The organism is Streptomyces sp. NPDC047117, assembly GCF_040643545.1.
GTDB lineage: Bacteria > Actinomycetota > Actinomycetes > Streptomycetales > Streptomycetaceae > Streptomyces.
In genome coordinates, this window is sequence record NZ_JBEYUN010000023.1 from 1 (window position 1) to 55800 (window position 55800).

General features: G+C 71.5%; 53 protein-coding genes, 2 pseudogenes and 1 riboswitch (1 of these 56 only partly in view). Of the genes and pseudogenes, 21 read left to right on the forward strand and 34 right to left on the reverse strand.

The genetic code is table 11. The features are described 5' to 3' along the window. The 12 genes from ABZ840_RS32440 to ABZ840_RS32495 form a co-directional block, all read right to left on the reverse strand. On the reverse strand, nt 1–1334 hold a 1334-nt coding region (locus ABZ840_RS32440; RefSeq protein WP_361565874.1), incomplete at its 3' end, for a homocysteine S-methyltransferase family protein. After that, nucleotides 1331–2314, reverse strand: a complete 984-nt coding sequence (locus ABZ840_RS32445; RefSeq protein ID WP_361565877.1) for a carbohydrate kinase family protein — start codon at nt 2312–2314, stop codon at nt 1331–1333. The genes ABZ840_RS32440 and ABZ840_RS32445, both read right to left, overlap by 4 nt. Nucleotides 2315–2334: 20 nt before the next feature. Beyond that, nucleotides 2335–3552: a methionine adenosyltransferase gene (gene metK / locus ABZ840_RS32450; protein ID WP_361565880.1), complete on the reverse strand. Its 1218-nt coding sequence runs from the start codon at nt 3550–3552 to the stop codon at nt 2335–2337. A 1-nt stretch (nt 3553) separates the two neighbouring features. Further along, a complete protein-coding gene (locus ABZ840_RS32455; protein ID WP_361565883.1) occupies nt 3554–3796 on the reverse strand; it encodes an acyl carrier protein in 243 nt (80 codons plus the stop codon). A gap of 10 nt (nt 3797–3806) precedes the next feature. Then, nucleotides 3807–4244: a 4'-phosphopantetheinyl transferase superfamily protein gene (locus ABZ840_RS32460; protein ID WP_361565886.1), complete on the reverse strand. Its 438-nt coding sequence runs from the start codon at nt 4242–4244 to the stop codon at nt 3807–3809. A 58-nt stretch (nt 4245–4302) separates the two neighbouring features. Continuing rightward, complete coding sequence (locus ABZ840_RS32465; RefSeq protein ID WP_361565888.1) at nt 4303–5235, reverse strand: hypothetical protein; 933 nt, start codon at nt 5233–5235, stop codon at nt 4303–4305. Between the two features lie 95 nt (nt 5236–5330). Then, entirely contained in the window at nt 5331–6221 is an 891-nt protein-coding gene (locus ABZ840_RS32470; protein WP_361565891.1) for a diiron oxygenase, read from the reverse strand. Between the two features lie 29 nt (nt 6222–6250). Further along, nucleotides 6251–7381: a class I SAM-dependent methyltransferase gene (locus ABZ840_RS32475; RefSeq protein ID WP_361565894.1), complete on the reverse strand. Its 1131-nt coding sequence runs from the start codon at nt 7379–7381 to the stop codon at nt 6251–6253. Continuing rightward, on the reverse strand, nt 7378–8217 hold the full coding sequence (locus tag ABZ840_RS32480) for an SAM-dependent methyltransferase (protein WP_361565896.1): 840 nt from the start codon (nt 8215–8217) through the stop codon (nt 7378–7380). The genes ABZ840_RS32475 and ABZ840_RS32480 overlap by 4 nt, the downstream gene beginning before the upstream one ends. 43 nt (nt 8218–8260) lie before the next feature. After that, complete coding sequence (locus ABZ840_RS32485) at nt 8261–8773, reverse strand: MaoC family dehydratase (RefSeq protein WP_361565899.1); 513 nt, start codon at nt 8771–8773, stop codon at nt 8261–8263. A gap of 99 nt (nt 8774–8872) precedes the next feature. After that, on the reverse strand, nt 8873–10129 hold the full coding sequence (locus ABZ840_RS32490) for an aminotransferase class I/II-fold pyridoxal phosphate-dependent enzyme (protein ID WP_361565902.1): 1257 nt from the start codon (nt 10127–10129) through the stop codon (nt 8873–8875). Between the two features lie 185 nt (nt 10130–10314). Continuing rightward, nucleotides 10315–11766 carry an MFS transporter gene (locus ABZ840_RS32495; protein WP_361565905.1) on the reverse strand — a complete coding sequence of 484 codons (1452 nt, stop codon included), beginning with the start codon at nt 11764–11766 and terminating at the stop codon, nt 10315–10317. A gap of 400 nt (nt 11767–12166) precedes the next feature. Here ABZ840_RS32495 and ABZ840_RS32500 point away from each other — a divergent pair, with 400 nt between their 5' ends. Beyond that, on the forward strand, nt 12167–12379 hold the full coding sequence (locus tag ABZ840_RS32500) for a hypothetical protein (RefSeq protein WP_361565908.1): 213 nt from the start codon (nt 12167–12169) through the stop codon (nt 12377–12379). 46 nt (nt 12380–12425) lie between these two features. On the opposite strand, the gene ABZ840_RS32505 is transcribed toward ABZ840_RS32500, so the two are convergent. After that, nucleotides 12426–13139, reverse strand: a complete 714-nt coding sequence (locus ABZ840_RS32505; protein ID WP_361565911.1) for a TetR/AcrR family transcriptional regulator — start codon at nt 13137–13139, stop codon at nt 12426–12428. A gap of 134 nt (nt 13140–13273) precedes the next feature. Here ABZ840_RS32505 and ABZ840_RS32510 point away from each other — a divergent pair, with 134 nt between their 5' ends. Together ABZ840_RS32510 and ABZ840_RS32515 are read left to right on the forward strand one after the other, a co-directional pair. After that, entirely contained in the window at nt 13274–14452 is a 1179-nt protein-coding gene (locus tag ABZ840_RS32510; RefSeq protein ID WP_361565914.1) for an NAD(P)/FAD-dependent oxidoreductase, read from the forward strand. A gap of 311 nt (nt 14453–14763) precedes the next feature. Beyond that, nucleotides 14764–16011: a cytochrome P450 gene (locus ABZ840_RS32515; RefSeq protein ID WP_361565916.1), complete on the forward strand. Its 1248-nt coding sequence runs from the start codon at nt 14764–14766 to the stop codon at nt 16009–16011. Here ABZ840_RS32515 and ABZ840_RS32520 read toward each other — a convergent pair. The 4 genes from ABZ840_RS32520 to ABZ840_RS32535 form a co-directional block, all read right to left on the reverse strand. Further along, on the reverse strand, nt 16001–16132 hold the full coding sequence (locus ABZ840_RS32520) for an Imm7 family immunity protein (protein ID WP_361565919.1): 132 nt from the start codon (nt 16130–16132) through the stop codon (nt 16001–16003). The genes ABZ840_RS32515 and ABZ840_RS32520 overlap by 11 nt on opposite strands. A gap of 82 nt (nt 16133–16214) precedes the next feature. Then, nucleotides 16215–17642, reverse strand: coding sequence for a VOC family protein (locus tag ABZ840_RS32525; RefSeq protein ID WP_361566137.1), 1428 nt, complete (start codon nt 17640–17642; stop codon nt 16215–16217). Nucleotides 17643–17726: 84 nt separating this feature from the next. Continuing rightward, nucleotides 17727–18902, reverse strand: a complete 1176-nt coding sequence (locus ABZ840_RS32530; protein WP_361565922.1) for an FAD-binding oxidoreductase — start codon at nt 18900–18902, stop codon at nt 17727–17729. Nucleotides 18903–19101: 199 nt separating this feature from the next. Then, nucleotides 19102–20529 (reverse strand): sugar porter family MFS transporter, encoded by a 1428-nt coding sequence (locus ABZ840_RS32535; protein WP_361565925.1) that lies wholly within the window; start codon nt 20527–20529, stop codon nt 19102–19104. A 180-nt stretch (nt 20530–20709) separates the two neighbouring features. On the opposite strand from ABZ840_RS32535, the gene ABZ840_RS32540 reads away from it, so the two are divergent. After that, complete coding sequence (locus tag ABZ840_RS32540; protein WP_361566139.1) at nt 20710–21696, forward strand: LacI family DNA-binding transcriptional regulator; 987 nt, start codon at nt 20710–20712, stop codon at nt 21694–21696. Nucleotides 21697–21856: 160 nt separating this feature from the next. Then, nucleotides 21857–22090, forward strand: coding sequence for a hypothetical protein (locus ABZ840_RS32545; protein ID WP_052866532.1), 234 nt, complete (start codon nt 21857–21859; stop codon nt 22088–22090). Between the two features lie 77 nt (nt 22091–22167). Here the strand turns inward: ABZ840_RS32545 and ABZ840_RS32550 are convergent, their stop codons facing one another. After that, the gene (locus tag ABZ840_RS32550; RefSeq protein ID WP_361565929.1) at nt 22168–23088 is read right to left on the reverse strand and encodes a LysR family transcriptional regulator; all 921 of its coding nucleotides are present in this window, start codon (nt 23086–23088) and stop codon (nt 22168–22170) included. A 72-nt stretch (nt 23089–23160) separates the two neighbouring features. On the opposite strand from ABZ840_RS32550, the gene ABZ840_RS32555 reads away from it, so the two are divergent. Together ABZ840_RS32555 and ABZ840_RS32560 are read left to right on the forward strand one after the other, a co-directional pair. Further along, nucleotides 23161–24459: an MFS transporter gene (locus ABZ840_RS32555; RefSeq protein ID WP_361565932.1), complete on the forward strand. Its 1299-nt coding sequence runs from the start codon at nt 23161–23163 to the stop codon at nt 24457–24459. A 169-nt stretch (nt 24460–24628) separates the two neighbouring features. After that, nucleotides 24629–26059, forward strand: coding sequence for an MFS transporter (locus ABZ840_RS32560; protein ID WP_361565935.1), 1431 nt, complete (start codon nt 24629–24631; stop codon nt 26057–26059). 66 nt (nt 26060–26125) lie between these two features. On the opposite strand, the gene ABZ840_RS32565 is transcribed toward ABZ840_RS32560, so the two are convergent. The 4 genes and pseudogenes from ABZ840_RS32565 to ABZ840_RS32580 form a co-directional block, all read right to left on the reverse strand. Continuing rightward, nucleotides 26126–27142, reverse strand: a complete 1017-nt coding sequence (locus tag ABZ840_RS32565) for a chitinase (RefSeq protein ID WP_361566142.1) — start codon at nt 27140–27142, stop codon at nt 26126–26128. Between the two features lie 587 nt (nt 27143–27729). Next, a complete protein-coding gene (locus tag ABZ840_RS32570) occupies nt 27730–28647 on the reverse strand; it encodes a pirin family protein (protein WP_361565937.1) in 918 nt (305 codons plus the stop codon). Further along, complete coding sequence (locus ABZ840_RS32575) at nt 28644–28862, reverse strand: hypothetical protein (protein ID WP_361565940.1); 219 nt, start codon at nt 28860–28862, stop codon at nt 28644–28646. The genes ABZ840_RS32570 and ABZ840_RS32575 overlap by 4 nt, the downstream gene beginning before the upstream one ends. 25 nt (nt 28863–28887) lie before the next feature. Continuing rightward, nucleotides 28888–29028: pseudogene (locus tag ABZ840_RS32580) on the reverse strand (4-hydroxythreonine-4-phosphate dehydrogenase PdxA); the annotation flags it as partial. A 160-nt stretch (nt 29029–29188) separates the two neighbouring features. Continuing rightward, nucleotides 29189–29394: riboswitch (cobalamin riboswitch) on the forward strand. Nucleotides 29395–29423: 29 nt separating this feature from the next. Here ABZ840_RS32580 and ABZ840_RS32585 point away from each other — a divergent pair. The 8 genes from ABZ840_RS32585 (at nt 29424) to ABZ840_RS32620 (ending at nt 37480) form a co-directional block, all read left to right on the forward strand. Next, the gene (locus tag ABZ840_RS32585; protein ID WP_361565942.1) at nt 29424–30128 is read left to right on the forward strand and encodes an energy-coupling factor ABC transporter permease; all 705 of its coding nucleotides are present in this window, start codon (nt 29424–29426) and stop codon (nt 30126–30128) included. Beyond that, nucleotides 30125–30493 (forward strand): energy-coupling factor ABC transporter substrate-binding protein, encoded by a 369-nt coding sequence (locus ABZ840_RS32590; RefSeq protein WP_361565945.1) that lies wholly within the window; start codon nt 30125–30127, stop codon nt 30491–30493. Before ABZ840_RS32585 ends, ABZ840_RS32590 begins: the two co-directional genes overlap by 4 nt. Nucleotides 30494–30499: 6 nt before the next feature. After that, a complete protein-coding gene (gene cbiQ / locus ABZ840_RS32595) occupies nt 30500–31249 on the forward strand; it encodes a cobalt ECF transporter T component CbiQ (protein ID WP_361565947.1) in 750 nt (249 codons plus the stop codon). Then, nucleotides 31246–32097, forward strand: a complete 852-nt coding sequence (locus ABZ840_RS32600) for an ATP-binding cassette domain-containing protein (RefSeq protein ID WP_361565950.1) — start codon at nt 31246–31248, stop codon at nt 32095–32097. Before cbiQ ends, ABZ840_RS32600 begins: the two co-directional genes overlap by 4 nt. A gap of 171 nt (nt 32098–32268) precedes the next feature. After that, the gene (locus ABZ840_RS32605) at nt 32269–33066 is read left to right on the forward strand and encodes an IclR family transcriptional regulator (RefSeq protein ID WP_361565953.1); all 798 of its coding nucleotides are present in this window, start codon (nt 32269–32271) and stop codon (nt 33064–33066) included. 136 nt (nt 33067–33202) lie between these two features. Beyond that, a complete protein-coding gene (locus tag ABZ840_RS32610; protein ID WP_361565956.1) occupies nt 33203–34882 on the forward strand; it encodes an OPT/YSL family transporter in 1680 nt (559 codons plus the stop codon). 105 nt (nt 34883–34987) lie between these two features. Next, nucleotides 34988–36052, forward strand: a complete 1065-nt coding sequence (locus tag ABZ840_RS32615) for a hypothetical protein (protein WP_361565958.1) — start codon at nt 34988–34990, stop codon at nt 36050–36052. A 105-nt stretch (nt 36053–36157) separates the two neighbouring features. Further along, nucleotides 36158–37480: an alpha/beta fold hydrolase gene (locus tag ABZ840_RS32620; protein ID WP_361565960.1), complete on the forward strand. Its 1323-nt coding sequence runs from the start codon at nt 36158–36160 to the stop codon at nt 37478–37480. 31 nt (nt 37481–37511) lie between these two features. On the opposite strand, the gene ABZ840_RS32625 is transcribed toward ABZ840_RS32620, so the two are convergent. The 3 genes from ABZ840_RS32625 to ABZ840_RS32635 all read right to left on the reverse strand — a co-directional run bounded on the left by ABZ840_RS32625 (nt 37512) and on the right by ABZ840_RS32635 (nt 39402). Beyond that, nucleotides 37512–38441, reverse strand: coding sequence for a squalene/phytoene synthase family protein (locus ABZ840_RS32625; protein WP_361565962.1), 930 nt, complete (start codon nt 38439–38441; stop codon nt 37512–37514). Next, a complete protein-coding gene (locus ABZ840_RS32630) occupies nt 38413–38772 on the reverse strand; it encodes a hypothetical protein (protein WP_361565964.1) in 360 nt (119 codons plus the stop codon). The genes ABZ840_RS32625 and ABZ840_RS32630 overlap by 29 nt, the downstream gene beginning before the upstream one ends. Before the next feature lie 219 nt (nt 38773–38991). After that, the gene (locus tag ABZ840_RS32635; RefSeq protein ID WP_361565967.1) at nt 38992–39402 is read right to left on the reverse strand and encodes a Fur family transcriptional regulator; all 411 of its coding nucleotides are present in this window, start codon (nt 39400–39402) and stop codon (nt 38992–38994) included. Nucleotides 39403–39762: 360 nt separating this feature from the next. On the opposite strand from ABZ840_RS32635, the gene katG reads away from it, so the two are divergent. Beyond that, the gene (gene katG / locus ABZ840_RS32640) at nt 39763–41991 is read left to right on the forward strand and encodes a catalase/peroxidase HPI (protein WP_361565970.1); all 2229 of its coding nucleotides are present in this window, start codon (nt 39763–39765) and stop codon (nt 41989–41991) included. Nucleotides 41992–42063: 72 nt separating this feature from the next. Here the strand turns inward: katG and ABZ840_RS32645 are convergent, their stop codons facing one another. Together ABZ840_RS32645 and ABZ840_RS32650 are read right to left on the reverse strand one after the other, a co-directional pair. After that, on the reverse strand, nt 42064–42948 hold the full coding sequence (locus tag ABZ840_RS32645; RefSeq protein ID WP_361565973.1) for a geranyl diphosphate 2-C-methyltransferase: 885 nt from the start codon (nt 42946–42948) through the stop codon (nt 42064–42066). Between the two features lie 14 nt (nt 42949–42962). Then, nucleotides 42963–44218 (reverse strand): annotated as a pseudogene (locus ABZ840_RS32650) (family 2 encapsulin nanocompartment cargo protein terpene cyclase). Nucleotides 44219–45158: 940 nt separating this feature from the next. Between ABZ840_RS32650 and ABZ840_RS32655 the strand changes: the two are divergent. Genes ABZ840_RS32655 through ABZ840_RS32665 form a run of 3 tightly spaced genes read left to right on the forward strand, consistent with a single transcriptional unit; the run spans nt 45159 to nt 49008 of the window. Next, on the forward strand, nt 45159–45746 hold the full coding sequence (locus ABZ840_RS32655) for a 2Fe-2S iron-sulfur cluster-binding protein (protein ID WP_361565976.1): 588 nt from the start codon (nt 45159–45161) through the stop codon (nt 45744–45746). Continuing rightward, nucleotides 45743–46738 carry a xanthine dehydrogenase family protein subunit M gene (locus ABZ840_RS32660; RefSeq protein ID WP_361565979.1) on the forward strand — a complete coding sequence of 332 codons (996 nt, stop codon included), beginning with the start codon at nt 45743–45745 and terminating at the stop codon, nt 46736–46738. The genes ABZ840_RS32655 and ABZ840_RS32660 overlap by 4 nt, the downstream gene beginning before the upstream one ends. Beyond that, a complete protein-coding gene (locus tag ABZ840_RS32665; protein ID WP_361565982.1) occupies nt 46735–49008 on the forward strand; it encodes a xanthine dehydrogenase family protein molybdopterin-binding subunit in 2274 nt (757 codons plus the stop codon). The genes ABZ840_RS32660 and ABZ840_RS32665 overlap by 4 nt, the downstream gene beginning before the upstream one ends. Before the next feature lie 53 nt (nt 49009–49061). Here the strand turns inward: ABZ840_RS32665 and ABZ840_RS32670 are convergent, their stop codons facing one another. Further along, nucleotides 49062–49754 carry a DUF2848 domain-containing protein gene (locus ABZ840_RS32670; protein WP_361565985.1) on the reverse strand — a complete coding sequence of 231 codons (693 nt, stop codon included), beginning with the start codon at nt 49752–49754 and terminating at the stop codon, nt 49062–49064. 201 nt (nt 49755–49955) lie between these two features. Between ABZ840_RS32670 and ABZ840_RS32675 the strand changes: the two genes are divergently transcribed. Then, nucleotides 49956–51272, forward strand: a complete 1317-nt coding sequence (locus tag ABZ840_RS32675; RefSeq protein ID WP_361566145.1) for an MFS transporter — start codon at nt 49956–49958, stop codon at nt 51270–51272. A gap of 91 nt (nt 51273–51363) precedes the next feature. Next, nucleotides 51364–52161, forward strand: a complete 798-nt coding sequence (locus tag ABZ840_RS32680) for a carbon-nitrogen hydrolase family protein (protein WP_361565987.1) — start codon at nt 51364–51366, stop codon at nt 52159–52161. Between the two features lie 69 nt (nt 52162–52230). On the opposite strand, the gene ABZ840_RS32685 is transcribed toward ABZ840_RS32680, so the two are convergent. The 6 genes from ABZ840_RS32685 to ABZ840_RS32710 all read right to left on the reverse strand — a co-directional run. Further along, the gene (locus tag ABZ840_RS32685) at nt 52231–52857 is read right to left on the reverse strand and encodes a GntR family transcriptional regulator (RefSeq protein ID WP_361565990.1); all 627 of its coding nucleotides are present in this window, start codon (nt 52855–52857) and stop codon (nt 52231–52233) included. Nucleotides 52858–52939: 82 nt separating this feature from the next. Next, nucleotides 52940–53281, reverse strand: coding sequence for a hypothetical protein (locus ABZ840_RS32690; protein WP_361565993.1), 342 nt, complete (start codon nt 53279–53281; stop codon nt 52940–52942). Nucleotides 53282–53448: 167 nt separating this feature from the next. After that, nucleotides 53449–54177, reverse strand: coding sequence for an ESX secretion-associated protein EspG (locus ABZ840_RS32695; protein ID WP_361565995.1), 729 nt, complete (start codon nt 54175–54177; stop codon nt 53449–53451). Continuing rightward, the gene (locus ABZ840_RS32700) at nt 54174–54641 is read right to left on the reverse strand and encodes a hypothetical protein (RefSeq protein WP_361565998.1); all 468 of its coding nucleotides are present in this window, start codon (nt 54639–54641) and stop codon (nt 54174–54176) included. Before ABZ840_RS32700 ends, ABZ840_RS32695 begins: the two co-directional genes overlap by 4 nt. Continuing rightward, on the reverse strand, nt 54638–55564 hold the full coding sequence (locus ABZ840_RS32705; RefSeq protein ID WP_361566000.1) for a hypothetical protein: 927 nt from the start codon (nt 55562–55564) through the stop codon (nt 54638–54640). Before ABZ840_RS32705 ends, ABZ840_RS32700 begins: the two co-directional genes overlap by 4 nt. Nucleotides 55565–55570: 6 nt before the next feature. Continuing rightward, nucleotides 55571–55800, reverse strand: the final stretch of a protein-coding gene (locus ABZ840_RS32710; RefSeq protein WP_361566002.1) for a hypothetical protein. Its footprint extends 844 nt past the window's final position; 230 of the gene's 1074 nt are visible here — the last part of the coding sequence; its start codon lies off the right edge, out of view; the stop codon is at nt 55571–55573.

Below are 55800 nucleotides of genomic sequence, written 5' to 3' on the forward strand. Positions count from 1 at the left end.
CCGTCGCCGTCCTCGTAGTTGACGGAGTTGATCACCGCGCGGCCGCCGAGCTTCTCCAGGCCCGCCTGGATGACCGGGACCTCGGTGGAGTCCAGGACGATGGGAAGGGTGGAGGCGGTGGCGAAGCGGCCGGCCAGCTCGGTCATGTCCGCCACGCCGTCCCGGCCGACGTAGTCCACGCACAGGTCCAGCATGTGCGCGCCCTCGCGGATCTGGTCCCGGGCCATCTCCACGCAGTCGTCCCAGCGGGCGTCCAGCATGGCCTCGCGGAACTTCTTCGAACCGTTGGCGTTGGTCCGCTCACCGATCGCCAGGTACGAGGTGTCCTGCCGGAACGGGACGGTCTGGTACAGCGAGGCGGCGCCGGGCTCGGGGCGCGGGCGGCGCTCGGTCGGGGCGGTGCCGCGGACCCGCTCCACGACCTGGCGCAGGTGCTCGGGGGTGGTGCCGCAGCAGCCGCCGACCAGGGACAGGCCGTACTCGGCGACGAAGGTCTCCTGGGCGTCGGCCAGCTCGCCCGCCGTCAGGGGGTAGTGCGCGCCGTCCTTGCCCAGGACCGGCAGGCCCGCGTTGGGCATGCAGGAGATCGGCACACGGGAGTGACGGGCCAAATAGCGCAGGTGCTCGCTCATCTCGGCCGGACCGGTCGCGCAGTTCAGGCCGATCATGTCGATGCCCAGCGGCTCCAGCGCCGTCAGCGCCGCACCGATCTCCGACCCCAGCAGCATCGTCCCGGTCGTCTCCACCGTCACCGAGACGACCAGCGGCAGGTCGCTGCCTGCCGACTCCAGGGCCCGCCGGGCTCCCAGTACCGCGGCCTTGGTCTGCAGCAGGTCCTGGGCGGTCTCCACCAGCAGCGCGTCCGCGCCGCCCCGGAGGAGCCCGGCCGCGTTCTGTTCGTACGCGTCCCGGAGCGTTCCGTACCGGGCGTGGCCGAGCGTGGGGAGTTTGGTACCCGGGCCGATCGAGCCCAGGACCCAGCGGGTCCGCCCGTCCCGTGCGGTGAAGGTGTCCGCGGCCTCGCGGGCGATGCGCGCGCCGGACTCGGACAGCTCGAAGACCCGCTCGGGGATGTCATACTCCGCCAGCGCCGCGTGGTTCGCGCCGAAGGTGTTGGTCCCCACGCAGTCGACGCCCACCGCGAAGTACTCCTCGTGGACCGAACGCACGATGTCGGGTCGGGTGAGGTTGAGGATCTCGTTGCAGCCCTCGTGGCCCTCGTAGTCGTCCAGGCCGGGGTCGTGGGCCTGGAGCATCGTGCCCATCGCTCCGTCGGCGACCACGACGCGCGAGGCGAGGGCCCGGCGGAGCGTCACCCCCCGTCCGGCCGTCATGTCAGCTCCTTCAGGTGGGCGACCAGGTGGGCGACGCAGCCCACGCCGTACGTGCCGCGGACGCGTGCGACGAGGGCGTCGCGGTAGAGGCGGTACTCCTGCGTGCCGACGTAGTCCAGTGCGGTCGCGGCGACCGCGCAGCCCAGCTGGGCCGCGCACTTCTCCGGGACGCCCCACGCCATGCCGGCGAGGAAGCCGGCCCGGAAGGCGTCGCCCACCCCGGTCGGGTCGACGACGCCGGCCACCTCCACCGCCGGGACGGCCAGCGGGGGCCGGCCGTCCCGCCGGATGCGGGCGCCGGATGCACCGTGCGTGGTGATCCAGCAGCCGACGCGGCGCAGGATCTCCGCCTCGGTCAGGCCGGTGCGCTCCGCCAGGAGGGCCGACTCGTACTCGTTGGTGAACAGCCAGCGCGCACCGTCCACCAACTCCAGCGCGTCCGCCCGCGTCAACCGGGCGAGCTGCTGGGACGGGTCGGCCGCGAACGGGATGCCGAGGGCGCGGCAGGCACGGGTGTGCCGCACCATCGCCTCCGGGTCGTCCGGCGAGATCATGACCAGGCCGAGGCGCCCCACCCGTGCCAGGACCGCCCCCAGGTCGATGTGGCGTGCCTCGGTCATCGCCCCGGCGTAGAAGGTCGCGATCTGGTTCTGCATCCGGTCCGTGGTGCACACGAACCGGGCCGTGTGCAGCTCCTCGCTGACCCGTACCGAATCCGTGTCCACGCCGTGCTGCTTGAGCCATACCCGGTACGGCTCGAAGTCGGCGCCGACCGCGCCCACCAGCACCGGGCGCAGCCCGAGCAGGCCGAGGCCGAAGGAGATGTTGGCCGCCACTCCTCCCTTGCGGATGTCGAGCCGGTCCGCGAGGAAGGAGAGGGAGACCCGGTCCAGCCGGTCGGCCAGGAGCTGGTCGGTGAAGTTGCCGGGGAAGGTCATCAGATGGTCGGTGGCGATGGATCCCGTGACCGCGATCCGCATGTCGGCTCCTCCTCCGCTCGTCAGGCGCCGGCGGCCGCGCGCAGGGCCGCCACGCGGTCGGTGCGCTCCCAGGTGAAGCCGGGGAGTTCGCGGCCGAAGTGCCCGTACGCGGCGGTCTGCGCGTAGATCGGACGGAGCAGGTCCAGGTCGCGGATGATCGCCGCGGGGCGGAGGTCGAATACCTGCCCGATGGCCTCCTCGATGCGGGCCTGCGAGACGACCGCGGTGCCGAAGGTCTCGACGAAGAGACCGACCGGCTCGGCCTTCCCGATCGCGTACGCGACCTGCACTTCGCAGCGGGTGGCCAGGCCGGCGGCCACCACGTTCTTCGCGACCCAGCGCATGGCGTACGCGGCGGAGCGGTCCACCTTGGACGGGTCCTTGCCGGAGAACGCGCCGCCGCCGTGCCGGGCCATGCCCCCGTACGTATCGATGATGATCTTGCGGCCGGTGAGGCCCGCATCGCCCATCGGGCCGCCGATCTCGAACCGCCCCGTGGGGTTGACCAGCAGCCGGTACTCGTCGGTCTCCAGCTTGATGCCGTCGTCGGCGAGCCGGCCGAGAACGTGGTCGACCACGTGCTCGCGGATGTCGGGTGCCAGCAGGGAGTCCAGGTCGATGTCGCCCGCGTGCTGCGACGAGACGACCACGGTGTCCAGGCGCACCGGGCGGCTGCCCCGGTACTCGATGGTGACCTGGGTCTTGCCGTCCGGGCGCAGGTAGGGAACGGTGCCGTCCTTGCGGACGTCGGTGAGGCGCTGGGAGAGCCGGTGCGCGAGATGGATCGGCAGGGGCATCAGCTCGGGGGTCTCGTCGCAGGCGTACCCGAACATCAGCCCCTGGTCGCCGGCGCCCTGCCGGCCCAGCTCGTCACCGTCCTCGTCGCCGGCCCCGTCACCGCTCTCGTCCGTGGTGTCGACGCCGCGGGCGATGTCAGGTGACTGGGCGCCGAGAGAGACCGAGACGCCGCACGAGGCGCCGTCGAAGCCCTTGGCCGACGAGTCGTACCCGATGTCGAGCACGGCGTCGCGCACGAGCTGGGCGATGGGCGCGTACGCGGTCGTGGTGACCTCGCCCGCGATGTGCACCTGGCCGGTGGTGATCAGTGTTTCCACCGCGACGCGGGCCCGCGGGTCCTGGGCGAGCAGGGCGTCCAGGACGGTGTCGCTGATCCGGTCGGCGATCTTGTCGGGGTGTCCCTCGGTGACGGATTCCGAGGTGAAGAGCCGTCTGCTCACGTCAGCCCACCTCCGCACCGAAGAAGTTCGCCTCAATGGCGTCGAGTGTGCGGATGGCGTCGACCTCCAGCGTCTCCATCTCGATGGACCTGCCGCACTGCTGCTCCAGCAGGAAGACGAACTCCACGAAGGAGAGCGAGTCGATCAGGCGGTTCTCGATGAGGTCCAGGTCGCCGGGGATGTCCTCGCGCTCCGGGTGACGCTTGAGGATCCAGTCCTTGACCTGCTGCAGTCCGTCGTTCATGGGGTGCTCCTTACGGTGCCGATGGTGCGGAAGAGGGGTGTACGGAAGAGCGGTGGGGGCGGTCCCGTGCGGGGTCCGCCGCCGGGTCGCCGAGGATCGGCGCTGCCACGGCCACCGCGTAGTCCACGTCGTGGCTGATGCTGACGGTGATCTCGGTGATGCCGGCCTGTGCGGCGTACTCGGCTGCCTTGCGCCGGAGCTGGACGAGCGGCCACCCGCCGTCCGCGCGCCGCACCACGATGTCCCGCCAGGGCAGCAGTACGTGACGGACGCGCAGCGTCTTGAACGCGGCCTCCTTGGCGGCGATCCGGCCGCACAGGCCGAGGAGGTCGAGGCCGCTGGACGTACGGCAGTCGTCCAGTTCACCGGTGTCCAGCATCCGGCCGAAGAACTCCTCGCCGTACTCCATGAGGAGTCTGCGGACGCGGGTGACGGACACGATGTCCATGCCGAGATTCGCCCAGCCCAGGCCGCCCGCCGGTGGGGCGGTGGGGCGGGCCGGCACCTCAGGTCACCGGCCCGCCGGACAGGGCGGCGCCGGGAGCGGCGGCGTTCGCGCGGCGCACCGCCTCGGTCGCCGCCGCCCAGCTGCCGTGCCGCCTGGTGAGCGCGGACAGCCAGCGTTCCAGGCCGAAGGCCACGCAGCTGGTGAAGGCCGGGCCGCCGTCGCCGGCCAGGGAGATGTCGCAGCGGTCCCCGAAGAAGTTGCGGTGCGTGTTGACCGAGGCGATCGCCAGGTCCTCGTACAGGAACTCGTGCTTGACGGGCGAGAGGCGCTGCAGCAGTGCCTTGGTGTTGCCCTTGTCGTAGAAGGGGTCGCAGGCCGCCTCCCTGCGCAGGGGCAGGTCGAGCGCCTCGGCGAAGGCAGTGATGCGGTCGGTGAAGGCGGCCAGGTGCGCCTCGGCGTGGTCGCGGCTGCCGAGAGCGACGATCTCCCGCATACGGAAGGCGAGTTGGCGGCGGAGCCCTTCGTAGTACTGCTCCTGCCGGAAGCACCAGCCGACGATGGTGACGAGCGAGTCGTCGGACACCTGCCGGCCCTGCTGGTCCAGGAAGACCGCGTAGCAGGAGGCGGAGGGCAGGCCGAGTTCGGCCGGCTGGAGCGCCTGACAGGGGAAACAGCCGGTGTCCGCACAGAAGGGCGAGGTGTCGCGGCGCGCCAGGTCGAGCGGGGCCGCGACGACGGCCTGCTGCGGGAAGTTGTCGTAGTAGTCGAGCCGCGCCAGATCGGCTGCGGGCAGCAGCGGCGGCATGGTCATCGGCCGGGCGCCGGCCGCCACGCCCCAGCTCTCGAAGGTGTCGTCGAGAAGCCGGAGCAGGGCGGTGCCCTCCGGCCCGAGCGTCGGCAGCCCGCTCTGCGGCTGGGCCAGGGACTGGTCCCGGGTCGGAGACTGTTCCTTGTGCTGGGACTGGGGCTGAGCAGGTGGTGCTGTGGTCACGGTCCACCTCGCAGTGGTGGGTAGGAAGACGTAGGACGACGTGGGAAGACGTACTGATGGGTGGGCTGGTACGGGAGTTACGCGAACCCAGTGGGTCAGATCGCCGGCAGTGTGTCGTCCGAGAAGATGCCGGTCCTGAGGAAGAAGGCGAGCGGCTTGCGGATGGCCTTGCGCTCGTGCTCCCGGCGGGCCTCGTCGGCGATGAGAGCGTTGCGGAGACCCAGCGGGTCCGCGATGCCGGCGTCGCGGTAGACGTGCGGGTTGTAGAGGGAGTTGACGCTGAAGACGACGTAGCGCTTGAGGTAGACCTCGACCTCGGCGAGCCGTTCCGTACCGAGGGTCTCCCGCATCCGGGTGTGCAGCAGCGATACCAGCTCCCGGCCGAAGGCGATGTGGCGGGACTCGTCCTGGTGGTGGATGCGGTTGACGTGGCGGATGGTGTCGCACAGCGACGCGTCCTGCGCCATCCGGGAGTTGTAGTGGTCGACCAGCTCCTCGAAGAACAGGATGCGGGCGAAGACCAGGAAGTTCTCGGCCTCCGGCTCCCACGCGGAGTCGGCGCGCAGAGCGGTCGAACCGTAGATCTTGCCGCCGTAGCGGCGGCAGAACTCGGCGAAGAACCACATGTGTTCGTTCTCCTCGCCGATGAAGTGGTGGAAGAAGTCCGACGGCACCTCGAAGCCCGGCATGTGGATCCGGCCGACGACCTCGATGAGCAGCTCGCGGATGCCGTGCACGTTCAGGCTGTAGAAGTTCACCGACTCCCATTTCGAGAGCCGGCGGAGGGTGTCCTCGTCCAGTTCGTCGAAGTGCCGGGTGCCGTACGGGGTGAGCAGCTCGGGGCTCATCCACATGCGGTCCTCGTCGAGCCGCTCGGGCCAGTCGAACTGCTGGTAGGGGTTGTAGTAGTCCTCGACCGACTTCTCGCTCAGTCTGGCGAGGACTTCCAGGAAACGGTCGGTGGTGGGCAGGGCGGAGCCGGCCATGGTGTTCTCCTCGGTTCGTACCGTGCCCGTCAGGGCCTGACCTCGTACACCGCGTTGACGGGTGTCTCGGTGGCGCGCCGCCAGCGGCCGAAGCCGGCCTCGGTGGCGATGGCCCGGAAGGCCTGTTCGCCGGAGTGGTTGCCGAGCGCGTGCGGGCCGCGCTGGGCGACGGCGACCGGCAGGCACATCACCGCGGACAGCGCCATGAACATGCGGGCTGCGGGGGTGCCGGCGTCGACGTCGTCGGGTGAGACGTTCGACTCGACGAGCATCCAGGTGCCGTCCGCGTCGAGGGACTTGCGGACGTGCTGCGCCGCGGCGACCGGGTCCCCCATGTCGTGCAGGCAGTTGAAGAAGGTGACGAGGTCGTAGCCGGTGCCCGGGTAGTCGTCGGCGGAGGCCACGTCGAAGACCACCCGGTCGGAGAGACCGGCGTCCTCGGCGAGCTGCCGGGCGATGGTGATGGCCTCTTCGGAGTAGTCGAAGCCGTGGACCGTGGCGTGCGGAAACGCCTCGGCGAGCAGCAGGGTGGTGTGCCCGACGCCGCAGCCGACGTCCGCGACCGTGCCGCCGGCAGCGAGCTTCTCGGGCACATCGTGCAGCGACGGCACCCACTCGGAGAGGAGGCGGTGCTGGTACGTCGGCTCGAAGAAGCTGCCCATACCGGTGTCGAGGGCCGGGTCGTGTTCGGCCCAGCCCACGCCGTCGCCGGTGCGGTAGGCCTCGACGAGCAGGTCCTCGGTGGCGTACAGCGCCTTGAGTGCGGTGAAGAAGCCGGCCGCGTAGGTCACGGCATCGGGATCGGCCAGCACGGCCGCGTGCGCGGCGGGCAGCGCGTACGTATCGCTGCCGCTCCCTGTTACGGTGCCGGCTTCGGTCCCGGTGGCGTCCTGCCGCCGCTCGACGTACTCCGCGCTGAGCTGGGCGTGCAGCCACTCCACCGCGTACCGCTCGCTGATGCCCGTGCGCTCGGCCAGCTGGGCGGGGGTGAGCGGCCCGTGCTCGGCGAGCGCGCGGTACAGGCCGAGCCGCCGGCCGAGGGAGACGGTCAGTCCGCGTACGGCGGCTGCCGCGTCCCCGATGACGCGCTGATGGAAGTCGGTGGCCGTGTCGGCAGCGGTGGCGGCCGGGGCGACCGGGGTGGTCGTCACCGTGGTCATGAGGGGTTCTCCTCGCCGGTCGGCAGGTCGCAGGTGAACAGGAAGGACCGCGGGACGCGGGGCACCTCGCGCGGCGTTACGGAGTAGGGCCAGCGGCCGAAGTCGGCGCCGTCCTCGCCCGGCTGCTTGACCTCGCGTACCGCCCAGCCGCACTCGGCGAGCAGCCGCTCGGGCTCCTCCGTACCGAACAGCCAGGGGTTGCCGTCCTCTTCGAGCGCCCTGAGGAAGGGCCGGGACAGCGGGTTCTGCAGCGCGGCCCGGCTGATCACATCGCCGAGGAGAACCGACCCGGGGGCGCTCTGCCCGGCCAGGGTGGTGATGAGGGTGCGCACCGCGGCCTCCGGCAGGAAGAACAGCAGCCCCTCCACGACCCAGAGCGTGGGCAGCTCCGACCGCCAGCCGGCTTCCTTCAGCGGGCCGGTCCAGTCCTGGGTGAGGTCGACGGACACGGTACGGCGCTCGCGCCCGGCCGGCGCTGGCTCCTCGGCCAGCATCACGGCCTTGGCGTCCAGCAGGGCCGGCCGGTCCAGCTCGTAGACGGTGACGCCGGCCGGCCACGCCAGCCGGTAGAAGCGGGTGTCCATGCCGGCGGCCAGGAAGACGACCTGCTGGATGCCCTTGTCGGTGACCGCACGGCCGATGGCGCGGTCGAGGTAGGTGGTGCGGATGGCGAGGAACGGTACGGTTCCGGCGCCCGCGTAGCGTTCCAGCAGCTCGAAGCCGATCTCGTCGGCGACGGTGCGGGCGTACGGGTCGGCGAACAGCCGGTCCTCGCGTTCGGTCTCCAGGGCCCGCGCTGCGGCGGTCCACTGGGCTGTGCGGGATACGGCCTCCATGAAGGCCCCCTTCACTTGGGACGGTGTGGGAGGACGGCCGTGCTCAGCTGATCCGTGCGCAGCCGACCGGGTCCTCCGCCGCGGACATCGACACGGGGGTACGGGCGGAGGAGTCGGCGGGGCGCCGCCGGAAGATGCTGTGCAGGATCATGCTGAACACGACCGTCCCGTCAGCGGCCACCAGCTCGCAGCGGGGCTGCACGATGCCGGTGGCGGGGTTGCCCAGAGAGGGGCGCGAGCCGAGCACCTCGATGCGGGCGGTCAGTGTGTCGCCGGGCCGGACCGGCCGGTGGTAGCGGATCTCGTCGATACCGGGCGAGCCGGCACAGGCGCTGTAGGCGAGCAGCCCGTCGACGTAGCGCCGCATGAACAGCGCCGAGGTGTGAAAGCCGCTGGCGATCAGCCCGCCGAAAGGCGACCGCTTCGCGAGCCCGGGATCGGTGTGGAACGGCTGCGGGTCGAACCGCCGGGCGAACTCCAGCACCTCCTCCTCGGTGACGGTGACGGTGCCGAGTTCGTGGATGTCACCGGCGCGGAAGTCCTCGAAGTAGCGCATGGCGCGCCTCCCCCTTGAGCCGAAGAGTGCTTCTCTGAGCTATCCCCAATCTACGAATCAGCCATTTATTTTGTCAATCCAAATCTAGCGCGGACTTTCTCAACTGCGCTGCTCCGCGGGCTCGTTCAGGCCCCGCAACGCCTGCTCGACATCCGCCCACAGATCCTCCGCATGCTCCACCCCCACCGACATCCGCACTGTTCCGGCGCCGATACCGGCCGCCGACAGCGCCTCCGCATCCAGCTCCCGGTGAGAGGTGGAGGCCGGGTGGGCCACGAGGGTCTCCACACCGCCGAGCGACAGCGCCAGCCGGGCGAGCCGCACCCGCTCGATGAACGCGCGCCCCGCCGCCCGCCCTCCGGCCAGCTCGAACGAGACCATCCCGCCGCCACCCGCGAGCACCTTGCGGGCCATGCCGTACGAGGGGTGACCGGCCAGCCAGGGCCAGTGGACCGCGGCGACCTCGGGATGCTCCGCCAGCCGGCCCGCGAGCAGTTCGGCATTGGCGCAGTGCTGCCGCATCCGCAGCGGCAGCGTCGGCAGCCCCCGCAGGGTCAGCCAGGCCGCGAACGGGTCGGGCGCGGCGCCGAGTTCGACCGTACGCGGCCACACCTGCCGCCGGAGCCCGTCCTCGGCGAAGACGGCCACGCCGCCCAGTACGTCGGAGTGCCCGGCGAGGTACTTCGTCGAGGAGTGCACCACGACGTCCGCACCGTGCTCGATCGGGCGGCACAGCACGGGCGAGGCGAGCGAATTGTCCACGACGCCGACCACACCGTGCCCGCGCGCGGCGGCGAGCAGCCCGCCGAGGTCGGGCACGCGTCCGGTCGGGTTGGCGATGGTCTCCAGGAACAGCAGCCGCGTCCGCGGCCGGACCAGGCGCGCGAACTCGGCCGCGTCGTCCCCGGACACGTAGTCGACGTCGATGCCGTACCTGGCCGCCAGGTCCGACAGCACCGCGTACGTCCCGCCGTACAGGCACCGTTGCGCGATGACGTGATCCCCGGGCACGAGCAACGCCAACAGCACACCGCTGATGGCCCCCATGCCGGAAGCGAAGGCGATCGCCGCCGCACCCCCTTCGAGGTCGGCGACGGTACGCTCCAGCGCCCGCACGGTGGGATTGCCGCGCCGGCTGTAGACGTACTGCCCGTCCGGCCCCGCCATCGCCTCGGCCAGCGCATCGGCCGAATCGAAGGCGAAGGCGGACGACTGCACGAGCGGCACACTGAGCGGCCGGCTCACCCCGCTCGAGAACTCATGATGAACATGCACGGACCGGGTACGGAGATCCAAATCGCGCCGGGCCATACCCCCGCCCCGTATACGAGGTACCGCTCCATCACCATCTGTCATGAGCCAACTCCTTCTCTTTTCACGCTTGTGTACCTACACGCACGGACATGTGCGGCCCCCGGGCGCACGCATACATGGCGGAGGCCGCCCGATGTCCGATGGTGCGAGACATCGAGCGGCCCTTGGTGCGTGCGAGGCCGCCACCGGCCCGGTGGCGGCCGTACGGCTGCCGGGCAGCCCATCGGTCAGACGCCGACCTGCTCGCCCCGGGACGCCGGGGTGGCCTGCGCCTGCCCGGCGGCAGCAGCGGCCGCGGCCTTCTCGCTGCGCATCACGAGCAGCGTGATGAGCCCGCCGACCGCGGCGACGGCGGCGGCACCGAGGAACGCGGCACTGAAGCCGTCGGTCAGCGCGGGGAGGTTGCCCAGCGCACCGGCGCCCTGCGAGGTGGCGAGCGCGGTCAGCGCGGCCAGGCCCAGCGCGGAACCCACCTGATACGTGGTGTTGACGATGCCGGAGGCCAGGCCCGCCTGCTCCTGCGGGGCGCCGGACATGGCCGTCATCATCGCCGGAATGTACGCGAGCGACATGCCCAGCGCGGACACCAGCGAGGCCGGCAGCACATCGACCAGGAACGTGCCGGTCGGCTCGACGGCCGACAGCCACACCAGGCCCAGCGCGAGGACCAGCAGACCGCCGCCGATCAGGGCCTTCGCGCCGACCTTCGCCATCAGCTTCGCCGTGATGACGGTCATGAAGAGCATGAGCAGCACGGTCATCGGCAGCAGTGCCGCGCCGGACGCGAACGCGCCGTATCCCAGGACCTGCTGGAGGTAGAGGTTGAGGAAGTACCACATCGGGATCCAGGCGGCGCCGAGCAGCGTCATGCCGAGGTTCGCCGAGCCCAGGCGCGGGACGCGCCAGATGCCGAGCGGCATGAGCGGCTGCCGGATCGCCTTCTGGATCACGAAGAAGAGCACCAGCAGCGCGGCCGCACCGACCAGCTCCAGCACGGTCTCCGTGGCGCCCCAGCCGACCTCCGGCGCCCGGACCACCGCGTACACCGCGAGCGCGAGACCGGCCGTCACGGCCACGGCACCCAGCACGTCCACCGAACCGCGGCGCGACTCGACGGCGGGCAGCAGCTTCGTGGCGGCGAGCGTGGCGACGCCGATCGGCACGTAGATGATGAAGACCCACGGCCAGCTCATCCACTCGGTGAAGACACCGCCCATGAACACACCGGCCGTACCGCCCGCGGGGGCGGCGGCACCGTACAGCGCCATGGCCTTGCCCAGCTCCTTCGGGTTGTGCCCGAAGAGCATCATCAGCAGCGTCATGGCCGCGGGCGCGATGAGCGCGCCGCCGACACCCTGCACCGCGCGCCCGACGACCTCCACCCACGCGGTGGAAGCGGCCGCCGCGACGATCGAACCGGCGATGAGGACGACCCACCCGGCGGTGAAGACCTTGCGCGCGCCGAGCAGGTCGGAGAGCCGGCCGCCGAGGAGCAGCAGCCCGCCGAAGGCGATGACGTACGCGTTGAAGACCCACTGCAACTCGCCCTGCGAGAAGCCCAGATCCTTCTGCATCTCGGGGAGCGCGACCCCGATGATCGACGTGTCCATGATGACCATGAACTGAGCGGCGGCCAGCACGGCAAGTGCCCACCAGCGCCGCGGATTGACGGTCGACATTCCACTATCCCTTCTCCGATATACCCCCAGGGGGTACCTGGGAAGCGGACAGTAACATACCCCCGGGGGGTACATGATGGAAAGGGTGGGCGCTCACCAAATCGCCGTCACTGATAGGCACTTGCGCCCCAGAAGCGGTACCGTCGGAGCGACGCCTGGCTCCTGCCGCCGGCGAAGGGCCGCCGATGGGCGAGGACGACAAGCAGGGGGATGCAGAGGATGCACATGCAGCACTTAGGCCTCGTGGGTTTCACCGCGTGGTGGCCGGGTGCTCGCTGCACGAGCGATGCGCTCCGGCTCCGACCTCAATGCGTAGGCATGGGTCGTCCGGCCGGCGTGTGCGTCGAACACCGCGAGATCCGGACGCCGATGTTCTGACAGAACTCGGAAGGATCAGCGTTTGTCTGCCCAGGTACCGGTGTGCAATCACCGCGTGTACGAAGTCGTGATCGTCTTCTTGCTGTCCGTCATCACGGGACTGACGGCCGGCGTGCTCCTGAGCCTGCTGGGGACGCCTCCCGTCTCAGCGGTCGCGGCCGGAGCCGCCGCCTTCGCCGCCACCTTCGGCCTCGGCATGACGGCCGTCGCCTACATCAAGAAGCAGGACAACTAGCAACGCGGGGGCGGCTCCTACGAGTCGCCCCCGCGTCCGGGCCCACCTACTCGACAGATGGTTGCGAAACGCCCTCCGGCAGTGGGGTGCACTGGATACCGGCGAGGAGCATGCGGAAGGCCCAGTTGCGGCGCTGTTCCGGGGCGCCGGAAAGGAGTTGGGGGGCGCGCCCCGCGACGTTCGGGTGGTCGGTCGGTGAGGCGTTCCGCAGCGCTTCGGCCACCGCGTTCCACTCGGTCTCGGCGTGCGGCGACTCGTCGAGCGTGGCGTGCTCCGCGGCGTTGGCGGTGGCGACCTGGAGAAGTACGTCCACTCCCCACGCGGCCCGGTCGTCGGGGACGCCACCCTCCTTGAGCAGCGCGAGCAGTGCGTCCAGTAGGCCGAGGTAGTGCGGCCCCGAAGGGCGGGTGACCAGCGCGGTGCGGGCCAGGCCGGGGTGCTCGTACAGCACGTGGAGGTACGAGACGAGGACCGCCTCGATGCGCTCCTGCCAGTCGCCGGAACCGCGGACGGGGGCCAGATCCACGTCGCCCAGCAGCTCGTCCAGGACCGCCGCGTGCAGCTCCGCCGTGTTGGCCACGTACACGTACAGCGAGGCGGGCCCGGTGTCGAGCTCCTGCGCCAGGCGCCGCATGGTGACGCGCTGCAGCCCCTCGGCCCGCAGCAGCCGGACCGCCGTGTCGATGATCCCCGCGCGGCTGAGGGCGGGCTTGGCGGGGCGTTCCCGGCGGCTGCGGTGGTGGGCGCGGTCGGATGACATGCGAGAACGCTAGCGAACATGTTCACCCAGCACCAAGAGTGACGACGAACACGTTCGCTACGAACTTGTTCGTTACGAACATGTTTGCCTACCGTGGAGAGGTAGCCGACCACACGCACCGAAGGAGTACGGCCATGACTTCCCGCGCTTCCCACTCCCCCATCGCCATCGCCGGAGCCGGCCTCGGCGGGCTGGTCCTGGCCCGCGTCCTGCACCTGAACGGCATCGACGCCACCGTCTATGACCTGCAGGAATCCCGCCATTCCCGGACCCAGGGCGGCATGCTCGACATCCACACCGAGAGCGGTCAGGCCGCCCTGCGCGCCGCCGGGCTGCTCGACGACTTCCGTACGCTCGTACACCCCGGCGGCGAGGCCACCCGGGTGCTCGACCAGCACGGCACCCTGCACTGGGACGAGGCCGACGACGGGACGGGCGAGCGCCCGGAGGTCGACCGGGGCCGGCTGCGCGACCTACTGCTCGACTCGCTGCCCGAGGGCACCGTTCGGTGGGGGCACAAGGTCACCGGCGCCCGACCGCTGGGCGGCGGCGCGCACGAGGTGACGTTCGCCGACGGCTCGACCGCCACCACCGACCTGCTGATCGGCGCGGACGGCGCCTGGTCGCGCATCCGCCCCCTGCTCAGCGACGCGAGGCCGTCGTACACCGGCGTCTCCTTCGTCGAGGTGGACCTGCTCGACGCGGACGCCCGGCACCCGGACAGCGCGGCCGTCGTGGGCGGCGGCTCCCTCTTCGCGCTCGGCGGCGGCAAGGGCTTCCTCGGCCACCGCGAGTCCGACGGCAGCCTGCACATCTATGTCGCCGTACGGACCGGCGAGGAGTGGCTCGACTCGATCGACTTCTCCGATCCCGAGGGCGCGAAGACCGAGGTGCTGCGGCAGTTCGAAGGGTGGGACGCGAGCCTGCGGACGCTGGTGACGGAAGCGGACGGCCCACTGGTACCGCGGAAGATCAACGCACTGCCGGCCGGGCAGCGCTGGGAGCGCACCCCGGGCGTCACGCTGCTGGGCGACGCCGCGCACCTCATGTCGCCGTTCGCGGGCGAGGGCGCGAACCTCGCCATGCTCGACGGCGCCGAGCTCGCGCAGGCCATCGCCGCCCACCCCGGCGACACCGAGAAGGCACTCGCCGCGTACGAAGCAGCACTCTTCCCGCGCAGCGCCGAGAAGGCCGCCGAGTCCGCCGCAAACCTGGAACTCCTCTTCCAGGCGGACTTCATGGCCGACGACCTGGTCGCACTGTGGTCCGGGCCCGGCGGGGAGGAGACGAAGACAGCGGTCGAGGCGCCGTGACCGACCATGCCCCGCCGGTCGATCCAGCAGTTGCCAGCCCGCCCGCTTGCCTGTCTACCCGCCGCAGAGTTAAGTCATTCGATTGACTTAACTCTGCCTCGGGGTGTTCACTGCCCAGCGGACGCAATCCGTTGATCAGTACGGCCTGAAGCGACCAGAAGTAACTAGCGGTAACCAGGGGCAAGAGGCCGGAGGAGACCGTGTGCCCGGCACCGGCCATCCACCTCGGCGAGGACGCGTAAATCACAAGCAGCCCCGGATGCGCGCCGGCGGTCGCCGGACGCGTTCGGCCCGACCACCGGAGGACAGCCATGACCAGCACCGCGCCCACGCCGGACACCGCCCCAACAGGCATCCCCCACCTCCCCGACTTTCCCGATCCCCGGTCCGCCGCCTGTCCCTTCGGCGTCTCGGCGGAGATGCGTGCCCTGCGGGACCGCGGCCCGGTGAGCCGGGTCCGGTCGTGGGGCGAGAGCACTCCCTGGGTCGTCACCAGCCACGCCGAGCAGAAGGCCCTGCTCTCCGACCCCCGGCTCAGCGCCGACTTCTCGAACCCCGGCTTTCCCAGCCCCGTCGACCCCGAGAAGGCCGGCAAGGGGAAGCGGGACATGAGTTTCGTCGGCATGGACGACCCGGAACACGCGCGTCTGCGGCGCATGGTCAGCGGAGTCTTCACCATCAAGCGGATCGAGGCGCTGCGTCCCGCCGTAGAGCGGATGACGGACGGCTTCCTCGACAGCATGCTCGCGGGCCCCAAGCCCGCCGACCTGGTCCAGTCGCTCGCGCTGCCGCTCCCCTCGCTGGTCATCTCCGAACTGCTCGGAGTGCCCTACGAGGACCATGAGTTCTTCCAGCGCAACAGCAAGACCATCGTCTCCTCCGTCGCCACGGCCGAGGACCGGACCGCCGCCCACACCCATCTCGCCGAGTACCTCGACGACCTGGTCGGCAAGAAGATCACCGAACCCGGTGACGACCTGCTGTCCCAGCTCGGCGCGCGTATCGAGGCGGGCGAACTCACCCGTCACCAGGCGGCCACGATGGGCGTGCTGCTGCTCCTCGGCGGGCACGAAACCACCGCCAACATGATCACGCTGGGTACGCTCCTGCTGCTGGAGCACCCGGATCAGCTCGCCGTCGTCCGGGACACCGACGACCCCAAGGTGGTCGCCACCGCGGTGGAGGAACTGCTGCGCTACCTCTCCATCGTCCACCTCGGGCGGCGCCGGACCGCGCTGGAGGACATCGAGGTCGCCGGGCGGACCATCCGCGCCGGGGAGGGCGTCATCCTCCTCAGCGAACTCGCCAACCGCGACCCGCAGGTCTTCCCCGACCCCGACACCCTGGACATCACCCGCAACGCCCGCCCCCACCTGGCCTTCGGCGCCGGCACCCACCACTGCGTCGGCCAGCCCCTGGCCCGGATGGAGCTCCAGGTCCTCTACCCCACCCTCTTCCGCCGCATCCCCACCCTGCGCACCGCCGTCGACCTGGAGCAACTCCCCTTCACACACGATGCCGTCATCTACGGCGTGCACGAACTGCCCGTCACATGGTGAAGGGGTCCTCCACCGTCGGAACGATCGGCGAGAGCAACGCCTCGGTGTGCTGAGTGACCGTGCCACGGGCGAGCCTGAGCACACGTACCTCGGGCGCCTGGCCGCAGTGTGCAGCGGTCATGCCGCCGGTGGCCGGCGCCTCGTACAGGCCATCTCGGTGAGTAGTGCGGTGCGGGTCATGGCGCTACCTACGGGGTGGAGGATCAGCTGCGGAGGCCACCGAATTCCCGGTCGTCGCCCAGTCCCCGGACATCGCCGAGTCCCAGTGCCCCGGCGACCCGCGCGAGGGAGTCGTCGCGCTGCCGGGCGTAGAGCGTGAACGGGTCGAGTACCTCGCGTTCGATGGCGCCGGAGAGCCGGTCGGCGTCGTAGGCGGTGGCTTCCTGTGTGGTGTTGCGGGTGCCCTCGCCGGTGAGGTTGGACTGGAAGATGCCGGCGGCGGAGCGAGGCAGGAAGTCCTCGTAGACGATGGGTCGCGCGTGGACCCAGCCCTGCCGCACCAGCTCGCCGAGGCCCGACGGCGGGCGGCTGCCGTCCCGCGGGCGGTCGGGGACGACGTGGTAGGTGAAGTAGCCCAGCCCTTCGGCGGCGAGCTGCTCCTCGCCGGCGGGCATGTGGCGTTCCCACACGGCACGGGCGATGTCGGCGCGGGACTCGCCCGTGCCCTGCGCGGCCTGCTGGTCGACGCGGCCGAGCAGTTCGTCGTAGCGGGCCCGGCCCTCGCGGGTGAGGGCGATGCCGCGGGCCTCGACCTCGCCGAAGCGTACGCGCAGGGCGCCGGTGCGCACGGTGCCGTCGGGGGCGCGCATCGCGCGCTTCTCGGCGAGGGCGCGGAAGGAGGTCTGCCGCAGCAGGACGTCGGGCCCGTGCCAGGCCGGCGGCCCCTGGATGGCGTCGATCATCTCGATGCCCCGCTCGGTCATGCGCCGGTACAGCTCGTCGATGTCCAGGACGCGCGGGGTGAGGTGGTTGATGTGGGTGCTGCGTACGCCGCCGATGTCCGCGGCGACGGCCGAGACCCGCTCCAGCGTTTCGTACCAGGCCGCATCGACCGGCTCGGCGGACAACTCGAAGGACTGGACGGCCAGCTGAAGGAAGCATTCGGCGTCGTCGGCGGGCAGTTCCCGCTCACGGGTGGCGCGGTCGGCCAGCGCGAGCAGCTCCGGGGGGAACAGTTCGCGGCCGGCGAGGAAGGTCTCCAGGCGGGAGCGCAGGTCGGCGTCGAAGAAGCGCGGGTCGGCCGGGGTGAGCATGGAGGTGAACACCCGGAAGGGGTTGCGCGCCAGTTCGTCGCGGTCGACGGGGCGGAAGGCGGTGGAGACGACGGGTACGGCGCTGGCGGCGGCCTCCCGCAGGTCGTAGAAGCCGACCGGGTGCATGCCCAGGGCGGCGAAGACGCGGGCGACCTGCTGCATCTCGCGCGGGGTGCCGACGCGGATGGCTCCGTGCCGTTCGGCGGTCACCCGGCCGATGGAGCCGAGCCGTTCGGCGTCGGCTCCGCGGGCGCGCAGGACGTCCTCGTTGACCTCGCGCGAGACGTCCACGAGCGTGGTGTAGGCGGGTACTTCCCGGCCGTACATCTCCGACAGCCGCGTCGCGAACGCGGCGCGCAGCTGCCACTGGCTGATCATTGACATGGTCTGCCGGTCTGCCTTTCGGTCGGAGTCGGGTTCACACCACATGGGTCATCGGTTCGCGCCACGTGGGCATCGGGTTCACACCACGTGGGCTTCGGGCCGGGTGGTCCCGGCGCCGTGGCGGAAGCGGTCGGCGCTGAGCGGGGCGACGTCGGTGCACGGCTCGCGCTCCAGGTACAGGTCGCGCATGATCTCGCCGACCGCGGGTGCCTGGAGGAAGCCGTGGCCGGAAAATCCGGCGGCGTAGAGGAAGTTGGCGTACTCGGCGGAGCGGCCGATGAGCGCGTTGTGGTCCGGTGTGACCTCGTACAGGCCGGCCCACCCGCCGTCCGTCGGCATGTCCGCGAGGGCGGGGGCGCGGCGGCGTGCCGCGGCGCGGAACAGCTCCAGCCACTCCGGGGTCCAGGTGGTGTCGAACCCCTCGGGCTCGTCGGGGTCGGCGAGCCCGAACAGCAGCCCGTCGTCGCTGTTGTGGAAGTAGGCGGTGGAGGAGAAGTCGATGGTGAACGGGATACGGGGCGCGGGCGGGGTGAGCGGCTCGGTGAACGACAGTTGGCGGCGTACGGGTCGTACCGGGAGGCGGGTGCCGATCATGTCGCCGATCCGGGCCGTCCAGGCGCCCGCCGTGCAGATCACCGTGGCGCAGGCGATGCGGCCCCGGTTCGTGTGCACGACGGTCACCCGGTCGCCGGCCGTGTCGAGGCCGGTGACCGCGGTGTGCGTGGCGAGGGTGACGCCGGCCCGCGCCGCGGCGCGCGCGTACCCCTGTACGACCAGTGCGGGGCGGGCGTGGCCGTCGGCGGGCGAGTAGGCGGCGGCCACCAGCCCGTCGGTGCTGACGTAGGGGCACAGGCGTTGCGCCTCGTCGGGGCCGATCATGCGGCTCGGTACGCCGAGGCCGTTCTGGATGTCCACCCCGGCCTCGAACTCCTTCGCCTGCTGCGCGGTGTCGAGCAGGAAGAGGTAGCCGACGGTGTCGAGCCGGATGCCGGCGCCCGGCCGGCGCGGGAAGTCCCGGTAGGCGTGGAGGCTGCGGTGGCCCAGTTCGATGTTGAGCGGGTCGGAGAACTGGGCGCGTACCCCGCCGATCGGCTTTCCCGAGCTGCCGCAGCCCAGGTCACCGCGTTCGACGACGACGATGTTGCGCACCCCGGCCTCGGCGAGGTGGAACGCTGTACTGGCACCCATCACCCCACCGCCGATGATCACGACGTCGGCGGTGGACGGAACGGTACGTAAGGTGGAGGAGGTCAACGGCCGGTCCCTTCCCGGGGGCCGCTCCCGGCGAGTGACGAGACCTCGGTGCCCGGGGCGCGGCGCGGACTGACAGTGCGGGGGCGGTGCCGATCAACAGACTGCCCGACATCGTGCAACAGCCCGTCCGTTGACGTCCATCAATGCTTTCTGCACGGCCGACCGGCGACGGCCGCCTCGCCAGAGGTTTCCGGGGTGGTTACGAGTACCGCGCCCGCAGTTCCGTCTCCAGCGTTTCCAGGGAGCGGCCCTTGGTCTCGGGGACGTAGCGCTTGACGAAGGCGATGGCGAGGACGCCCAGCACGACGAAGACGAAGAACGTCGCGGAGACGCCGAGGCCGGAGACCAGGGAGGGGAAGACCAGGCCGATGGCGAAGTTCGTCAGCCACAGGACGACCGCCGCGACGCCCATGCCGAAGCCGCGCATCCGCATCGGGAACAGCTCGGAGAGCATCAGCCAGGTGACCGGGGAGATCGCGCCCTGCTGGAAGCCGAGGAAGGTGACGGTCATGGCGAGGACGGCGAAGGCGCGGCCGTCCCCGGCGGGCAGCGTCATGGAGAAGACGCCGATGAGCAGCAGCGCGACGGTGGTGCCGAGCTGGCCGGCCAGCAGCATGGGGCGGCGGTTGACGCGGCCGAGCAGCCAGATGCCGACGAAGGTGGCCAGTACGGAGATCACGCCGTTGGCGATGTTCGCGGTCAGGGCGCTGTCGGCGGCGAATCCGGCGTCGGTGAGGATCTGGGTGCCGTAGTACATGATCGTGTTGACGCCGGTGATCTGCTGGACGACGGCGATGCCGAAGCCCACCCACATCAGGCGGCGGATCCACGGGGTGGCCCGCAGGTCCCGCCACCCGCCGATCTTCTCCTGCTCGTCCTTGACGGCGAGCGCGGAGACCTCGCTCAGCTCGGCCTCGGCCCGCTGCCGGGACCGCACCTGCTTCAGCACCTCGAACGCGTCGTTGAACCGGCCCTGGGCGGCCAGCCAGCGGGGGCTCTCGGGCATCACGAGCATGCCCAGCCACAGGACGACCGCGGGCACGGTGGCGAGGACGAGCATCCAGCGCCAGACGCCGCCGGACTCGCCGCCGAGGCGCGCGATACCCGCGTTGGAGGTGAACGCGAGCAACTGGCCGGTGACGATCATCAGTTCGTTACGGGTGACCAGCCCGCCGCGCCACTCGGCCGGGGAGATCTCGGCAAGGTAGACGGGCACGGTCACCGAGGCGCCGCCGACCGCGAGGCCGAGGACGAAGCGCGCCAGGATCATGACCTCGGTGCTGGGCGCGAGCGTGGCGCCCAGCGCACCGAAGAAGAAGAACACCGCGAGGACGAGGATGTTGCGGCGCCGGCCACGGGCGTCGGAGAGCTTGCCGCCGGTGACCGCGCCGAGTGCGGCGCCGAGCAGCAGCGAGCTCGTGACCAGGCCCTCCATGAAGGGTGTGAGGCCGAGGTCGTCCTTCATGTACGGCAGGGCGCCGTTGATGACGCCGGTGTCGTAGCCGAAGAGCAGCCCGCCGAAGGTGGCGATGACGGTGATGACACGCAGGCGGCGTCGCACGGGCCGCGGTGCGTCCTCGCCGAAGGCGGGTGGCACGCCGCGTGGGGAAGCGTCCGTGACGTTCATTGACGTCTCCTTGCGTGGGAGGAACGATGCTGTCGCGCTCTACTAGCGCGCTCCAGTTGGCCAGAACGATGGCGTTGTTCAAATGTCATGTCAATAGGTTGTTACGAGGAAGTTGCCTCCATGGCGTCCCGCGCGGGAGGGTGACAGCAGGTGGAAACGCACGGCAATCGGCGCCCCACCATGGCCGACGTCGCCGCCCGCGCCGGGGTGTCGCGGGCACTGGTCTCGATCGTCTTCCGCGGCGAAGCCGGGGCGAGCGCCGCGACCCGGGAACGCGTCCTGCGCGTCGCCGACGAGCTGGGCTACCGCCCGGACACCGCGGCCCGGCTCCTCGCCCGTGGACACAGCCGCACGCTCGGCGTGCTGCTCACCCTGCACCAGCCCTTCGACGCCGACCTCGCCGAGGCAGTGCACCCCGAGGCCGAGAAGCGCGGCTACGACGTCCTGCTCTCCACCAACGCGCCGGGCCGCTCCGCGCGCAAGGCCGTGGAGGCGCTGCTCAGCCACCGCTGCGAGGCGCTGATCCTGCTCGGGCCGGGGGCCGGCACCACGTACCTGGACGAGCTGGGGCGGCACACGGTCGCGGTGTCCGTCGGCCGCCGCATCACCAGCGCCCACGTCGACAACGTGCACACCGCGGAGGCCAAGGGCGTACGCCAGGCCATGGACCACCTCCTCGGCCTCGGGCACCGCAGGATCGTCCACGTCGACGGCGGACGCGACCCCGGCTCGGCGGAACGGCGGCGCGCCTACCGTGCCGCGATGCGCCGCCACGGCCTCGGCGACGACATCCGCGTCATCCCGGGCCGGCACACCGAGGCGGCCGGTGCAGCGGCGGCCCGGCTGATGCTCGCGGAACAGCGGCTGCCCACGGCCGTACTGGCGGGCAACGACCGGAGCGCGCTGGGCCTGATGATGGCGTTCGCGCGGGCCGGGCTCGACGTACCGGACGATGTGTCGGTGGTGGGGTACGACGACAGCCACCTCTCGCACCTCATGCCCGTGGGCCTGACCACCGTCCGCCAGGACCCGGCCCGGCTGGCCGAGCACGCGGTACGGTTCGCCGTCGAGCGGCTGGAGGGCGAGGGGGTGGCGCCGCGCGAGGCGGTACTCGACCCGAAGCTCGTGGTGCGGGCGTCGACGGGCCTCCCGCGCGACGACGGGTGAGCGCCACCGGCCGAGGGTGACACCCGTGCACGGACACAACGCGCTCAGAGGCCGGAGCACCGGCTCGTTGTGTGCTGGCGCGGCTCCGGTTCCGGTGGGAACTTGGGGGTGCGGCGACCCTTGCCCCGCCCGTCGCCGGAGACGGATGGAGGGATTCCCCATGGCGGAGTGCGAAGTCTGCGGTAATGACTACGAGTTGGCGTTCGAAGTGCGGGCCGCCGGAGCGGTGCACGTCTTCGACAGCCTGGAGTGCGCGGCCCAGCGCATGGCCCCGGTCTGCGACAACTGCAACTGCCGGATCCTGGGCCACGGCCTGCAGTCGGACGGCCAGTTCTACTGCTGCGCCCACTGCGCACGGCAGAAGGGCCATGCCCAACTGGTCGACCACGCCTGACGATTCACCACCGCGCCCGACCACCGCCCGGCGGAGGCAGGCAGGCCGTACGGCTGAGACAGGCGATCCGTACGGAGCTATCTCCTGCCGGGCGGGAACAGGCCGGAGGACGTCGTCTTGATGAGGTCGAGCGCTTGCGCGACGACCGGGTGGCGGGCGGCACCGTTGCGGGTGGCCGCCAGGATCCGTCGCGCAGGCGCGGGCTCTCCCCACAGGGGGACGCGCTCGACGGGCCATCCGGTGTTGATGCGTGCGAGGCGCGGTACCAGGATCACACCGAGCCCCTGGGCGACCATCGCCTGTCCCGTCTCCCACTCGTCGGCCTGGTGGGCGAAGTGCGGAGTGAAGCCCGCCGACATGCACACGCCTACGACCAGCTGGTGGTAGGTGCTGCCCGGAGTGCCGAGGATCCACGGTTCGCGGGCCGCGTCCGCCAGGGTGACCCTCTTCTGCCCCGCCAGCGGGTGGTCGGCCGGCACGATCAGGTCGAGCGGATCGTCGAGCAGGGGCTGCTGGTCGAAGCGATCGTCGCTCAGCGGCGGCGAGTCGGACGTGACCACCACCAGGCCGAGGTCGGCCTCCCCGGCAAGGAGCAGTTCGAAGCAGCGCGCCGGTTCCGCCTCCACCAGGCGAACGGTCAGCCGCGCGTAGCGGTCCCGCAGCGCCGCGGCGGCGGGCGGCAGCAGGTGGGTCGCGGCCGTGGAGAAGCCGCAGAGGGTGAAGCTGCCCGTCGGCTCCTCGGCCGTCGCGGCCAGCTCGCTGCGCGCCTGCTCCCACTGCGCCTGCATGACGACGGTGTGCCGCAGCACCGTACGCGCCGCCGGCGTGAGCTGGATACCGCGCCCCGAGGGCTCGATCAGTTTGACGCCGAGCTGCTCGGCCAGCTGCCGCAGCTGGTAGGAGACCGCGGACGGTGTGTAGCCCATGACCTCGGCGGCGGCCGTGACGCCTCCGTAGCGGTCGACCATCTGCAGGACCTTGAGCTTCGGATCAATCATGCAAATATTCTGCACGGTCGCCTCCAAAGCCATTCGATTGTGCGCGTGAGTCGCAGATGTCACTCTGCGTGCGTGTTGTCCACGAGTCTTTTCGGACGCCGCCGGCGGATCTCCCGCTCAGCCGCGTCCCCCTCGCGTACCCGCCGCAGCCGGGCGACGGGGCTCTACGTGCTGGTCGTGCTCACGTTCGGGGCCTGTCTCCCCAGCTCGCTCCACCCCGGTTACCAGGTCGGCCTGCACGCCGACGAGCTGACCATGACGCTGCTCCACGCCGTCTTCGCGCTGGTCAGCGCCCCCGCACTGCTGCTGCTCGGCCCGGTCTCGGACGCCTTCGGGCCGCGGCCGGTCCTGCGTGCGGGCATCGCGCTCGCGGCTCTGGGTTCGGCCTGTTTCGCCTTCGGCCCGGGGCCGGCATGGCTCATCGCCGGGAGCGCCGCGCAGGGCCTGGCCGTCGGGGCGACCACCGGTGCGGCCGCCGCGCTCGTCAGCGGGGGGACCGCGGGGCGCGGGGCGGTGCTCGCCGGCATCGCCTTCGTGGCGGGCACCGCGTCCGGCGCCACCGTCGGTGGCTTCCTCGCCCAGTACGCACCGGCCCCGTACGTCCTGCCCTTCCTGCTGCACCTGGTCCTGCTGGCGCTCGCCGCGTACCGGGTCTCCGCCCTCGCGCCCACCGCTGTCGCCGTGCCGGAAGGCCGCCGGCGGCCGGCCCTCCCCCGCATTCCCCGGGGCATGCGGGCAGTGTTCGCCACGGCCTCGGCCGTCGGTTTCCTGGCCTGGACGACGGCCGGTCTGTTCCTCGCGATCATCCCGGCCCTGCCGGCCCGGTCCGGTCACCACAACATGGCGGTCACCGGCTCGATCCTGGGTGCCGTACTGGTCTGCTCCGCACTCACCCAGCCCCTGGTCGGGCGGCTCGGCACGCGCCAGGCGCAGCTCGCCGGTCTCGCGGCCCTCCTGGTCAGCCTCTCCCTGCTGTCGCTCACCGCGGGCAGGTCGACCGCGCTCACCCTGGTCGCGGCCGTGGTGGCGGGCGCCGGGCACGGTCTGGCCTGTGCCGGAGCGGCCGCGGCGGTCGACGCCAAGGCCCCCGACCGGGCACGCGGCGCCCTCACCGGGGCCCTCTACCTCTCCTTCTACCTGGGCGCCGGCCTCCCGGCCGTGGCCGTCGGGCTGCCGGCCGTCCCGTTCTCCCTGACCACGGCCACGTTCCTGGTGACCTCGCTCGCCGCGCTGCTCGTCCTGGTGACGAGCGTCGCGGTCGCCGAGGTCGACCGCACTCCGGCCGGCCGGACCCGCACCCGCGTGCCCGGCCGGAAGGTGGAAATCGTCTACATCGAAGTGAGGCCCACTCAGCACGACCTTTCCGCCTGAGCCGTCGTTCCGCCGGCGAGAGCCACCGGGACGCCGGCTCCGGCGCCACCTCAGCCACCAAGGCTGTGAATCGCACGCAGCGCCCGCCGAAGCCCTTCGGGGCACTCGTGCCGCGCTGAATCGCGCTCCCGGCGGCCTCCGCCGGGAGCGATGTTTGAGGGAGTTCTCTGTGCCGGCTGCACATGCCGATACCGAATCCGTCACCCGGAAACCGCTGACGGCCGACGAGGTCACGGTCACCGACCCCAAAGTGACCAGACGGGCCATCAGCGCGGCGGCGGTCGGAAACATCACCGAGTGGTTCGACTTCGGTGTCTTCGCCAACCTGACGCCGGTGCTCACCGCGGTGTTCTTCACCGGCGCGAGCGAGACCGTCGGCACGATCGGCACGCTCGGCCTGTTCGCCGTCGCCTTCCTGGTCCGTCCGCTCGGCGGCATGTTCTTCGGCCCCCTCGGGGACCGCATCGGACGCACCAAGGTGCTGTCCCTCACCGTCATCATGATGGCGATCGGCACCTTCGTCATCGCCTTCATACCCGGCTACGAGACCTGGGGCCCGGCGGCTCCCCTGCTGATGCTGCTCGCCCGGCTCGTCCAGGGCTTCTCCACCGGTGGCGAGTACGGCGGCGCGATGACCTTCATCGCCGAGTACGCGCCCGACAAGAAGCGCGGCTTCCTCGGCAGCTGGCTGGAGTTCGGCACGCTGACCGGCTACCTGCTCGGCGGCGTGGCCGGCCTGGTCATCCAGTTGCCCGGCGTGATGTCCCACGAGGACCTGCTCTCCTGGGGCTGGCGCATCCCGTTCCTGATCTCCGGGCCGATCGGCATCATCGGCCTCTACCTCCGCCTGAAGCTGGAGGACACCCCCGCGTTCCAGGCCGTCGTCGCGGAGACGAAGGGCCGCGAGGGCAACCAGACCCTCAAGGAGATCCGCAAGATCTTCGTCCGGTACTGGCGGCCGATGCTGATCTGCATGGGCCTGGTGCTCGTCTTCAACGTCACCAACTACATGCTCACCACGTACATGCTGGAGTACATCGGCAAGTTCGCCCCCGCGGTCAGCGCCACCTGGGCGCAGCTGCTGGAGATCGCCGTCCTGGCGCTGGGCATGCTGCTCATCACCTTCGTCGGCCGGCTCTCCGACCGCGTCGGCCGCAAGCCGGTGCTGTACTTCGGCTGCGGCATGCTGATCGTGCTCGGCGTGCCCTCCGTGCTCCTGATCCAGCAGAACACCCTGACGACGGTCTTCCTCGGCCTGACGCTGATGTCGCTGATGCTGCTCTGCTTCAACAGCACCGTGCCGTCCACGCTGCCGGCGCTCTTCCCCACCGAGATCCGCTACGGCGGCCTGTCGATCGCCTTCAACATCTCCGTCTCGCTCTTCGGCGGCACCACCGCCGTCATCAACGCCCTGCTGATCCAGGGCACCGGAGACATCAACGTGCCCGGCTACTACCTCATGGCCGCCGGCGCGATCGGCGCCGTCGCCTGCTGGTTCGCCACGGAATCCGCAGGCCGCCCCCTCCCCGGCTCGGCCCCCGCGGTGGCTACCCGCGCCGAGGCCCGCGACCTCGCACTCGCGAGCACCGGCACTCGCTGAACGGGGAGCGGCGCCTCAGGGGCGGGCGGCTTCTTCACCCGTCCGCCCCTGAGGCGCATCCGGACGTCAGCGGCCCTGCAGCGTCCTGACGTTGTCGCCGAAGGTCCAGCCCTTGGAGCCGTCCCAGTTGAGGGACCAGGTCATCAGGCCCTTGAGGCTGTTGTTGTAGTGCTTCCAGGCCTGGGAGACCTGGGCGGTGGACAGGTATCCGCCGCCGGCGCCCGGTTGGGCGGGCAGGCCCGGTACCTGCTTGTCGTAGGGCACCTTGATGGTGGTGCCCTGTACGACCAGGCCCTTGTTGAGGCAGTCCGTCTGCGCGGTGAAGCCCTCGACGGTGCCGGCGGAGTAGGAGTCGCCGGAGCAGCCGTACATGCTGCCGTTGTAGTACTGCATGTTCAGCCACCACAGGCGGCCGTTGTCCGCATACTTCTTGATGACCGGCAGGTACGCGCCCCAGATCGAGCCGTACGTCACGCTGCCGCCGGTGACGTACGCGGTCTCGGGGGCCATCGTCAGGCCGAAGTTCGACGGCATCTGCGCGAGCACGCCGTCGATGATCCGGATGAGGTTGGCCTGCGAGGCCGAGAGCCGGCTGATGTTGCCACTGCCGGTGAGGCCGGTCTCGATGTCGATGTCGATGCCGTCGAAGTTGTACTTCTTCAGGATCGGCACGATGGTCGCGACGAACCGGTCGGCGACGGCGGTGGAGTTGAGGTCGATGCCGGCCGTGGCACCGCCGATGGACATCAGGAGCGTGGCGCCGTTCGCCTTCGCCTGGCACATCTCGGCGGGCGTGGCGACCTTCACCGTGGCGTCCATGCCGTCCTCCCAGAGGACGGTGCCGTCCGAACGGATCACCGGGAACGCCGCGTTGATGACGTTGTAGCCGTGCGCACCGATGCGGGAGTCGGTGATCGGGATCCAGCCGAGCCCCGGGTGGACGCCGTTCGTTGCGCCGTCCCAGTTTTCCCAGTAGCCCTGGAGCACCTTGCCCGTGGGCCGGGACTTCACCGCGCAGGTGTCGGCCTGCGGCGCGGCGGGTGCGGCGGCGGCCGGCAGCTGTGCGGCACACACCAGCGCCAGCCCGGCACCCAGCAGACGGAGAGCCTTACCGATCACGTCGTGTCCTCTCTCGCCATGGCGCGCGGAGATCCGAGTCGTCATGGCCGGGATGACCGGATGAGTGGGCACACCGTAGATTGGTCCAGACCTAGGGTCAATAGGTCTGGACCACTTGAGGATCGAGGGGATGCCGACCGGTTCGTGAGCCGGCTAGTCCGTGAGGATGTCGGTGAGGTGGGCTTCGACCGGCTCGTCGGCGTCGTCGAGTTCCCAGAACAGGGTGAGGATCAGTCCGAGGGGGCCGGTTCCCCGGCCTCCCTTTGCCCGGGGGGGGCGGCTACGGCGGGGTGTCGATGAGGCCGGGAGAAGTCCCAGGTGCCCTCCGGCGCTCCGGTCCCCCGGCACCACCGGGCGAACTCCCGGGACCGGGCTTCCAGCCAGGACGGCAGGTCAGGATGCTGCTCGCCGCCGGCGGGAGCCTGGTGTGGTGGATGCGCCGCCGTAGGACGGCGGGGCCGGCGGAGTAGCACCCTCACCGGCTGAGCATGTCGGCCCCGGTCCGGCATCCAGCGGGGCCGGGGCCGATTGCCGTCAGGGGCGCTTTGCTGTCAGTGGCGGGGCGGGTTGGCGCGCGGGGTGAGGGTGGCGTGGGGCAGGGCCGGGGCGGGGAGGCGCTTCCCGTCGTAGCCGTCGACGGTTCCGAAACGGTCGGAGGCGCGCTCCCACTCCTCCCGCGCCCGGACGATGTCGTCGTGGCTGCGGCCGATGAAGTTCCACCACATGACGATCTCCTCCTCGAACGGGGCTCCGCCGAGCAGGACCGCGCGGGCGGCGTCGTCCGAATCGTTCACCAGCGTCAGGGTGTCGTGTCCGGTGGGGAGGTGGCCCAGTTCGGACGGGCGGAGCGGGGCGCCGGCCATGCGGATGTCCCCGCGGTCGACGAGGAGGCCGTGCTCGAAGGCCGGGTCGAGGGCGAGGGTGACCGTGGCGCGAGGTGCGAGGGTGAGCTCCGCGCCGAGCAGCGGGGTGAACGTCCGTACCGGGGAGGTGGTGCCGGCGAGCGTGCCCAGGAACACCCGGATCTCGGCCCCGCCGACGTGGACGGGTGTGGGGACGTGGTGCTGGAAGTCCCGCTCGGCGTCGCGGTGCGCATCGGGCAGCGCCACCCACAGCTGCACGCCGTGCAGGACGGTGGTGCGCGCGGTGGAGACCTCCGAGTGGCTGATCCCGTGCCCGCCCGTCATGAGATTCAGCTCGCCGGGCCGTACGAAGGCGTGGCTGCCCAGGCTGTCTCGGTGCTCGATCTCCCCGCTGAAAAGCCAGCTCACCGTCTGGAGCCCGGTGTGCGGATGCGGGGCGACATGCATGCCGCCGGACTCGCCGACGTCGTCGGGACCGTAGTGGTCGGCGAAGCACCAGGCGCCGATCGTCGTCCGGGTCCGCTGCGGCAGCGTGCGGCGTACGGTCATCGACCGGGGGCCGCCCAGCGGGACGTCACGCGGGGCGAGGACCTCGACGTTGCTCATGACGCGTCGCCTCCCTGCGACTGAAGGGCTCCGCCGCCCGGTTCTTCGAGGGGCTCCACCTGGACGACGCGGATGCCGCGGTCGGTGAAGGGGGTGACCTGGTCGCGGGGCGCCGTGCGGTGGGTGACCAGGGTCCGGCCCGCCATCGCGCCGCCGTAGGTCCGGGCGAGGCGGCCGTCGGCCGTGAGCCGGGCCTGGGATGCGGTGGGCGGCATCTGGTGTCCTTACCGGTTCGTCGGTTCAGCGGGCGGCGGCCGTCTCGGCGGCCGGCCGCAGCGCCTCGATCATGCTACCGGCCTCGGCCCTGCCGGTACCGGCGGTGTCGAAGGCGGTGCCGTGGTCCACGGAGGTGCGGATCACCGGCAGGCCGATGGCGAGGTCTGGCGGCTCCGCCATACCGGCGTACCGCGGCGTTTCCGTACAAGTCCGTGGATGACCGTGGCGCTGGTCGTCAGCAGCGTCGCCATCCTGTGCGTCGGCGTCCACGGAGTCCTGGAGACGGTGGGCGTGGTCACGGCCGGGTGCGCGGCATGGCCGTGCTTGCCAGCACCGACGGCCTGGCACTACTGTCGCCACGCCTTGGTAACGGGAAATCCGGTGTGATGCCGGTGCGGCCCTCGCCACTGTGATCGGGAAGTCCGGCTCCGGCCCTCGCGGGCAGCCACTGGGTCCTTGTGACCCGGGAAGGCGGAGCACGGGCGGTGTTACCCGTCAGCCAGGAGACCGGCCTCGGCACGTCAACCATCCACGAGGTGCTGGAGAGGGTCTGCTGAGCCATGCACATTGCCGAGGGTTTTCTGCCACCGGCGCACGCGGTCGCCTGGGGCGTCGCGTCGGCGCCGTTCGTCGTCCACGGAGTCCGGTCACTCACCCGTGAGGTCAGGGAGCACCCCGAGTCCACCCTGCTCCTCGGTGCTTCGGGCGCCTTCACGTTCGTCCTGTCCGCGCTGAAACTGCCGTCGGTGACGGGAAGTTGCTCGCATCCCACGGGTACCGGCCTCGGCGCCATCCTGTTCCGCCCGCCGATCATGGCGGTGCTCGGCACCATCACGCTGCTCTTCCAGGCGCTGCTGCTGGCGCACGGCGGCCTGACCACGCTCGGCGCCAACGCCTTCTCGATGGCGATCGTCGGGCCGTGGGCGGGGTACGGCGTCTACCGGCTGCTGCGCCGGTACGGCGTGCCGCTGATGGTCACCGTGTTCTTCGGCGCGTTCGTCGCCGACCTGTCCACCTACTGCGTCACCAGCGTGCAGCTGGCGCTGGCCTTCCCCGACCCGGGCAGCGGCTTCCTCGGCGCGCTGGGCAAGTTCGGCTCCATCTTCGCCGTCACGCAGATCCCGCTCGCCATCAGCGAGGGGCTCCTGACCGTCCTCGTGATGCGGCTTCTGGTGCAGTCCAGCAAGGGCGAACTGACCCGGCTGGGCGTGCTCCTGAGCGGCGGGCGGAAGCAGTCCGACGCGACCGCGGAGGCGGCCCGGTGAAGCGCCACACGAAGATCAACGCACTGCTGCTGCTCGCCGTGGTCGCACTCGCCGTCCTGCCGCTGGCCCTCGGCCTCGGCGACCACAAGAAGGAACCGTTCACGGGCTCCGACTCAGAGGCGGAGACCGCGATCACCAAGATCGAGCCGGACTACGAGCCGTGGTTCTCCCCGCTCTACGAACCGCCGTCCGGGGAGATCGAGTCGGCGCTGTTCGCCCTCCAGGCCGCCCTCGGTGCCGGCGTGCTCGCGTACTACTTCGGGCTGCGCCGCGGCCGCCGGCAGGGCGAGGAGCGGGCGCGGGCACGTCAGGACGACGGGCACGCGCCGGACGGCGCCGGGAAATCGACCGCCGAAGGGGCCTGAGCCCACGTGCTGCCGATCGACGCGGCGGCGCACAGCAGTCGCTGGCGCCGCCGCCACCCCGTGGACAAGGCCGTGCTCGGGCTGGGGCTCACCGTCCTGGCGATCTCCCTGCCGCCCTGGCCGGGCGCCGCGCTCGTCCTGCTGACGGCGCTCGCGGTGCTGCTCGGCCCGGCGGGCGTGCCCGGCCGCCGGCTGTGGCGCGCGTACCGGGTGCCGCTGGGCTTCTGCGTCACCGGCGCGCTGCCGCTGCTCGTACAGGTGGGCGGCGCGGACGGCTTCGTGTCGCCGGCCGAGGGCGGCGCGGTCCGGGCCGCTGAGCTGCTGCTGCGTACCTCGGCCGCCTCCCTCGGCGTGCTGCTGTTCGCCTTCACCACCCCGATGTCGGACCTGCTGCCGCGGCTGGTGCGGGCCGGGGTGCCGGCGCCCGTCGTGGACGTCGCGCTGGTCACGTACCGGATGAGCTTCCTGCTGCTCGACTCCGTACGGCGGATCCGCGAGGCGCAGGCCGCGCGGCTGGGGCACACCACGCGGGCGGCCGCCTGGCGTTCGCTCGGCGGGCTTGCCGCCACCGCCTTCGTGCGCGCCTTCGACCGGGCGGCGCGGCTCCAGACCGGGCTCGCCGGGCGCGGGTACGACGGCACGCTGCGCGTTCTGGTGCCCGAGGCGCGGATCTCCGCGCGCTTCACGGCCGCGAGCGTGGCGCTGCTGGTCGCGCTGGCCGTCCTCACCCTCGTTCTGGAAAGGCCCCTGTCATGAGCGACTCCCCCGCCCTGCTCACGCTGCGGGGCGCGTCCTTCGCGTACGAGGACGGGCCCACCGTCCTGCGCGACCTCGACTTCGACGTGCCCGAGGGGCGCGCGCTGGCCTTGCTGGGGCGCAACGGCAGCGGCAAGACGACGCTGATGCGGCTGCTCAGCGGCGGGCTCGCGCCGCGCACCGGGCAGCTGGCGGTGGGCGGGGAGCCGGTGCGGTACGACCGCAAGGGGCTGACCCGGCTGCGGACCACCGTGCAGCTGGTGGTGCAGGATCCGGACGACCAGCTGTTCGCCGCCTCGGTCGCCCAGGACGTGTCCTTCGGCCCGCTGAACCTCGGCCTGACCGACGCGGAGGTGCGGGCCCGCGTCGAGGAGGCGCTGGCCGCGCTGGACATCACCGCGCTCGCCGACCGCCCCACCCACCTGCTGTCGTACGGGCAGCGCAAGCGGACCGCGATCGCCGGCGCTGTCGCCATGCGGCCGAGAGTGCTGATCCTCGACGAGCCGACCGCCGGGCTGGACCCGGACGGCCAGGAACGGCTGCTCGTCACCCTCGACGGGCTGCGTGCGGGCGGCACCACGGTGGTGATGGCGACGCACGACGTGGACCTCGCGCTGCGCTGGTCCGACGACGCCGCGCTGCTCACCCCGCAGGGCGTGCACACCGGCCCGACCGCCGCGACGCTGGCCCGCACGGACCTCCTCCACGACGCCGGGCTGCGGCTGCCGTGGGGCGTCGCGGTGACCGGGCTGCTCCGCGCCCACGGGCTGCTGCCGGACGCGGCACCGGGCCCCCGCACCCCGGAGGAGCTGGCGGCGCGTACCCCCGCGGTGCCCGCCGACGGCTGACGCGCCCCGGGCGCACCACTGTGACAAGCGGATCCCCCTTGGCACCCCTCCACACCCCTTGACACCTCTCCTCCGCGGGCTCATAGTTCTCGCCGCTCAGCGCAACGGCGTTGCGCTGAGCGCACCGACCGGCGGCAAGAGAGCCGGTCCCGGGAAGAGAGGTGCGGACACATGGCCGATGCGGGCTCCGAGGAGACGGCTCCTCGCAGTACTCCGGCGGCGGGCGGCATTCTGCAGAGCGCCGACCGCGCTCTGGTCGCGCTGCTCACCTTCTCCGAACGGCGCCCCGAGTGGGGCGTGAGCGAGCTCGCCCGCCACCACGGCTGGGACAAGGCCGTGGCACAGCGGCTGCTCACCACCCTCATGGCCCGCGGCTTCCTCGTCTGCGACCCCGCCACCCGCCGCTACCGTCTCGGGCCCTCGGTGTCCCGGCTGGCCCGGGTCGGTGAGCACAGCGGCGTCCTGCCGTCACTGGTGCGCCCGACCCTCGCGCAGCTGCTCCGGGAGACCGGCGAGAGCGTCGTACTGAACGTCCCGAACGGCAGCGGCTACCGCTGCGCCGCCGCCGTGGACGGCACCGGCCCCATCCGCTACACCGCGATCGTGGGCGCCCTCATACCGGGCCACGCCGGGGCCTCCGGACACGCGATCTTCGCCCACTACCCCGAGGCGGAGATCCGGCAGATCTTCGGAGCCACCCCGCTCCAGCGCTTCAACGACAACACCATCACCGACTTCGACGCACTCCTGGAGTGCTACGCCGAGGTCCGCAGGACCGGCCACAGCATCAGCCACGGCCAGTACGACGAGGCCGTCGCGGCCATCGCCGCGCCCGTCTTCCAGGCCGGCACCGTTGCCGCGTCCCTGACGGTCATCGGCCCCGCCCACCGCATCACCCGCGCCACCGACCGCATCGTCGACCTGGTCGTCGCCGGCGCCGCCGAGGCCACCGCCGCCTTCGGCCCCTGACGCGGAGCCCGGCGAGCGGACCCGTACGCACGCCGTCGCCCTCGCGCTCCCCGCTCCCCCTCCCCCCCCACGCGCCCATCCGCCCACTCGCGTGCGCCGGCACGCTGCTCCGCCCTGCCCGCAAAAGGGGTGTCCCATGTCGCACCACGCCTCGGCCACGGCCGAATCCGCCCCGGACCCATCGGAGTCCCCCGGCGGCCCGGCCGCCCACCCACGGGTCCGCGAACCGCTCGTCCTCGCCGTACTCGTCGTGCTGTCCGTCGTCGGTGCCGTGATCGGCGCCGACCTCGTCGCCAAGCTCGGCATCTCCGCCAACACCTCGGTCGTCGGCGCGCTGATCGCCATGCTGATCGGCCGCGTCCCGCTGGCCGGGCTGCGCCGTATGCGCTCCGTCCACCGGCAGAACCTCGCCCAGAGCGCGATCTCCGCCGCCACCTTCGCCTCGGCCAACGCCCTGCTGACGTCCATCGCCGTGCCGTACGTCTTCGGGCGCCGGGACCTGGTCTGGCCGATGCTCGCCGGCGCGTTCATCGGGCTGCTCATCGACACGTGGGTGCTGTACCGCTCCTTCGGGTCGCGGCTGCTGCCCGCGACCGCCGCCTGGCCGCCGGGCACCGCGGCCGCCGAGACGATCAAGGCGGGCGACCGGGGCGGCAAGCGGGCGCTCGTGCTCGGCGCGGGCACGCTCGTCGGCATCGGCGGCACGCTGCTGAGCCTGCCGCTGTCCGCCGCGGGCGTCGCGTTCCTGGGCAACGTCTGGGCGCTGCTGATGTTCGGCGTGGGCCTCGGACTGCGCGAGTTCAGCCCCGCGCTGTTCCACACCGACCTGGGCGTGGGCTACGTACCGCACGGCGTCATGGTCGGCGCCGGAGTGGTGGCCCTCGGGCAGGCAGCCGTCGTGCTCGTACGCCGCCGCGGCGGGGCCGGGAAGCCCGATGCTGCCACGAGCAGTCCGGCCGCCCCCGCCGGATCAGCCGCCGATCCCACGACCGCCGTCACCGTCGACGAGTCCGGTCTGCGCCGGACGCTGCTGCGCGGCTACGCCCTCTTCGTCGCCGGTGCCGTCGTCCTCGCCGTCGTGGGCGGCCTCCTGGGCGACATGAGCCCGGCCGGACTCGTCGGCTGGGTGCTCTTCGCGGCGTTCGCCGCGCTGGTGCACGAGCTGATCGTCGGGCTGGCGGCCATGCAGTCCGGCTGGTTCCCGTCCTTCGCCGTCACCCTGATCTTCCTGGTCTTCGGGCTCCTCATCGGCATCCCGTCCGTACCGCTCGCGCTGCTCGTCGGCTATGTGTCGGCCACCGGCCCCGCCTTCGCCGACATGGGGTACGACCTCAAGGCCGGGTGGCTGCTGCGGCGGGACCACCGCCCCTGGGACCCGTACGAGCGCGAGGGCCGCCGCGAGCAGTTCCGCGCCGCCCTCATCGGCTTCGCCGCGGCCCTCGTCGTGGTCGCCGTGCTGTGGCAGTCGTACTTCCGGCAGGGCCTGGTCCCGCCCGTCGCCAAGGTCTACGCGGACACCGTCCGGCACGGACTCGGCGACCCGGGAGTGCTCCGCACGATGCTGCTGTGGGCCGTGCCCGGAGCGCTGGTCCAGCTTCTCGGCGGCACCCGCCGCCAGATGGGCGTCATGCTCGCCACCGGCCTGCTCATCCTCACTCCGCACGCCTGCTGGCTGGTGCTCGCCGCGCTGGCCGTGCGCGTCGCGTACCGGAAGCTGCGCGGACCGCGGGCCGACGAGGAGCTGAACCTCGTCGGCGCCGGCCTCATCGCGGGCAGCTCGCTCGGCGACTCCGCGCAGATCCTCAAGGCCGGCTGACGCCGGTTGCACACCACCGTCCGGACGCCCGTGCCCGCCACGGCACGCCCGCCACCGCTTCCGCCCGCCCCGCACCGACCACGACGTACGTACAAGGAGAACCTCATGGAGATGTACAGCCGCCTCGAACCGCGCGGTGAGTATCTCGCCTTCGAACTCGCCCTCGCCGCCCGCAAGCTCGTCGAGCAGGTCATGCTGGTCAAGCCGGGCGAGCACGTCGTCCTCACCGGCGACACCAGCAGCGACCGCCGGGTGGTCGACGCGACCGCGCAGGCCGTCGCCGCCGCCGGCGCCCACCCCGTCGTCGTCTGGTACGAGACCCTGCCCAGCTCCTCGATGGAGCCGCCGCGGCCGGTCGCCGGCGCGATCGCGGACGCCGACGTGTGGATCGAGTTCGCGGTCTCCTACGTCATGCACTCCGACGCCTTCCGCACCGCCATGGCGAACGGCTGCCGGTACACCAACCTCACCGCCATGGACGTGCACATGCTGGTGGCCACGGTGGGCCGCCCCGACTTCGAGGGCGTGATGAAGCTCGGCAAGGCGCTCGTGCGCCTGCTGGAACAGGCCGACGAGGTCCGCATCACCTCGGCGAACGGCACGGACCTGGTCGGCCGGAACGGCGACCGGCCGATCAACCTGCGCGGCAAGCCCGCCGAGAAGCCCGGCGAGACGGTCATGCTCTCCGGCCAGATCTCCTGGAACCCGCTGGAGGCGACCCAGGACGGCGTCCTCGTCTTCGACGGCGCGCTGTGGCCGCCGGACCAGCTCGGCCTGCTGCGCTCGCCGGTCCGCTGCACCGTCGAGAAGGGCGTCGTCACCCGGATCGAGGGCGGGCAGGAAGCGGACGTCTTCCGCCGCTGGATGGAGTCCTGGAACGACCCGAACATGTTCCGGATCGCGCACTGGTCGCTCGGCTTCAACCCGGGCGTGCCCGCGCCGACCGGCCGCATCGTCGAGGACGAGCGGGTCTTCGGCTGCGTGGAGCTGGGCATCGGCACCAAGGGCGCCTGGATCGGCGGCGAGCCGTGGGTCGCCGCCGCCCACACCGACGGCTCCGTGCTCGGCCCGTCCCTCTACCTCGACGGCGAGGCCATCGAGAAGGACGGGGTCTACGTCCACCCCGAACTGGTCGAGATCTGTCGCGAACTGGGCGTCGAGGGGTACTGAAGATCCTGCACCCGCAGGCCTCCGGGGGCGTCCGCGCCGGGCGCCCCCGGAGGCGTACGCACACGCCCTGAACTCCCCCGCCGCCGAACCCGCTGGAGCTCGCCCATGACGACCGCCGCGCCCGCCACCTACCGACACAACGGCATGGTCTGCACCGACCACACCATCGACGTACCGCTCGACCACGCGCGCCCGGACGGCCCGGCGATCAGCCTCTTCGCCCGCGAGGTCGTCGCCGCGGAACACGAACACCGTGACCTGCCCCGACTGTTGTGGCTGCAGGGCGGGCCTGGCGGCCGCGCCGAGCGGCCCCACGCGGCCGGCGCCTGGCTGCGCCGCGCCCTCAAGGACTACCGCGTGGTGCTCATGGACCAGCGCGGCACGGGCCGCTCCACCCCCGCCGACCGCCGCACCCTCGCGGTCCACCACGACGCCGGCTCAGCCGCTGAGTACCTCGCGCACTTCCGTGCCGACTCGATCGTGCGCGACGCCGAACTACTGCGCCGCATGCTGTGCGGCGACCGCCCCTGGACCGTCCTCGGCCAGAGCTTCGGCGGCTTCTGCGCGCTGACGTACCTGAGCCTCGCGCCCGAGGGACTGGAGCGGGCGCTCATCACCGGCGGCCTGCCGATGCTGACCGGCCACGCGGACGACGTGTACCGGGCCGCGTACCGGCGCACGCTCGCCCACAACGACCGCTACTTCGCCCGCTACCCCGGCGATCAGGCGCTCGCCGACGCGGTCGCCGCCCACCTCGCAGCGCACGACGTACGGATGCCGTCCGGCGAGCGTCTCAGTGTCCGCCGCTTCCAGACCATGGGCATCACCTTCGGCACGTCGTCCGGCTTCGACACCCTCCACTACCTCCTCGAATCCGCCTTCGTCGACGGCGTGAGCGGACCCGAGCTGTCCGACACCTTCCTGCGCGGCATCGACGCCGTCGTGTCCTTCGCCCCGCGCCCCCTCTACGCGGTGCTCCACGAGCCGATCTACGCACAGGGCGGCCGCCCCACCGACTGGTCGGCGCACCGGATCCGCGCGGAATTCCCGGAGTTCGACGCGGACGGCCAGGACGCGCACGGCCAGGCCCCGCACGGTCCGCTCCGGTTCACCGGCGAGATGATCTACCCCTGGCAGTTCGCGGAGGACCCCGCCCTCGTACCGCTGCGCGAGACCGCTGACCTCCTCGCCCAGCGCACCGACTGGCCGCCCCTGTACGACCTGGACCGGCTCGCCCACAACGAGGTCCCGGTCACCGCCGCCGTCTACTTCGACGACATGTTCGTCGACCGCGAGCAGTCCCTGGCCACCGCCGACCTGGTACGCGGTCTGCGCCCCTGGATCACCAACGCCCACGCCCACGACGGCGTACGGGCGGACGCCGCGGTCCTCGACCGGCTGCTGGCCATGACCGACGGCCGGCTCTGAGCATCCGCTCCGGCCGCCGGGAGGGCTCTTCCTATACCCCGCTCCGCTCGCATTCCTTCCGGGCCTGCGGGGCGGGGCGCCGGCCGTGGTGCGGGCGGCGGGCCCTGGCCAGCAGGCGCAGGCAGGTCAGCGGGTTGTCCCGGGCAGGCCGCCGGGTGACGGTGGCGCCCATGGCCACCACCGTCTCCAGCCGCTGGTGATGCAGGTCCAGGACGAACCGCATCAACGGCCCGTACTCCTCGGGGAGTTCGTCCAGCAGCCGGGACGCCTCGCGCAGGGTGTGGTGCGCCTTGCCGGCGGCGTCGGTGAGGAGCGCCCGGACGCCGGGGACGTCGCGCCCCGCGTCGAGGTCGGCGCGGGTGACGCCGTGCTGCTCCAGTGCGTCCAGGGGCAGGTAGAGGCGCCCGTCCCGCAGGTCCTCGGCCAGGTCCGTCAGGATGTCGGTGCGCTGGCCCGCGTCGGCGACCAGCCGGCAGCTCTGCGCGAACTCCGGGGTGCCGCCGCCCGGCTGCGCCAGCCCGGTGGTGATCATGAGGAACGGCCACGTCAGCCGGTCCACGTACGCCTGGTAGTCGGCCTCCGTCCTGAAGCCCGGGAAGTCCAGGTCGATGCGCGCGCCGTCCAGGTAGGACTCGATCCAGTGGCGGGGCAGATCGCGCAGGCCGGACGTGTAAAGGAACGCGCGCAGCAGCGGGTGCCGGGAGGTGCCGGAATCCAGCGCCGCCCGGATCTGCCCCGCCCACGCGTCGAAGCGCCGGGTCCGCTCCGCCACGGTGCCCCGGTCGCAGAGGTCGTCGGTGAACGACGCGAAGGCGTAACCGGCCAGCACGTGGGGCTGGAAGTGCGCGGGCGTCAGCATCCGCACCGCCGCGTACCCGGCCGGCTCCCTGCGCTGCATGAACTGCGCGACCTTCAGGTAGTCGGCGCGGGCTTCACTCCCCCACACCTCGCCCGCGTCCATACAACGTCGCCACACTCGCACGCATACCCTCCTGCACCAAGAACACCTTGAGTGACAAACAAAAGGTCGAGACTACCTGGGGTAGGTGCGAGCGGGCGGGCCGCGCCTCGCTCAGGCGGTTCCCCCGCCCGCCGCGTCGGCGGGCGGCCAGCAGCTCCGCGAGCTCATCGGCACTGCGCTGGGTGTGCGCCTCGACCTCGGCGTCGATGGCATCGCCGTCGCCTTCGAAGATCGCCTCGACCAGCTTCTCGTGGACGCGCAGCACCCGGTCGGGGTCGGCGCGCTCGCTCTCGTCGACGGAGATCACCAGGTTGACGTGCGCCTCGACCATGGGCCACATCCGGACCGAGCATGACGTTGTCCGATATCGTCCAGATCGTGCGGTGCAGCTCGATGTGGGCCTTGTGCAGCCGCTGCCCGGACTCCAGTTCTCCGGTCAGGATCGCCCGCCGCAGCTCCGCGCGCGGCGGCTGGTTCCTGAACGTCGGCGGCGTGGCGCGGGAGGGGAGCTGGAGCTTCCCGGTCTACGCCGGGGTCCACGAGCCCCCGGTCAGACACAGGACGGGCAGCGCCCCCGGTAGGTGATCTCGGCCGCGGCGACCGTGAAGCCGAAGCGCTGCTCGGGCGGCAGACCGGCGAGGGGGTCGCCGACGGGGTGGACGTCGCGGATGGTGCCGCAGCCGGAGCACACCAGGTGCTGGTGCGAGCGGTGCGCGTTGGGGTCGTACCGCTTGGCGCGGCCGTCGGTCGAGACCTCCGCGATCTCCCCCAGGGCGACCAGCTCGCCGAGGGTGTTGTAGACGGTCGAGCGGGAGATCTCGGGGAGCCGCCGCACGGCGCGGGCGTGCACCTCGTCGGCCGTGAGATGGACGTGGTCCCCGCTGAGCACCTCGGCGACGACGCGCCGCTGGGACGTCATCCGCCAGCCGCGCCCCAGCAGTCGCTCCAGCAGGTCACTCATTCGGTTCACCCCGTCGGTCTCGATGGTGCACGGTGTCCATGGACGCAGCCGTCCAGCCCGTGGACCGCACCCCACGCACGCCGACGTACTTCTACTGCGTATGAGTTTGGCCAACTTATTGACTTGGATTCTGTCCATCGTAGGATCAGTTCCGGAACCCGCCAAGGGACAGGAGACGACAAAACAGCAGAAGTCGGTTGGTCGTACGGTGCGCACCGCTCTTCGCGCGGTGGGACACCGTCGCCGTCGACCTGTCCCAGGTGATCCACGGGGCGGCGCCCTGGATGCTTCAACCCCTCTCCCGCACCACCCCAACAGCTCCACAACGTGACCCGTTGGCCCGGAAGGATCAGGATCCGCATGTCCGAGAACCACGACGCAATCGTCACCGACTCCAAAACCGAGGGTGAGGCTGGCGGTTGCCCGGTCGCGCACGCGCGCGCCCCGCACCCGACCCAGGGCGGTGGAAACCGCCAGTGGTGGCCGGAGCGGCTGAACCTGAAGATTCTTGCCAAGAACCAGCCCGTGGCCAACCCCATGGACGACGGCTTCGACTACGCCGAGGCGTTCCAGTCCCTCGACCTGGCGGCCGTGAAGCAGGACATCCAGGAGGTGCTGACCACCTCGCAGGACTGGTGGCCGGCCGACTTCGGCCACTACGGCCCGCTCATGATCCGAATGGCCTGGCACAGCGCCGGCACGTACCGGATCAGCGACGGCCGCGGCGGCGCCGGCACGGGCCAGCAGCGCTTCGCGCCCCTCAACAGCTGGCCGGACAACGGCAACCTCGACAAGGCCCGCCGCCTGCTGTGGCCCGTCAAGAAGAAGTACGGCAAGAGCATCTCCTGGGCCGACCTGCTGATCCTCACCGGCAACGTCGCCCTGGAGTCGATGGGCGCCAAGACCTTCGGCTTCGCCGGCGGCCGCGTGGACGCCTACGAGCCCGAGGACGACGTCTACTGGGGCCCGGAGACCACTTGGCTCGGCGACGAGCGCTACACGGGCGACCGTGAGCTGGAGGAGCCCCTCGGCGCGGTCCAGATGGGTCTGATCTACGTCAACCCCGAGGGCCCCAACGGCAACCCCGACCCGCTGGCCTCCGCCCGCGACATCCGCGAGACGTTCCGCCGCATGGCGATGAACGACGAGGAGACCGTCGCCCTGATCGCCGGCGGTCACACCTTCGGCAAGACCCACGGTGCGGGCCCGGCCGAGAGCGTCGGTGACGACCCGGAGGCCGCCGGCTTCGAGGAGCAGGGCCTGGGCTGGCGGAACACCTACGGCACCGGCAAGGGCGCGGACGCCATCACCTCCGGCCTGGAGGTCACCTGGACCAGCACGCCCACCAAGTGGAGCATGGGCTTCTTCGAGAACCTCTTCGGCTACGAGTGGGAGCTGACCAAGAGCCCGGCCGGCGCCCACCAGTGGAAGCCGAAGGACGGCGCGGGCGAGGGCACCATCCCGCACGCCCACGACTCCTCGAAGAAGATCGCCCCGGCGATGCTCACCGCCGACCTGGCGCTCCGCTTCGACCCGGTCTACGAGCAGATCTCCCGGCGCTACTGGGAGAACCCGGAGGAGTTCGCGGACGCCTTCGCCCGGGCCTGGTACAAGCTGACGCACCGTGACATGGGCCCGAAGTCGCTGTACCTCGGCCCGGAGGTCCCGGCGGAGACCCTGCTGTGGCAGGACCCGCTGCCGGAGCGCGAGGGCGAGGTCATCAACGCCGGTGACATCGCGGCCCTCAAGGCCAAGCTCCTCGACTCGGGCCTGACCGTCTCGCAGCTGGTCAGCACCGCGTGGGCATCGGCCTCGACGTTCCGCGGCAGCGACAAGCGCGGCGGTGCCAACGGCGCCCGCATCCGTCTCCAGCCGCAGCGCGGCTGGGAGGTCAACAACCCCGACCAGCTCGCCCTGGTGCTGCGCACCCTTGAGAGCGTCCAGCAGGAGTTCAACAGCGGCTCGGACCGGAAGGTCTCGCTGGCCGACCTGATCGTGCTCGGCGGCAGCGCGGCCGTGGAGAAGGCCGCCAAGGACGCCGGCATCGACATCGAGGTGCCCTTCGCCCCGGGCCGGGTCGACGCGACCGAGGAGCACACCGACGCGGAGTCCTTCGCGGCGCTGGAGCCGGTGGCCGACGGCTTCCGCAACTACCTGGGCAAGGACAGCCGGCTGCCGGCCGAGTTCCTGCTCGTCGACCGCGCGAACCTGCTCACGCTGAGCGCCCCGGAGATGACCGTCCTGGTCGGTGGCCTCCGCGTCCTCGGTGCGAACTACGACGGTTCCAAGACCGGTGTCCTCACCGAGACCCCGGGCACGCTGACGAACGACTTCTTCGTCAACCTGCTCGACATGGGCACCGCGTGGAGCTCGACCTCCGCCGACCAGACCGCCTTCGAGGGCCGCGACCGCGCCACCGGTGCGGTCAAGTGGACCGGCACCCGTGCCGACCTGGTCTTCGGCTCCAACTCCGAGCTGCGCGCGGTCGCCGAGGTGTACGCGAGCGACGACGCGAAGGAGAAGTTCGCCAAGGACTTCGCCGCCGCGTGGAGCAAGGTCATGGACCTGGACCGGTTCGACCTGGCCTGATCCGCTCCGGTAATACCCCGCCCGACGGCAACGCCCGGGCCGGCCGCTTGCGGCCGGCCCGGGCGTTCGGCGTCAGACGCGGTCGGCCGCGATCAGCACGTACTGGAAGGACCCGTCCTTGTACGAGTTGATGAAGGCCTCTTCAATGCCGGTGACCAGGGACGACGTGGCCCGCAGCTCCCAGTAGGGCAGCGTCGCCGGCGTCAGGTCGATGACGGCCTGCGGTACGAGGCGGTTGTCGGCCATGGCCCGCAGGTACTCCCGGCGCGAGTGGATGTTGCACTCGAAGTGCGCGTTGATCTGGGAGACGTACTTCGAGGGCTGACCGTAACGCGGGTTCCAGCAGCCGGTGATGGTCACATAACGGCCGCCGACCGCGAGCACGCGGGAGTGCTCGGCGAAGAGGTCGTGCAGGTCGACGTACATGCTCGACTCGTTGTTCCACGAGGCCGCGGCCATCCCCGTCTCGAAGGGCGTGTCGAGCATGTTGCACACGCGGGCGTGGACATGGTCGTCGATGCCGAGCTCATGGGCACGCCGGTTGGCAAAATCGGCCTGCTTGGCCGACAGGGTGACGCCCTCGACCTTGCATCCGAAGCGCTGGTGCGCCATGACCATCGACCCGCCCCGGCCGCAGCCGGCGTCCACGAGCGTGTCGTCGCGGCCGACGGAGCCGAGGTGGTCCAGGAGGACCTCGGCCTGCGCCGACTCCAGTCGGTGCAGTTCGGCGATCAGCCTCTTCTCGTACTCGCTGTCGCCGCGATTCCCCAGTGCCGCATGGTCGACCTCGCCGATGCCGTAGTGGTGGTGGTAAAGCCCGTCGACGTCGCCGAGACGCAGGTTCACGGGCCTGGCCTCCTGGTCCCAGTAGCGGGCGATGTCCCCCTGGTAGGGCGACGCCGGGGCGGGGACGAAGGCGGAGGTGCCGTTGAGGGTGGTGAACTCGGTGCTGGTCACAGGTGAATCCGTCCTTACCAGAAATCGGGCAGGCTGTACCGGTAGGTGTTGGTCTGGTGCCAGTAGTGGTTGCCGTCGACCCAGGCGGCCACTCCCCGCAGGAAGCGCTGTGCGGTCGGTACGGGGCAGGCCTCGGCCAGGGCGGCGGCCTCGGCTTCGAAGCGGTGCATGAGGTCGTTGTGGACCTCGACCGCCTTCAGGTAGGCCTCGCGGTGCGAGACGCCCTCGCGTTCGGCGATCACTACGGGCAGGTTCAAGTGCAGGCCGGGGGCCTTCAGTTCCTTGGTGTAGGAATACAGGTCGTTGACGATGGTGGTGGCATTGCCGGCGAGCGCGATGACCCGCTGCATGGCCTGCTGGGCATGCAGGTCCGCCGGCAGTTCGTAGCCACCGACCGTGTCGGTGATGGTCGGGCAGGGGCGGAAGTTGTTGAACTGACGCATCGCCAGGTACTCCCAGACCTCCGGCATCTCCTCCGTCTGGGCCCAGGCGGCCTCGGCGAGGTAGCCCAGGTGCAGCCGGGCCATGTCGTGCCGGTACCGGTCGGCCTGGGAGGGAGTGGCCGTACGGAGGAAGTACTCCATGGCGGAGCGGTAGGCGCGGCGCGGCGCGTCCGACCCGAGCGACGCTAGCCACGCCGGCTCGTACTCCTCCGTCGTGTACAGCGGGTCGAGAGCGGTGTGCGCCAGCAGGAGGCGGCTGCCGAGCCCGATGGGTGAGCCGCCGTGGTCCTCGCAGTAGCAGTCGTCGACCGCGTTCTCGGCGACCATCAGCCGCGTAGCGACCATGACGTGCTCGACGGTGGGCGCGTCCGGGTGGCAGGCGACCATGTAGCGCCCGACGGAGAACCCGTCGAACTGGTCCTCCCACTCCGGGGGATACACCTCGGCCTCCTCCACCGCCCACTGCTTGATCCGGCGGCTGACCTCCTCCACACGCGCCGGGTCGGGCTCCGGTACGGGGTGGTGGTAGAGGCCCGGAATGGGCGTGCCTTCCGCCGGCACCTCGGGCTCCGGTTCGGCCGCCGGCGGCTCCTCGCGCGGGGCGAGATGCAGCCCGGCCGTGCCCAGCCCACTGGGGCCGCGCAGAATCCGTTCCAGGGCGAGGTTCGACTGACTCGCGGGGGCGGCACCCTCCCCCGCGTCCTGGGCAGCCGGCTCGGCTTCGGTTGCGGCATCGGTAGCGGCATCGACATCTGTATCCGTACCGGCATCAGCATCGGCACCAGCGGGGGGTGTGCGGGCGGCAGCGCCGAAGCGGGCCGCGACATGGAACAGGCTCGACTGCAAAGGAGTGGTCCGCAGCGGGAAGATCCCGGGATCGGGCATTCGTGACTCCTTGGTGAGGTGGGTGTGCTGTCCCGGGACCCCGGCGTGCTGCTGCACGGGGAGGTCCGGGCGTGTGACGACCGCCGGACGGGCCTAGTCGCGTCTGCGGGCCCTCCGCGCGTTCGCCGGCACGCCGGGCGCGCCGGGCACCAGGATGGCGGCGCGGGAGTGGGTGCTGAAAAGGGACGAATTGGCCGCCTGTGCACGGAGTCCCCGCGGCCGCGCCGGCAGATCCGGCTCGCGCTCCCCCGCTGTCCGGCCGACGCCGCGATGCCCACCTCGCCGTAACGGTTCTTCCGTCACCGCCACCGCACCGGGACGGCCCGGAACCCCGACGCATCGAGAAACAACGGTCATCGGGCGAGCTCTCCTTCATGGCGATCGACGTGCGTGGTGCGAATCGGCGAATGAGAAATCCGAGTACATATATCTGGTAAACGAATATCTGAGAATCCGCCGAGATCCCTGGAAACAGTAACGGCCGGTACGCCTCACTCGCCCAGGAGCCTGGGCGAGTTACCACGATGCAGTGATCTCACTCCGCACCGGGTTTAGCGGCGCGACCGACGGCATTCGGACTATCTGCCCGGGGCCATGTTTGACGTGCGCCGCTGCCCGATTCCGCCCCACCCTCAACTCTCGCACCGCACAGCCGAATCAGCCCCTCGGCAGACGCCACTCAAGCACCAGGAGACCAATACGGATCACGCCATATCGGGAAGCCGCGCCCCCTCGGAAAGCCACGGCGGGAGAGAGCGTCGCGGGGCGGCATTTTTTGCGAGACGCTCGGCACGGCGGAGCACCTACCCGGCAGTGGCGACGGGACGGGACGCCGGGGGAAGCACCCGACCCTCGCGCATCACCTGAGGAAGGCGGGCTGTGATGAGCGATTCCGTTACGCATACCGCGGGACGGTCCCGGCACGGGACGGCGGACCGGCTCTCGGCGGTCGAGTTGACCGTCAATGGCCGGGTGCGGCGGCTGACGGTGGATCCACGGACCACGCTGCTCGATGCGTTGCGCGAACACCTGGGCCTCAGCGGCACGAAGAAAGGGTGTGACCACGGGCAGTGCGGTGCCTGCACGGTGCTGGTCAACGGTCGGCGCATCAACTCCTGTCTGACCCTCGCCGTCATGCACGAGGGCGACGAGGTGGTGACGATCGAGGGCCTGGGCACCCCTGATGACCTGCACCCCATGCAGCGTGCCTTCATCGAGCGGGACGGCTTCCAGTGCGGCTACTGCACCCCCGGACAGATCTGTTCGGCCGTCGGCATGCTCACCGAAGTGGCGGCGGACTGGCCCAGCCACGCCACCGAGGCCACCACCCCCGCAACCACCGCCGCGTCGCGCATCGCGCTGACCGATGAGGAGATCCGCGAGCGGATGAGCGGCAACATCTGCCGGTGCGCGGCCTACCCCAACATCGTCGCGGCCGTGCGCAGCGTGGCGGAAGGAGACGCGGGATGAGGGCCTTCACCTACGAGCGTGCGAAGGACGCGCGGGGCGCCGTGACCGCGGTGTCCCGCACCGGCGCGAAGTTCATCAGCGGTGGCACCAATCTGCTGGACCTGATGAAGCTCGGCATCGAGCAGCCCGGTCATCTGGTGGACATCAGCCGGCTACCGCTGCGGGACATCGAGGATCTGCGGGACGGCGGGCTGCGCATCGGCGCGCAGGCCGCCAACTCCGATGTGGCCGCCGATGCCCGCGTACGCACCCGCTATCCGGCGCTGTCACAGGCACTGGTGTCCGGTGCCTCGGGCCAGTTGCGCAACAAGGCGTCCACCGGCGGCAATCTGCTGCAGCGCACACGCTGCCCGTACTTCTACGACACCGCGGCGAGCTGCAACAAACGGCTTCCCGGCTCCGGTTGCGCGGCGATCGGCGGGTTCAACCGGATACACGCGATCCTCGGCGCCACCGATTCCTGCATCGCCACCCACCCCTCGGACATGGCGGTCGCGATGACCGCGCTGGGGGCCCGGATCGCACTGCTCGGCCCCGATCATTCGGTACGCCACGTCGACATCACCGACCTCTACCGGCTGCCCGGGGACACACCGCACATCGAAACCGTGCTGCACCCGGGCGAGATGATCACAAGCGTCCTCCTGCCGCCGCCCCCGCCGGGCCGGCAGCTCTACCGCAAGGTGCGCGACCGGGCGTCCTACGAGTTCGCCCTCGTGTCGGTGGCAGCTGTGGTCTCGGTGAAACAAGGCATCGTCCGAGCGGCGCGGGTGGCGTTCGGCGGTGTGGCGGCCAAGCCGTGGCGGTCGGTCGAGGCGGAGGCCGCGCTGACCGGCCGGCCGGCCACGATGACCACGTACCGGGCCGCCGCCGGGGCCGCGATGCGGGACGCGGTCGGGCGGGGACACAACGACTTCAAGATCGAGCTGGCCGAGCGCACCCTGTGCCGCACCCTGGCGCAGCTGGCCCGTCGGGCGGAGGAGGCGGGATGACCGGGCAGAAGGTGTCTGGGCAGGGGACGTCCGGGCAAGGGATCATCGGGCGGGCCGTGAGCCGCGTCGACGGCCCGCTGAAGGTCACCGGCCGGGCCACCTACGCGTACGAGCACGGCCCGGACGACGCACCGCTCTACGGATTCATCGTCGGCGCAACGATCGGCAAGGGCCGCATCACCCGCATCGACAGCAGGAGCGCCGAGCGCGCCCCCGGCGTCTGCCTGGTGATGACCCATCACAACGCACCGGAGCAGGGCCCGCGCGACGAGTCCGTTCCGTACGAGTACTGGCGTGCCCAGCCGATGCTGACAGGGCCCGACATCCACCACTACGGCGAGCCGGTGGCGCTGGTCGTCGCCACCACCTTCGAGCAGGCACGGGCAGCGGCAGGACTCGTCGAGATGGAGTACGCGGCCAGGCCCGGGCGTTATGACTTCGGCGCGCTGAAGGACGACACGTACATCCCGAAGATGGTCAACGCCGGCCTTCCCACCGACACCGCGGTGGGCGACTTCGACGCCGGGTTCCGCTCCGCGGCGGTGACGGTCGACCAGCGCTACACCACGCCGTACGGGTTCTCCATGCCGATGGAGCCGCACGCCTGCCTGGCGGTGCCGCGGGGCGAGGACCTGACGGTCCATGTCAGCTGCCAGATCGTCGATGCGGCGCAGGCCTCGGTCGCCCGCACCCTCCGGCTCGACCCGGCGCGGGTCCACATCGTCTCCCCGTACGTCGGCGGCGGGTTCGGTTCCAAGCTGGGCGTCCATGCCGAGACGATCCTCGCGGCGCTCGCCGCCCGCGCGTTGCGCCGGCCGGTCAAGGTCGCACTGACCCGGCAGCAGGTCTTCCACCTCGTCGGCCTGCGCCCCACCTCGCACCAGCGGGTCAGGCTGGGCGCGGAGCGGGACGGCCGGCTGGTGGCGCTCGCCCACGACGTCACCATGCACACCAACCCCGACATGGAGTACGCCGAGCAGACCGCCGCCACCACCCGCAGTCTCTACGCCGCGCCGCACCGGCTGACGAGCCACCGGCTGACGCCACTGGACCTGCCGCGGGGCGAGGACGTCCGCGCGCCGGGCGACGCACCGGGCCTGCTCGCGGTGGAATCGGCGATGGACGAGCTGGCCGACGCGCTCGGGATGGACCCGGTCGAGCTGCGGATCCGCAACGAACCCACCGTCGATCCCGAGCGGGGCGTCCCGTACAGCGACCGGCACCTGGTCGAGTGTTTGCGGGAGGGCGCGCGCCGGTTCGGCTGGGAGCGCCGCCCCGCCCGGCCGGCGACCGTGCGCGACGGGCAATGGCTGGTCGGCTACGGCGTGGCCGCCGCCATCCGCGGGCACTTCCAGTCGCCGACGACGGTGCGGGTCCGGCTGGCCGCGGACGGCACGGCCACCGTGCAGTCGGACATGACCGATATCGGGACGGGCACCTACACGATCCTGACGCAGGTCGCGGCCGACGGGCTCGGGCTGCCGCCCGACCGGGTACGCGTCGAACTCGGACGCTCGGAGTTCCCGACCAGCATGGGGTCCGGCGGCTCGTGGGGCGCCGCCAACTCCAGCACCGCGGTGCACGGCGCGTGCCGGACCCTGCGGGAGAAACTGCTGGCCGCGGTGTGCGACGACACCCGCTCCGCACTGCGCGGACTGGAGTTGGAGAAAGCGGTGTTCGCCGACGGCCGGGTGCGCATCGGCGACGCGTCGGAGGCGCTGGGCGACATCGTCGCCCGCCACCACCCCGACGGCATGGAGGCGACGGGCGAGACCCTCGCCATGAACGACGACCCCCACTACACGGCCTATTCGATCCACACCTACGGCGCGCACTTCGCCGAGGTGGCCGTCGACGCCGACACCGCCGAGATCCGGCTGCGGCGGATGCTGGGCGTGTTCTCGGTGGGCCGCGTGCTCAATGCCAGGACGGCCCGCTCGCAGCTGATCGGCGGCATGATCTGGGGCGCCGGCGCGGCCCTCGAAGAGGAGGCCGTCGTCGACCCGCGCAGCGGCGCCTTCGTCAACCGGGACCTCGCGCACTACCTGTTGCCCGTGCACGCCGACATCCCCGCCGTCGACGCCGTCGTCCTCGACGGGTACGACGACAAGGCCAACGCGCTGGGCGCGAAGGGCATCGGCGAGCTGGGCATCTGCGGGGCCGGCGCGGCGGTCGCCAACGCGGTCTTCCATGCCACCGGCGTACGCGTACGCGACTTCCCCATCACGCTGGAGAAGGTGTTGCCCGGCCTGCCACTGCTGGACGTCTGAGCCGGGCGAGGGTGCCCGAGCCCCCGGCGGCCGCCGGTTCCGCGACGGCCGGGTCAGCCGATGGGCTCGGGCATCGGCACCACGTCGTAGGCCAGCTCGATGGCGTCACCGGTCGCCGGGTCGGCCAGCTCGACCCGCCAGCGCCCGGCGAACTGGTCGACGCCCTCGCGCATCGGGATCGTCCCCGATATCAGCACCGTGCCGGGCGCCAGCTCCCCGCGCTCGCGCAGCACGTCGGCCCAGTACCCGGGCGGCAGCAGCTCCCCGGCGGTGCCGTCCTGCAGCAACTGCTCGTCCCCGCCGCCGACCGGGGTGACCCAGGCACGCAGGGTCAGGGCGTCCAGCCGGTCCGCGACGTCCGCCAGCCGCCACGCCCGGCCGGCGAGCACGTCGGGCCCCGCGTTCTTGCTCCAGGCCACGCCGTGCGCCTCCAGCGCGCGGTCGGTGTGGTCGCACGCCGCCGTCAGGAGGAGGTCGCCGGTCGCGTCGACCACCAGCGCCCACTCGGCCTCCCCGGAGGTGCGCGCGTGCTGCACCGCGACGGTCGCGGTCTGCTGCCCGAGGTACGGCGAGACGGGGTACAGCGCCGGTACGGTCGAGGGCGCGGGGACGCCGAGCTCGGCCAGTTCCGCGACGTGCGCGGCGACGTCCTCCTGGCTGCGGCCGGCGTATCCGGCGTTGAGCAGCCGCGTCACCTCGACGGTGCGCCGGCTTCCGTCGGGCAGTTCGAAAGACAGGACGGTCATGAGTCCTCCAGATCACAGACGGTTGCGCAGGGGTAAAACAGCCCCCGAGGGGTTGCGCATACGACCTGTATACAGCAAGTATGCCTAGCAGTGCAGCAACCGAGATCGTGAGGCCTTGACCCCATGGACAACGAACAACGCCCGGGCGCGGACGGGGACCACACGGGGGTGACCGCGACGCGGCCGGACCGCGGCGCGCTGATCCGCGCCTTCATCGCGAGCCTGACCGGCACCTCACTGGAGTGGTACGACTTCGCGGTCTACTCGGCCGCCTCGGCGCTCGTCTTCGGCAAGCTCTTCTTCCCCTCCGAGGACCCGCTGACCGGCGCCCTGCTCGCCTTCTCCACGTACGCGGTCGGGTACGTGTCGCGCCCGCTGGGCGGATTCGTCTTCGGCCGGCTCGGGGACGTCATCGGCCGCAAGAAAGTGCTCGTGGCGACCCTCGTGCTGATCGGCGCCGCCACGTTCCTGATCGGACTGATCCCCACCCAGGCCACCATCGGGCCGGCCGCGCCGGTGCTCCTCGTCCTGCTGCGCTTCGCGCAGGGCGTCGGCGTCGGCGGCGAGTGGGGCGGGGCCGTCCTCCTGACCAGCGAATACGGCGATACCCGCAGCCGCGGCTTCTGGGCGTCGGCCGCCCAGATCGGCCCGCCGGCCGGCAACCTCATGGCCAACGGCGTGCTCGCGGCGCTCGGCGCCCTCCTCACCGAGCAGCAGTTCTTCTCCTGGGGCTGGCGCATCGCCTTCCTGCTCTCCGGAGCCCTGGTGCTCTTCGGGCTGTGGATCCGGGTGCGGCTGGAGGAGACGCCGGTCTTCAAGGCCATGGAGGCCGGCGGCGACCGGCCGCAGGCCCCGATCAAGGAAGTGTTCACCACCCAGCCCCGGGCACTGATCGCCGCGGTGCTCTGCCGGGTCGCGCCGGACGTGCTGTACGCGATGTTCACCGTCTTCGTCCTCACCTACGCGACCCAGAAGCTGGGCATGGCCCGCAGCAGCGCGCTGACCGCCGTACTCATCGGCTCGGCGCTCCAGATCGTGCTGATCCCGCTGGCCGGCGCCCTCTCCGACCGCTGGAACCGGCGCCGGATGTACCTGTGCGGCACGGTGGCGGCCGGCGTGTGGCCGTTCGTCTTCTTCCTGATGACCGACGGCGGTTCGTGGGCGCTGCTGGTGCTCGGCGTGGTCGGTGCGCTGGTGATCCACTCGCTCCTGTACGGTCCGCAGGCCGCCTTCGTCGCCGAACAGTTCACCCCGCGGCTGCGGTACACCGGCTCCTCGCTGGCGTACACCCTCGCGGGCGTGATCGGCGGCGCGGTGGCGCCCCTGCTGTTCACCGCGCTCCTGGGTACCTTCGGCACGTGGCTGCCGCTGGCCCTGTACCTCGTGTGCACCGCCGTACTCACCGTCGTCGGCGTACTGCTCGGCCGGGACGCCGACCACGGCGAGGACGAGCGCTACGTCGAGGAGACGGCCCACCGCGCACGGGACCACGCGGCCACGGCCGCCCGGGGCGACTGAGGCGGTCCGGCCGCCCCTCCGGTCACGGCCGGCCGGACCGGCAAGGACGATGAAGAGCGACAACGGACAAGGAAGAGGAGCCAGGAGCCGCATGCGTATCGCGCTGTGCCAGATGACCAGTTCGACCGATACCAAGGAGAACCTCGCGGCCGTGCAGGACCACGTGCGCCGCGCGGCCGAGGCGGGCGCCCGCCTCGCGGTCCTGCCCGAGGCGGCCATGAGCCGCTTCGGTGTTCCCCTCGGCCCGGTCGCCGAACCCCTCGACGGCCCGTGGGCCGACGGCGTACGCACCGTCGCGGACGAGACCGGCGTGACCGTCATCGCGGGCATGTTCACCCCGGCCGCCGACGGCCGGGTCGCCAACACCCTGCTGGCCACCGGCCCCGGCGTCGAGGAGTCCTACGACAAGATTCACCTCTACGACGCGTTCGGCTTCCGGGAGTCGGACACGGTGGCCGCGGGCGAGCGCGTGGTGACCATCGACGTCGACGGCGTCCGCGTCGGGCTGGCGACCTGCTACGACCTGCGGTTCCCCGAGCTGTTCCGGGCCCATGCGGACGCGGGTGCCGTGCTCTCCGTACTGCCCGCCTCGTGGGGCGCCGGGCCCGGCAAGCGGGAGCAGTGGGAGCTGCTGGTGCGGGCCCGCGCCCTGGACGCCACGTCCTGGGTGGCCGCCGTCGGGCAGTCCGCACCGGATCCCGACGCCGACCCGGAGCAGCCCACCAAGGCCCCCACGGGCATCGGCCACAGCGCCCTCATCGGCCCGGACGGCACGGTACGGGCCCGGCTCGGCGCGGCGCCGGAGCTGCTCACGGCCGACGTCGACCCCGCGGAGGCCGACCGGGTCCGGCGCGCGGTCGCGGTCCTGGACAACCGCCGGCTGCCCTGACCGGCACTCAGCTGCCGGCTGTTGGGGCCCGGTGCGAGGCCCCGGGGTCGGTGGCCGCGGCGCAGGGGCTCAGGCGGCCAGCAGGATGCGCTGGGTGGCCTGGAGGTGGCTGTCGATGGCCGCGCAGGCGGCCGCGCCGTCGCCCGCCGACAGGTGGTCGAGGATCTCCTGGTGTTCCGCGAGCACCTCGTCCTGCCGGTTCCCCGCCCGGTAGAGGGCGGTCACGCCGGCCCGGATCTGCCGGCTGCGCAGCGCGTCGTACTGACGGCTCATCAGTGTGTTGCCGACGGCCGCCACCAGCGTGGCGTGGAAGCGGTGGTCGGCGGCGATGAACTCGCGGGCCGAGTCCGCACCGCGCAGTGCGTGCTGTTCGGCCAGCACAGCGGTCATCTCCGCCACGGGAGCGGTGCCCTCCCGGGTGGTCCGCTCCGCGGCGAAGCGCTCGATGAGCGCACGCATCTCCATCAGCTCGCTGATCTCGCGGCCGGACAGCGGTGCGATGTGCGCACCCCGCTTGGGCACCAGCCGCACCAGGTCCTCGGCGGCCAGCAACAGCAGCGCCTCCCGGATCGGCGTGCGCGACACCCCGATCCGGTCCGCGATCTCCTGCTCGGACAGGAACCGGTCCTGCATCTCCGGGTCGGTGAGCACGCTCTCCTTGAGGTACGCGTACGCCTTCTCTCGTCCCGACTGCACCGGCTCTCCCCGCTCCCGTCGCATTGCATACAACCTGTATGCGAAATTACCACGAAGCGGGGAGCACAGTGGCCGACACCGGTCAGGCCAGGGCCTTGCGGACCTTCCGCACGAGCGTGACCAGACCCCAGACGGCGAGGCCCCCGAAGAGGAGCAGGACCAGGATGGCCTGCCACCACGGCATCTTCCCGTGTCCGGAGGACGACGAGCCGCCGTAGCTGCGGCCGGAGGAGAACCCACCGCTCTTCGACGTCCCGGAGCCGCTCTTGCTGACGCCGCCGCTGCTGCCACCGCTGCCCTTGCCGCCACTGCCGAGCATCGGCGCCTGCACGGCGTACGAGGCGGAGTTGGCTGCCGGCGCCGCCTGGGCCGTCACGGCCGTTGCCCCGAACAAGGAGCCGATGAGGAGAAGTACGGCTGCCAAACGCATGAGAGAACCCCCGTGGTTGTGAGTGTGAGTGTGAGTGATGTGAGTCGTACGGATGGGACGTGGTGGTGCGTTGTGCGTTGTACTGGTAAGTCGTAAGTCGTGCCGGTGGACCGGAAGATGATCGCTCCAGGGCGCGGCGTTGCACCCTAGAACACGAAGCGCTACCGGGGGAAACAGCGCAGCAGCAGTCGCCACACCGCACTCGCCGAGACCGGCTCCCACGTGGTCCGCTCGGCGTCTCCCCCGGCCACGGCCCACAGTCCGGCGGTGGAGTCGAGGACCCGGAGCGTGCCCGTGCAGGGGATGCCCGCCGCGTCGGGCCACCGCGTCGCCACCTCCCACCACCGCGCACCGTCCGCTGCCGACACACCGACCGCCTCCAGCGCGGGGTACCCGGCGCCCGGCGGCCCGTCCGCGGGATACCCGGCGGCCGGCGGCCCGTCCTGGAACAGCGCCTCGACCTCGGCGGTGGGCACCGGTACCGCGGCCGCGTCGGACACCGGCCGGGGCGCGAGCCCGACGACGCGGGCCACCGCGGCCGGCACCGCCACCGGGGCGACGCCGGTCAGCTCCGCGGAGTCGTCCGGCGCGTCGAGGAGCAGCGCCGCGGACTCCGCACCCAGCCAGCAGGCCCCGTGCACGCCGCTGCCGTCCGCGGCGGCTCCGCGTACGGAGAGCACGCACACCGGATCGGCGATCGCCGCTACCACCGGCTCGACGGCCGGATGCGGCTGCCCGCCGGACAGCACCCCGGCGTCCGCGAACGCCTCCAGCCCCGCCCCGTCGGCGCGCCCGCCTTCCGCCCAGTCGTAGAACGCACCGAACAGTTCCAGAGGCAGGCGCAGCCGCCCGCTCTCGCCGTCGAAGAGCATCGTGGGCGCGGTCCTCATGTGGCCGCTCCTTGAAGACGGAAACCGTCGGCCACCGCGGCGAACAGGTCCGCCTTGGCGTCGTAGTCGAAGGTGGCGGCCGAAGCGGTCACGGTGAACCCCCGGTGTCCCGCGGTCCAGGACCACTGCTCCGCGGTGACGGCGCCGGCCTCGGGAAGGATGTGGTGGAACAGCCGTCGCACACCATCGCCCGCCGGCTGTTCGTCCACCAGCAGGTACTCCTGGAGATGGTCCGCCAGCGCCCGGCCGACGGCCTGTTGCCACTGCCCCGCGTCGGTGATGTCCTCGGCCGTGACGACGACGTTGGCCCGGAACGTCTCGCCGTCCCCCGGCTCGACCGCGATCAGCGCGACCGGCGGCCCCGGCGGCTCCACCGTCTCCCAGTGCTCCGGAAGCGCAAGATGGAACTCCGGGTCGCCGTACGGCCGCGGTCCGGTGCCTGCGGGGTCCGCGGTCCCGGTCATGCGGCCTGCCCTGCCCGTTCCTTGATGAAGGCGGCGACCTGGCGCGCTCTGCCCCTGGCCACGTCGAATACGTAGGTGTCGCTCGCCGTGCGGACGACCAGCCTGGGGAACGGCGACCGCATCCAGCGTCCGCGGCGCGGGCGACCGTCGGCGCCCGCCCGCGCGGGCGCCACCTCCACACCCGTGAGCCGCTCCGCGGGAATCGTCACCACGGTGGGCTTTCCGCGCAGCGCGTCCTCGCGCTCGGTGGCGGCGAACCCCAGCCCCTGCGGGTACCAGGCGAGCGTGCCCTCGACCGTTCCCTTGCGCGCCAGCCCATGGTCCTGTTCATCGGTGTCCGGGTCATGCACCCAGCCGCCCTTCCACCGGACCACGGGCGCGGCCACGTCCCCGAAGCTCTTCCCGCATTCCTCCTGGCTACTGAGTACGGGAGTCCGCGCGGCAGAGGAGTCAGCGAGGGTCCCCAGCGCGCCCCGGGACGCCGCCCCCTTGAAGTCCTCCTTGTGCTCGCCCTGCCGGAACCAGCGGGGGCCCCACCACTTCGGCGGATCCGCCACACCGATGAACATCATCAGGAGGCAGAAGAGCGTGACCAGCCCGAAGGGGATGATGAGCACCTTCGGCAGCCCGAAGAACACGCACAGCCCCGCCCCGAAGAACGGAAAGGCGAAGGCGGGCACGCCGACCAGGGCGAGCGCGGGCCCGCGGTCGATGACCGCCCACGCGCGGGCCGACCGCGTCCGCCCTCCCCAGCACCAGGCCACGTACGCGATCCCGAGGCCACCCGTGACCGCCCAGATCAGTCCGCTGATTCCCCAGGATTTCCCGAACTCGGTCTCCAGGTAGCCGCCGAGGAACGTCATCGCCATCACGACGACGGGTGAGCGGGGCGAGAAGACCGAAGGGGGGCGCTGCCGTGCCACTGCGTATCACTTTCCTATCAAGCTGTTGAACCCGTCAGCGATCTTGCTGCCGACCCCGGCACCGGCAGCGGCACCGACGAGGCCGCCCACCACCGCACCCACCGGCGCGCCGACCCCGCCGAACGCGGCACCGACCGCGGCGCCGGCAGCGGCGCCTCCTTCCGCACCCGCCCAGGCTCCGGCGGTCGTCCCGGTGGCCTTGACGCCGGTACGGGCGACGCGCTTCCCGGTCGACA

What these genes read in the sequence shown, in the direction of transcription:
- ABZ840_RS32625 (WP_361565962.1), bottom strand. Translation starts at nt 38,441, where the DNA reads ATGGACGCGGGCGAGGTGTGGGGGAGTGAAGCCCGCGCCGACTACCTG.
- ABZ840_RS32520 (WP_361565919.1), bottom strand. Translation starts at nt 16,132, where the DNA reads ATGACCGCTGCACACTGCGGCCAGGCGCCCGAGGTACGTGTGCTCAGG.
- ABZ840_RS32535 (WP_361565925.1), bottom strand. Translation starts at nt 20,529, where the DNA reads ATGAACGTCACGGACGCTTCCCCACGCGGCGTGCCACCCGCCTTCGGC.
- ABZ840_RS32550 (WP_361565929.1), bottom strand. Translation starts at nt 23,088, where the DNA reads ATGATTGATCCGAAGCTCAAGGTCCTGCAGATGGTCGACCGCTACGGA.
- ABZ840_RS32515 (WP_361565916.1), top strand. Translation starts at nt 14,764, where the DNA reads ATGACCAGCACCGCGCCCACGCCGGACACCGCCCCAACAGGCATCCCC.
- ABZ840_RS32620 (WP_361565960.1), top strand. Translation starts at nt 36,158, where the DNA reads ATGACGACCGCCGCGCCCGCCACCTACCGACACAACGGCATGGTCTGC.
- ABZ840_RS32700 (WP_361565998.1), bottom strand. Translation starts at nt 54,641, where the DNA reads ATGACCGGGACCGCGGACCCCGCAGGCACCGGACCGCGGCCGTACGGC.
- ABZ840_RS32615 (WP_361565958.1), top strand. Translation starts at nt 34,988, where the DNA reads ATGGAGATGTACAGCCGCCTCGAACCGCGCGGTGAGTATCTCGCCTTC.
- ABZ840_RS32600 (WP_361565950.1), top strand. Translation starts at nt 31,246, where the DNA reads ATGAGCGACTCCCCCGCCCTGCTCACGCTGCGGGGCGCGTCCTTCGCG.
- ABZ840_RS32485 (WP_361565899.1), bottom strand. Translation starts at nt 8,773, where the DNA reads ATGCGCTACTTCGAGGACTTCCGCGCCGGTGACATCCACGAACTCGGC.
- ABZ840_RS32575 (WP_361565940.1), bottom strand. Translation starts at nt 28,862, where the DNA reads ATGCCGCCCACCGCATCCCAGGCCCGGCTCACGGCCGACGGCCGCCTC.
- katG (WP_361565970.1), top strand. Translation starts at nt 39,763, where the DNA reads ATGTCCGAGAACCACGACGCAATCGTCACCGACTCCAAAACCGAGGGT.
- ABZ840_RS32695 (WP_361565995.1), bottom strand. Translation starts at nt 54,177, where the DNA reads ATGAGGACCGCGCCCACGATGCTCTTCGACGGCGAGAGCGGGCGGCTG.
- ABZ840_RS32635 (WP_361565967.1), bottom strand. Translation starts at nt 39,402, where the DNA reads ATGAGTGACCTGCTGGAGCGACTGCTGGGGCGCGGCTGGCGGATGACG.
- ABZ840_RS32545 (WP_052866532.1), top strand. Translation starts at nt 21,857, where the DNA reads ATGGCGGAGTGCGAAGTCTGCGGTAATGACTACGAGTTGGCGTTCGAA.
- ABZ840_RS32475 (WP_361565894.1), bottom strand. Translation starts at nt 7,381, where the DNA reads ATGACCACGGTGACGACCACCCCGGTCGCCCCGGCCGCCACCGCTGCC.
- ABZ840_RS32455 (WP_361565883.1), bottom strand. Translation starts at nt 3,796, where the DNA reads ATGAACGACGGACTGCAGCAGGTCAAGGACTGGATCCTCAAGCGTCAC.
- ABZ840_RS32445 (WP_361565877.1), bottom strand. Translation starts at nt 2,314, where the DNA reads ATGCGGATCGCGGTCACGGGATCCATCGCCACCGACCATCTGATGACC.
- ABZ840_RS32665 (WP_361565982.1), top strand. Translation starts at nt 46,735, where the DNA reads ATGACCGGGCAGAAGGTGTCTGGGCAGGGGACGTCCGGGCAAGGGATC.
- ABZ840_RS32540 (WP_361566139.1), top strand. Translation starts at nt 20,710, where the DNA reads ATGGCCGACGTCGCCGCCCGCGCCGGGGTGTCGCGGGCACTGGTCTCG.
- ABZ840_RS32610 (WP_361565956.1), top strand. Translation starts at nt 33,203, where the DNA reads ATGTCGCACCACGCCTCGGCCACGGCCGAATCCGCCCCGGACCCATCG.
- ABZ840_RS32670 (WP_361565985.1), bottom strand. Translation starts at nt 49,754, where the DNA reads ATGACCGTCCTGTCTTTCGAACTGCCCGACGGAAGCCGGCGCACCGTC.
- ABZ840_RS32655 (WP_361565976.1), top strand. Translation starts at nt 45,159, where the DNA reads ATGAGCGATTCCGTTACGCATACCGCGGGACGGTCCCGGCACGGGACG.
- ABZ840_RS32630 (WP_361565964.1), bottom strand. Translation starts at nt 38,772, where the DNA reads ATGGTCGAGGCGCACGTCAACCTGGTGATCTCCGTCGACGAGAGCGAG.
- ABZ840_RS32490 (WP_361565902.1), bottom strand. Translation starts at nt 10,129, where the DNA reads ATGACAGATGGTGATGGAGCGGTACCTCGTATACGGGGCGGGGGTATG.
- ABZ840_RS32510 (WP_361565914.1), top strand. Translation starts at nt 13,274, where the DNA reads ATGACTTCCCGCGCTTCCCACTCCCCCATCGCCATCGCCGGAGCCGGC.
- ABZ840_RS32470 (WP_361565891.1), bottom strand. Translation starts at nt 6,221, where the DNA reads ATGGCCGGCTCCGCCCTGCCCACCACCGACCGTTTCCTGGAAGTCCTC.
- ABZ840_RS32460 (WP_361565886.1), bottom strand. Translation starts at nt 4,244, where the DNA reads ATGGACATCGTGTCCGTCACCCGCGTCCGCAGACTCCTCATGGAGTAC.
- ABZ840_RS32480 (WP_361565896.1), bottom strand. Translation starts at nt 8,217, where the DNA reads ATGGAGGCCGTATCCCGCACAGCCCAGTGGACCGCCGCAGCGCGGGCC.
- ABZ840_RS32525 (WP_361566137.1), bottom strand. Translation starts at nt 17,642, where the DNA reads ATGATCAGCCAGTGGCAGCTGCGCGCCGCGTTCGCGACGCGGCTGTCG.
- ABZ840_RS32505 (WP_361565911.1), bottom strand. Translation starts at nt 13,139, where the DNA reads ATGTCATCCGACCGCGCCCACCACCGCAGCCGCCGGGAACGCCCCGCC.
- ABZ840_RS32495 (WP_361565905.1), bottom strand. Translation starts at nt 11,766, where the DNA reads ATGTCGACCGTCAATCCGCGGCGCTGGTGGGCACTTGCCGTGCTGGCC.
- ABZ840_RS32660 (WP_361565979.1), top strand. Translation starts at nt 45,743, where the DNA reads ATGAGGGCCTTCACCTACGAGCGTGCGAAGGACGCGCGGGGCGCCGTG.
- ABZ840_RS32570 (WP_361565937.1), bottom strand. Translation starts at nt 28,647, where the DNA reads ATGAGCAACGTCGAGGTCCTCGCCCCGCGTGACGTCCCGCTGGGCGGC.
- ABZ840_RS32605 (WP_361565953.1), top strand. Translation starts at nt 32,269, where the DNA reads ATGGCCGATGCGGGCTCCGAGGAGACGGCTCCTCGCAGTACTCCGGCG.
- ABZ840_RS32585 (WP_361565942.1), top strand. Translation starts at nt 29,424, where the DNA reads ATGCACATTGCCGAGGGTTTTCTGCCACCGGCGCACGCGGTCGCCTGG.
- ABZ840_RS32680 (WP_361565987.1), top strand. Translation starts at nt 51,364, where the DNA reads ATGCGTATCGCGCTGTGCCAGATGACCAGTTCGACCGATACCAAGGAG.